The sequence below is a fragment of the Candidatus Acidulodesulfobacterium ferriphilum genome, from assembly GCA_004195035.1.
GTDB lineage: Bacteria > SZUA-79 > SZUA-79 > Acidulodesulfobacterales > Acidulodesulfobacteraceae > Acidulodesulfobacterium > Acidulodesulfobacterium ferriphilum.
Map to the genome: position 1 here is coordinate 57,672 of SGBD01000002.1, position 57,671 is coordinate 115,342.

The 57,671-nt window shown below is 36.5% G+C and carries 55 protein-coding genes (2 of these 55 cut by a window edge); 42 read left to right on the forward strand and 13 right to left on the reverse strand.

Annotation, left to right across the window (positions count from 1 at the left end):
• The 3 genes from gatB to EVJ47_04690 form a co-directional block, all read left to right on the forward strand.
• On the forward strand, positions 1–1,521 hold the 3' portion of the coding sequence (gene gatB, locus EVJ47_04680) for an Asp-tRNA(Asn)/Glu-tRNA(Gln) amidotransferase subunit GatB (GenBank protein RZD14467.1). It extends 6 nt beyond the left edge of the window; the window shows 1,521 of its 1,527 coding nt (coding positions 7–1,527); its start codon lies beyond the left edge, outside the window; it ends in the stop codon at positions 1,519–1,521.
• A 35-nt stretch (positions 1,522–1,556) separates the two neighbouring features.
• Positions 1,557–2,606 (forward strand): S-methyl-5-thioribose-1-phosphate isomerase, encoded by a 1,050-nt coding sequence (mtnA, locus tag EVJ47_04685; protein ID RZD14468.1) that lies wholly within the window; start codon positions 1,557–1,559, stop codon positions 2,604–2,606.
• A gap of 93 nt (positions 2,607–2,699) precedes the next feature.
• On the forward strand, positions 2,700–3,647 hold the full coding sequence (locus EVJ47_04690) for a branched-chain amino acid transaminase (protein RZD14469.1): 948 nt from the start codon (positions 2,700–2,702) through the stop codon (positions 3,645–3,647).
• Between the two features lie 62 nt (positions 3,648–3,709).
• Here EVJ47_04690 and EVJ47_04695 read toward each other — a convergent pair whose 3' ends face one another.
• Positions 3,710–4,462 carry a glycosyltransferase family 2 protein gene (locus EVJ47_04695; protein RZD14470.1) on the reverse strand — a complete coding sequence of 251 codons (753 nt, stop codon included), beginning with the start codon at positions 4,460–4,462 and terminating at the stop codon, positions 3,710–3,712.
• A 149-nt stretch (positions 4,463–4,611) separates the two neighbouring features.
• Here EVJ47_04695 and EVJ47_04700 point away from each other — a divergent pair, with 149 nt between their 5' ends.
• The 11 genes from EVJ47_04700 to EVJ47_04750 all read left to right on the forward strand — a co-directional run bounded on the left by EVJ47_04700 (position 4,612) and on the right by EVJ47_04750 (position 15,525).
• Positions 4,612–5,397 carry a polysaccharide deacetylase family protein gene (locus EVJ47_04700; protein ID RZD14471.1) on the forward strand — a complete coding sequence of 262 codons (786 nt, stop codon included), beginning with the start codon at positions 4,612–4,614 and terminating at the stop codon, positions 5,395–5,397.
• 20 nt (positions 5,398–5,417) lie between these two features.
• Positions 5,418–6,497, forward strand: a complete 1,080-nt coding sequence (locus EVJ47_04705) for a glycosyltransferase family 9 protein (protein RZD14472.1) — start codon at positions 5,418–5,420, stop codon at positions 6,495–6,497.
• 36 nt (positions 6,498–6,533) lie between these two features.
• Positions 6,534–7,691 carry a GNAT family N-acetyltransferase gene (locus tag EVJ47_04710; protein RZD14473.1) on the forward strand — a complete coding sequence of 386 codons (1,158 nt, stop codon included), beginning with the start codon at positions 6,534–6,536 and terminating at the stop codon, positions 7,689–7,691.
• Positions 7,684–8,769 (forward strand): glycosyltransferase family 9 protein, encoded by a 1,086-nt coding sequence (locus EVJ47_04715; GenBank protein ID RZD14474.1) that lies wholly within the window; start codon positions 7,684–7,686, stop codon positions 8,767–8,769. The genes EVJ47_04710 and EVJ47_04715 overlap by 8 nt, the downstream gene beginning before the upstream one ends.
• Entirely contained in the window at positions 8,766–9,731 is a 966-nt protein-coding gene (locus EVJ47_04720; GenBank protein ID RZD14475.1) for a glycosyltransferase, read from the forward strand. Before EVJ47_04715 ends, EVJ47_04720 begins: the two co-directional genes overlap by 4 nt.
• Positions 9,732–9,765: 34 nt before the next feature.
• Positions 9,766–10,869, forward strand: coding sequence for a glycosyltransferase family 1 protein (locus EVJ47_04725; GenBank protein ID RZD14476.1), 1,104 nt, complete (start codon positions 9,766–9,768; stop codon positions 10,867–10,869).
• An 8-nt stretch (positions 10,870–10,877) separates the two neighbouring features.
• Positions 10,878–11,864, forward strand: a complete 987-nt coding sequence (gene rfaE1, locus EVJ47_04730) for a D-glycero-beta-D-manno-heptose-7-phosphate kinase (GenBank protein RZD14477.1) — start codon at positions 10,878–10,880, stop codon at positions 11,862–11,864.
• 163 nt (positions 11,865–12,027) lie between these two features.
• The gene (locus EVJ47_04735) at positions 12,028–12,273 is read left to right on the forward strand and encodes a DUF370 domain-containing protein (protein ID RZD14478.1); all 246 of its coding nucleotides are present in this window, start codon (positions 12,028–12,030) and stop codon (positions 12,271–12,273) included.
• Between the two features lie 46 nt (positions 12,274–12,319).
• Complete coding sequence (locus EVJ47_04740) at positions 12,320–12,979, forward strand: guanylate kinase (protein ID RZD14479.1); 660 nt, start codon at positions 12,320–12,322, stop codon at positions 12,977–12,979.
• Positions 12,980–13,029: 50 nt separating this feature from the next.
• Complete coding sequence (locus EVJ47_04745; GenBank protein RZD14480.1) at positions 13,030–13,221, forward strand: DNA-directed RNA polymerase subunit omega; 192 nt, start codon at positions 13,030–13,032, stop codon at positions 13,219–13,221.
• Positions 13,222–13,257: 36 nt separating this feature from the next.
• Positions 13,258–15,525, forward strand: a complete 2,268-nt coding sequence (locus tag EVJ47_04750; GenBank protein RZD14481.1) for a bifunctional (p)ppGpp synthetase/guanosine-3',5'-bis(diphosphate) 3'-pyrophosphohydrolase — start codon at positions 13,258–13,260, stop codon at positions 15,523–15,525.
• A gap of 141 nt (positions 15,526–15,666) precedes the next feature.
• Here the strand turns inward: EVJ47_04750 and EVJ47_04755 are convergent, their stop codons facing one another.
• Positions 15,667–16,200: a rhodanese-like domain-containing protein gene (locus EVJ47_04755; protein ID RZD14482.1), complete on the reverse strand. Its 534-nt coding sequence runs from the start codon at positions 16,198–16,200 to the stop codon at positions 15,667–15,669.
• A 389-nt stretch (positions 16,201–16,589) separates the two neighbouring features.
• On the opposite strand from EVJ47_04755, the gene hemB reads away from it, so the two are divergent.
• The 3 genes from hemB (at position 16,590) to EVJ47_04770 (ending at position 19,712) form a co-directional block, all read left to right on the forward strand.
• Complete coding sequence (gene hemB, locus EVJ47_04760; GenBank protein RZD14483.1) at positions 16,590–17,582, forward strand: porphobilinogen synthase; 993 nt, start codon at positions 16,590–16,592, stop codon at positions 17,580–17,582.
• A gap of 255 nt (positions 17,583–17,837) precedes the next feature.
• The gene (locus EVJ47_04765) at positions 17,838–18,098 is read left to right on the forward strand and encodes a hypothetical protein (protein RZD14484.1); all 261 of its coding nucleotides are present in this window, start codon (positions 17,838–17,840) and stop codon (positions 18,096–18,098) included.
• Between the two features lie 189 nt (positions 18,099–18,287).
• Positions 18,288–19,712 carry an aldehyde dehydrogenase family protein gene (locus EVJ47_04770; protein ID RZD14485.1) on the forward strand — a complete coding sequence of 475 codons (1,425 nt, stop codon included), beginning with the start codon at positions 18,288–18,290 and terminating at the stop codon, positions 19,710–19,712.
• A 14-nt stretch (positions 19,713–19,726) separates the two neighbouring features.
• Here the strand turns inward: EVJ47_04770 and EVJ47_04775 are convergent, their stop codons facing one another.
• Both EVJ47_04775 and EVJ47_04780 read right to left on the reverse strand, forming a co-directional pair.
• Positions 19,727–20,728 (reverse strand): tetratricopeptide repeat protein, encoded by a 1,002-nt coding sequence (locus EVJ47_04775; GenBank protein RZD14486.1) that lies wholly within the window; start codon positions 20,726–20,728, stop codon positions 19,727–19,729.
• A gap of 36 nt (positions 20,729–20,764) precedes the next feature.
• A complete protein-coding gene (locus EVJ47_04780; GenBank protein RZD14487.1) occupies positions 20,765–22,039 on the reverse strand; it encodes a hypothetical protein in 1,275 nt (424 codons plus the stop codon).
• Positions 22,040–22,286: 247 nt separating this feature from the next.
• On the opposite strand from EVJ47_04780, the gene EVJ47_04785 reads away from it, so the two are divergent.
• From EVJ47_04785 to EVJ47_04815, 7 genes are all read left to right on the forward strand, one after another.
• The gene (locus EVJ47_04785; GenBank protein RZD14488.1) at positions 22,287–23,786 is read left to right on the forward strand and encodes a cysteine--tRNA ligase; all 1,500 of its coding nucleotides are present in this window, start codon (positions 22,287–22,289) and stop codon (positions 23,784–23,786) included.
• 60 nt (positions 23,787–23,846) lie between these two features.
• Positions 23,847–24,041 carry a Trm112 family protein gene (locus EVJ47_04790; GenBank protein RZD14489.1) on the forward strand — a complete coding sequence of 65 codons (195 nt, stop codon included), beginning with the start codon at positions 23,847–23,849 and terminating at the stop codon, positions 24,039–24,041.
• An 18-nt stretch (positions 24,042–24,059) separates the two neighbouring features.
• Complete coding sequence (locus EVJ47_04795) at positions 24,060–25,373, forward strand: hypothetical protein (GenBank protein ID RZD14490.1); 1,314 nt, start codon at positions 24,060–24,062, stop codon at positions 25,371–25,373.
• Between the two features lie 85 nt (positions 25,374–25,458).
• Positions 25,459–26,652, forward strand: coding sequence for a hypothetical protein (locus EVJ47_04800; GenBank protein ID RZD14491.1), 1,194 nt, complete (start codon positions 25,459–25,461; stop codon positions 26,650–26,652).
• Between the two features lie 38 nt (positions 26,653–26,690).
• Positions 26,691–28,040: an adenosylmethionine--8-amino-7-oxononanoate transaminase gene (gene bioA / locus EVJ47_04805; protein ID RZD14492.1), complete on the forward strand. Its 1,350-nt coding sequence runs from the start codon at positions 26,691–26,693 to the stop codon at positions 28,038–28,040.
• A 9-nt stretch (positions 28,041–28,049) separates the two neighbouring features.
• Positions 28,050–28,679 (forward strand): DedA family protein, encoded by a 630-nt coding sequence (locus EVJ47_04810; GenBank protein ID RZD14493.1) that lies wholly within the window; start codon positions 28,050–28,052, stop codon positions 28,677–28,679.
• A 21-nt stretch (positions 28,680–28,700) separates the two neighbouring features.
• Positions 28,701–30,518, forward strand: a complete 1,818-nt coding sequence (locus EVJ47_04815) for a hypothetical protein (protein RZD14494.1) — start codon at positions 28,701–28,703, stop codon at positions 30,516–30,518.
• A 77-nt stretch (positions 30,519–30,595) separates the two neighbouring features.
• Here EVJ47_04815 and EVJ47_04820 read toward each other — a convergent pair whose 3' ends face one another.
• Positions 30,596–32,482: a hypothetical protein gene (locus tag EVJ47_04820; GenBank protein RZD14495.1), complete on the reverse strand. Its 1,887-nt coding sequence runs from the start codon at positions 32,480–32,482 to the stop codon at positions 30,596–30,598.
• Entirely contained in the window at positions 32,460–33,968 is a 1,509-nt protein-coding gene (locus EVJ47_04825; protein RZD14496.1) for an AAA family ATPase, read from the reverse strand. The genes EVJ47_04820 and EVJ47_04825 overlap by 23 nt, the downstream gene beginning before the upstream one ends.
• Before the next feature lie 21 nt (positions 33,969–33,989).
• Between EVJ47_04825 and EVJ47_04830 the strand changes: the two genes are divergently transcribed.
• Positions 33,990–34,523 (forward strand): hypothetical protein, encoded by a 534-nt coding sequence (locus EVJ47_04830; GenBank protein ID RZD14497.1) that lies wholly within the window; start codon positions 33,990–33,992, stop codon positions 34,521–34,523.
• Between the two features lie 9 nt (positions 34,524–34,532).
• Here the strand turns inward: EVJ47_04830 and EVJ47_04835 are convergent, their stop codons facing one another.
• The 7 genes from EVJ47_04835 to EVJ47_04865 all read right to left on the reverse strand — a co-directional run bounded on the left by EVJ47_04835 (position 34,533) and on the right by EVJ47_04865 (position 40,564).
• Positions 34,533–35,261 (reverse strand): hypothetical protein, encoded by a 729-nt coding sequence (locus EVJ47_04835; GenBank protein RZD14498.1) that lies wholly within the window; start codon positions 35,259–35,261, stop codon positions 34,533–34,535.
• A 13-nt stretch (positions 35,262–35,274) separates the two neighbouring features.
• Entirely contained in the window at positions 35,275–36,276 is a 1,002-nt protein-coding gene (gene fliG / locus EVJ47_04840; GenBank protein RZD14499.1) for a flagellar motor switch protein FliG, read from the reverse strand.
• A 2-nt stretch (positions 36,277–36,278) separates the two neighbouring features.
• A complete protein-coding gene (fliF, locus tag EVJ47_04845) occupies positions 36,279–37,880 on the reverse strand; it encodes a flagellar M-ring protein FliF (GenBank protein RZD14500.1) in 1,602 nt (533 codons plus the stop codon).
• 69 nt (positions 37,881–37,949) lie between these two features.
• Positions 37,950–38,282, reverse strand: a complete 333-nt coding sequence (gene fliE, locus EVJ47_04850; GenBank protein ID RZD14501.1) for a flagellar hook-basal body complex protein FliE — start codon at positions 38,280–38,282, stop codon at positions 37,950–37,952.
• Between the two features lie 77 nt (positions 38,283–38,359).
• Positions 38,360–38,752: a flagellar basal body rod protein FlgC gene (gene flgC / locus EVJ47_04855; protein RZD14502.1), complete on the reverse strand. Its 393-nt coding sequence runs from the start codon at positions 38,750–38,752 to the stop codon at positions 38,360–38,362.
• 89 nt (positions 38,753–38,841) lie between these two features.
• The gene (flgB, locus tag EVJ47_04860; protein ID RZD14503.1) at positions 38,842–39,267 is read right to left on the reverse strand and encodes a flagellar basal body rod protein FlgB; all 426 of its coding nucleotides are present in this window, start codon (positions 39,265–39,267) and stop codon (positions 38,842–38,844) included.
• A 100-nt stretch (positions 39,268–39,367) separates the two neighbouring features.
• On the reverse strand, positions 39,368–40,564 hold the full coding sequence (locus tag EVJ47_04865) for a hypothetical protein (protein RZD14504.1): 1,197 nt from the start codon (positions 40,562–40,564) through the stop codon (positions 39,368–39,370).
• A gap of 91 nt (positions 40,565–40,655) precedes the next feature.
• Here EVJ47_04865 and EVJ47_04870 point away from each other — a divergent pair, with 91 nt between their 5' ends.
• The 17 genes from EVJ47_04870 to EVJ47_04950 form a co-directional block, all read left to right on the forward strand.
• Complete coding sequence (locus tag EVJ47_04870) at positions 40,656–42,080, forward strand: sigma-54-dependent Fis family transcriptional regulator (protein ID RZD14505.1); 1,425 nt, start codon at positions 40,656–40,658, stop codon at positions 42,078–42,080.
• A gap of 130 nt (positions 42,081–42,210) precedes the next feature.
• On the forward strand, positions 42,211–42,894 hold the full coding sequence (locus tag EVJ47_04875; protein ID RZD14506.1) for a flagellar biosynthesis protein FlgD: 684 nt from the start codon (positions 42,211–42,213) through the stop codon (positions 42,892–42,894).
• Positions 42,895–43,192: 298 nt separating this feature from the next.
• Positions 43,193–44,968 (forward strand): flagellar hook-basal body complex protein, encoded by a 1,776-nt coding sequence (locus EVJ47_04880; protein RZD14507.1) that lies wholly within the window; start codon positions 43,193–43,195, stop codon positions 44,966–44,968.
• Between the two features lie 56 nt (positions 44,969–45,024).
• Positions 45,025–46,659 (forward strand): flagellar hook-length control protein FliK, encoded by a 1,635-nt coding sequence (locus tag EVJ47_04885; protein ID RZD14508.1) that lies wholly within the window; start codon positions 45,025–45,027, stop codon positions 46,657–46,659.
• A gap of 11 nt (positions 46,660–46,670) precedes the next feature.
• Positions 46,671–47,105 (forward strand): hypothetical protein, encoded by a 435-nt coding sequence (locus EVJ47_04890; protein RZD14509.1) that lies wholly within the window; start codon positions 46,671–46,673, stop codon positions 47,103–47,105.
• A 40-nt stretch (positions 47,106–47,145) separates the two neighbouring features.
• The gene (locus EVJ47_04895) at positions 47,146–47,526 is read left to right on the forward strand and encodes a hypothetical protein (GenBank protein RZD14510.1); all 381 of its coding nucleotides are present in this window, start codon (positions 47,146–47,148) and stop codon (positions 47,524–47,526) included.
• 212 nt (positions 47,527–47,738) lie between these two features.
• Positions 47,739–48,302: a flagellar basal body protein FliL gene (locus EVJ47_04900; GenBank protein ID RZD14511.1), complete on the forward strand. Its 564-nt coding sequence runs from the start codon at positions 47,739–47,741 to the stop codon at positions 48,300–48,302.
• A gap of 33 nt (positions 48,303–48,335) precedes the next feature.
• Positions 48,336–49,331, forward strand: a complete 996-nt coding sequence (gene fliM / locus EVJ47_04905; protein ID RZD14512.1) for a flagellar motor switch protein FliM — start codon at positions 48,336–48,338, stop codon at positions 49,329–49,331.
• A gap of 169 nt (positions 49,332–49,500) precedes the next feature.
• Positions 49,501–49,938, forward strand: coding sequence for a flagellar motor switch protein FliN (gene fliN, locus EVJ47_04910; protein RZD14699.1), 438 nt, complete (start codon positions 49,501–49,503; stop codon positions 49,936–49,938).
• A complete protein-coding gene (gene fliO / locus EVJ47_04915) occupies positions 49,935–51,140 on the forward strand; it encodes a flagellar biosynthetic protein FliO (GenBank protein ID RZD14513.1) in 1,206 nt (401 codons plus the stop codon). Before fliN ends, fliO begins: the two co-directional genes overlap by 4 nt.
• Positions 51,141–51,174: 34 nt before the next feature.
• Positions 51,175–51,825: a flagellar biosynthesis protein FliP gene (gene fliP / locus EVJ47_04920; GenBank protein RZD14700.1), complete on the forward strand. Its 651-nt coding sequence runs from the start codon at positions 51,175–51,177 to the stop codon at positions 51,823–51,825.
• A 26-nt stretch (positions 51,826–51,851) separates the two neighbouring features.
• Positions 51,852–52,130, forward strand: coding sequence for a flagellar biosynthesis protein FliQ (fliQ, locus tag EVJ47_04925; protein ID RZD14514.1), 279 nt, complete (start codon positions 51,852–51,854; stop codon positions 52,128–52,130).
• A gap of 6 nt (positions 52,131–52,136) precedes the next feature.
• Positions 52,137–52,922 carry a flagellar biosynthetic protein FliR gene (fliR, locus tag EVJ47_04930; GenBank protein RZD14515.1) on the forward strand — a complete coding sequence of 262 codons (786 nt, stop codon included), beginning with the start codon at positions 52,137–52,139 and terminating at the stop codon, positions 52,920–52,922.
• Positions 52,923–52,957: 35 nt separating this feature from the next.
• Positions 52,958–54,043, forward strand: coding sequence for a flagellar biosynthesis protein FlhB (gene flhB / locus EVJ47_04935; GenBank protein ID RZD14516.1), 1,086 nt, complete (start codon positions 52,958–52,960; stop codon positions 54,041–54,043).
• A complete protein-coding gene (gene flhA / locus EVJ47_04940; protein ID RZD14517.1) occupies positions 54,043–56,145 on the forward strand; it encodes a flagellar biosynthesis protein FlhA in 2,103 nt (700 codons plus the stop codon). The genes flhB and flhA overlap by 1 nt, the downstream gene beginning before the upstream one ends.
• Complete coding sequence (locus tag EVJ47_04945; protein ID RZD14518.1) at positions 56,135–57,322, forward strand: hypothetical protein; 1,188 nt, start codon at positions 56,135–56,137, stop codon at positions 57,320–57,322. The genes flhA and EVJ47_04945 overlap by 11 nt, the downstream gene beginning before the upstream one ends.
• A 29-nt stretch (positions 57,323–57,351) precedes the next feature.
• Positions 57,352–57,671, forward strand: partial view of a MinD/ParA family protein gene (locus EVJ47_04950; protein RZD14519.1) — the start only. Its footprint extends 529 nt past the window's final position; 320 of the gene's 849 nt are visible here — the first part of the coding sequence; it begins with the start codon at positions 57,352–57,354; the stop codon falls past the right edge of the window.

The following is a 57,671-nucleotide window of genomic DNA, read 5'->3' on the forward strand; positions in this document are numbered from 1 at the left end:
AACAATAATTACAATGATTTGCAGGATGCCCTGCATTCTTTTGAAGCGGTAATCGGGCTTGAGGTTCATTCCCAGCTTCTTACGAAAACCAAGATGTTTTGCTCCTGCCAGAATATTTTTGGAAAAGAACCTAATTCTATGGTATGTCCTGTTTGCCTCGGGCTTCCGGGCGCCCTTCCGGTAATCAACCTTGAGAGTGTCAGGCTTGCCGTAAAGGCGGCTCTGGCTTTAAATATCGGCATAAATAAAAAAAGCCTTTTTGCAAGAAAGAACTATTTTTATCCCGATTTACCAAAGGGGTATCAAATATCCCAGTATTTAGACCCCGTATCGTCAAACGGCTATTTAACCATCAAAACGGACGGGACGGTGGAAAAAAGAATCAGGATAAACAGGCTGCATATCGAAGAGGATGCAGGAAAGCTGATTCATATCGGGAATGAATCTTATGTCGATTTAAACAGGGCAGGAACGCCGCTTGTAGAAATAGTCTCGGAACCAGATATAAGTTCGGCTAAGGAGGCCGTTAGTTACTTAAAGGAGTTAAGGGATATACTTGTTTACCTCGGTGTTTCCGACGGCAATATGGAGGAAGGCAGTTTTAGATGCGACGCGAATGTTTCGGTCAGAAAAAAAGGCGACGCTAAACTGGGAACCAGAGCCGAAGTTAAAAACGTCAATTCGTTTAAGTTTGTGGAAAAGGCGATAGATTATGAAATAGGCAGGCAGATCGATGTTATTTTAAGCGGAGGAAATGTAATTCAAGAAACAAGGCTTTATGACTCGAAGGAAAATGTTACAAGGTCTATGCGCGGCAAAGAAGAAGCACACGATTACAGGTATTTCGAAGAGCCTGATTTACCGCCGTTAATTTTAGACGAAGAATTTATAGCGGAGATTAAAAATTCGATTACGGAACTGCCGCGGGCAAAAAGAGACCGATATATCAAAGAATATAATTTAACCGAATACGATGCCGAAGTATTAACTCAGGACAGGGAAATCGCATATTATTTTGAAGACTTAATAAAGGCGAGCAAAGGCAGGGTGGAGATTAAAAAAATCGCCAACTGGGTTATAAACGACCTGCTGTTCGAATTAAAAACGGTGAGGTTAGACCTCTCTGCAGATAATTTAGCATTTAAGTTAAATTCGCGGGGGGGCATGATTCCGGTTAAAAGCGAAGATTTTCTTGAGCTTATACTCGAAGTTGAATCTGGAAATATAAATAAAAATACAGGAAAGATGGTATTGGACGAGATGCTCTTGACGGGTAAAAAAGCGGCCGATATTATAAAAGAAAAAAATTTAGTTCAGGTTTCGGACGAAAAGGGCATAGAGGATATAATAAAACAGGTATTCGAAGAAAATCAAAAAGAATTGGAAGATTTAATCGGCGGGAAAGACAAGCTATTTGGTTTTTTTGTCGGAGAAGCGATGAAAAAAACAAAAGGCAAGGCTAATCCGAAGAAAGTGAACGAAATATTGAAGAAGCGGATAGAAGAGAAAAAGAACGGTTAAAAAAAGTATTAATAATAAAAAGGGGGACGGATTAGATGGCTTTTTATACTTTAAGGCTTAGAAACGACGATGTCGTAGAGATGATTGACCAGAGAAAACTTCCTTTGGAGATTTCCTATGTCGAGTTGAAAAACTACGGAGATGTGTATGATGCCATAAAAGGTATGATTGTCAGGGGGGCGCCGGCTATCGGTGTGGCAGCAGCTTTTGGCTTATACTTGGCGGCCAAATCTTTATCGGAATCCGCAACCCGATATGAAGCATTTAAAGACAAGTTCTTTAAGATTTGCGATTTTATGTTTTCGGCAAGGCCTACGGCGGTTAATTTAGGATGGGCGATAGAAAGGATAAAATCGCTCGTTATAAAAGACAAAGGCAAAACCGTAACCTCCATAGTACAAGACATAAAAGCAGAGTCATTAAAGATATACGATGAGGATATAGAAATAAACAAAAATATGGGACATTACGGAGCGGAGCTTTTAAAAGACGGCTATACGGTGCTGACCCACTGCAATGCCGGCGCATTGGCAACCGCAGGTTACGGGACGGCGCTGGGAGTTATAAGGGCAGCCGTTGAAAACAATAAAAAAATATCGGTAATTTCCGACGAAACAAGGCCGTTTCTTCAGGGCGCAAGGCTTACGGCCTGGGAGCTTATGGAGGATAATATTCCCGTAACATTGATTGCGGATAATTCCGCAGGATTATTAATGAGAAAAGGAAAGATAAATGCCGTCATAGTCGGCGCGGATAGAATTGCCTCGAACGGCGATGTTGCCAATAAAATCGGGACATATCAGGTTGCGGTTCTGGCGCATGAAAATAATATTCCGTTCTATGTCGCCGCCCCTCTTTCTACTATAGATTTAACGCTAGAATCCGGCGATGAAATTCCCATAGAAGAAAGGGGCATAGATGAAGTTGTTAATGTGTTCGGGACAAGAATTGCCCCAAACGGCGTTAAGGCTTTGAATTACGCATTCGATATAACGCCGAATAAATATGTTAAAGCAATAATAACTGAAAAGGGAGTTTTATATCCCCCGTATAAAAAATCTATTGCGGAAGCCTTCGGTAAATGATATTATCGTATAACTTATATAAAGTAAAACACTTTTTTATTTTGATTTAGTTAATCATTAAAATTTGAAAATTTTAAAAAAGAGAGAAAAAAAATGAGTAAAGGTAAAGAAAAAATCAGCCCTTTTGCAGGGTCTAAATTTTGGATGGATGGAGAGTTTGTAGGTTATGAAGACGCAAAAGTTTCGGTGAACAGCCACTCTTTACATTACGGCTTGGGGGCTTTCGAGGGCATCAGGTGTTATGAAACAAAATCAGGCAAGCCGGCGATTTTCAGGCTCGATGAACATATCGACAGAATTTATAATTCCTGCCATATACTTCAAATACCTATTCCATACGAAAAAAAAGAGATTAAAAGCGCAATAATGAAAGTAGTCAAATTAAATAAATTCAAAGAATGTTATATAAGGCCTATCGTTTTTATCGGCGATAGGGACGGATTAGGAATTTTTATAAAGAATTACGATACAAGGGTGGCGATATCCGCATGGTACTGGGGGGCGTATCTGGGGGAGGAAGCCCTTAAAACCGGAATTAGAGCAAAGGTATCGTCTTACGCAAGGTTCCATGTCAACACATTTATGGGAATGTCAAAATCGACGGGGCAGTACATTAATTCTATACTTGCAAAAAAAGAGGTTGTGAGCGCCGGTTACGATGAGGCAATTATGCTCGATACCTCCGGCTTTGTTTGCGAGGCAAGCGGCGAAAATATCTTTGTTTATTCGGGCGGTTATATAAAAACTCCGCCGTTATCATCCGTTCTTCCAGGTATCACAAGAAGCAGCGTTATAGAGGTTATGGAAAACGAAATGGGTTTAAAGGTTAAAGAAGAAAGGGTTACGAGAGACGAGCTTTATATTGCGGACGAGGTTTTTTTAACCGGTACCGCAGCCGAAGTTACCCCCGTTAGGGAAATAGATGATCGAAAGATAGGTATAGGAAAGGCGGGCAGAATTGCTCTCGGACTTCAGGGAAAGTTTTTTAACATAGTCAAAGGCGGAGACAAGAAGTATGAAAAGTGGCTGACATATCTATAATAGATAGGATAGCCGTTTCATTTTTCATCATTTTAAGAAAACCTGCGGGAGCCAAATTCGGTTTAAAAATAGTAATTATTTTTGTTAAGAAAAATTTGAAACAGTTCTATAAGCATCGGTACGGAATCAGCGATTATATTGACATGCCCCCCAGGCTTATGTTTCCATTCGACGCTCACCTCTTTTACTTTAATATTATTCAGCAAAGCGATATAAAGTATTTCTACATCGAACGAAAACCCCTTTATCGCCGATTTTGAAAATATCTTTTTAGCCGTCTCCAATCTAAAAGCTTTAAATCCGCATTGCGAATCGTAAAAATTAATACCTAAGAGTTTTGACTTTACAAAACTAAATGTTTTTCCGACAAAATTCCTGAAGGGCGGCTGGATTATGACCGAACCGTCAGGTAAATAACGGGAACCTATTATAACATCCAGATCCTTCTCTTTTTTAAAAATATTAATAAATTTGGTAATTTCACTCACATCTGTCGATAAATCCGCATCCATAAAAAATACATATTCATAATTGGCAGACAGGATGCCTTCTTTGACAGCCGTCCCTTTTCCCGACTTCGTAATGGTGATAATCCGTAAATCGGATGCGAGCATATCTTTTAATACATTGACGGTTCTATCCGTGCTTCCGTCATCAACCGCTATTATCTCGTATATGTATTTTTTTGATTTTAAATATGACCTGAGCCCGGAAATCGTTTGTTTAATTCTTCTTTCCTCGTTGTAAGCGGGAAGAATGACGGAGACGGAGGTTTTGGCAGTTTTATAATCGGTATCTGGGGTATTTTCGGACATTTAGATTTAAGTAAACTCCTTGCTTAATTAATCCGCATTTGTTAAATTTATTATTTTTTATACATGATAAATATATTATAATGTTTTAGCCGAATATACAATTCATTTGTTTAAAAATTTTAAAGAATAATATAAAATAATAATAATACATGATACAAAATCCAAAATTTATAATCCTTTTATACCATAAAATAGGGAAATATCCGCAAAATGCAAAATTCCCAGGTCTTTATGTTGCCGAAGAGGATTTTGACAGGCAGATAAAATATTTAAAAAATTCCGGCTATACCTTTTTAACTCTGTCGGAATTAAAAGCCGTATATGATTATTATTTTGGCAATACAGATTTACTTAATAAGCCAAGTTCAACCAAGGGTTTGCAGAATTTAATAAACGGAAAGGGTAAATATGCGGCTATAACCTTCGACGACGGTTCTAAATCGGTTTATTCGAACGGTCTTAAAGTGATGGCCGCGAACGGCGTAAAGGGTGTGGTTTTTATGGTTTCAGGGCTTATAGGCGGGCTTAACGATTGGGACATAAAAAACGGCGAAAACAGAGATGAAATGCTGGCTGCAGATGAACTTAAAGAGATGATAAATTACGGCATCGAGATAGGCGCCCATACTAAAACACACCCGCACCTTACCAAAATTTCGCCGGATAAAGCTTTTAATGAAATTGCCGCGTCCAAAAAAGACCTTGAGAATTTATTGGATATTGATATAAATTTTTTTGCTTATCCGTACGGAGATTTTAACGAAGAAGTTGCGGCGCTTGTTAAAAAGGCGGGTTTTTTCGGCGCTTGTATAACAAAAACAGGCATCGTAAAAAAAAGGGCGGATTTTTTTGCATTAAAAAGAATTGCAATAAGACATAATACCGATTTTTTTAAATTTAAAAGAAAGATATTTAAAGTGAAGCTGCTTTATTAACGGGACAGGTGTGCCGGCAAATGACAGATAATAAAAAAGTAGAGAATATTTTAATTATAAAATTAAGTTCCATAGGTGACTGCCTTCTTGCGACTCCCGCAATAGAATCGATAAGGAAGGGTTATCAGGACAGCTTTATTACCTGGCTTATAGAGGACAAATCTAAGGACATCGCTTTGCTAAATCCTAATGTGGACGAAGTTATCGTTATAGATAAAAAAAATTTCAAAATCCCGGACTATTTATCTTTAATTAAAAGATTGAGAAGCCGCCGTTATGATTTGTCCATCGATTTGCAGGGAGTGGACAGAACATCCGTTTTTGCCTTTTTAAGCGGGGCTAAAATAAGATATGTGGAAGAATATGCCAATTTAGGTTTTTTGAACAATAAAAAGATAATTAGAAAAGGGAGGCCGCTTGAGCATGCCGTCAATTTTTATCAGTTTCTGGCCGAAAACTGTGGCGGAAAAAAAATACAGGATGTAAGCCTTACGCTTATCACGAGCGATGAGGATAAAAAGTTTGCCGATGATTTTTTAAAAAAGAATTTTGGAAACTCTGATAATATATTCGTGGGAATAAATCCGACAGGGGCATGGAAAACGAAAAGGTGGCCGATTAAATACTTTATAGAACTCTCTAAAAGGCTTATCTTTTCCCTTAATGCAAACATCGTGATTTTCGGCGGAAAAGGCGATGAATATTTTGCGCAGGAGATTCTAAAAGAGGTTGACAGCGATAAAATCAAAAGTGCTATTTCTAAAACCTCGCTAAAACAGGCAAAGGAGCTTCTTGGGAAAATGGATTATTTTATAACCCCCGATAGCGGTTTAATGCATATAGCCTCAAGTACCCCCGGCCCCAAAACAATTGCGCTGTTTGGTTCAACCGATCCAAATCTTACAGGTCCAGTTGGAAAGAATAATGTAATTTTAAGGGATAACCTTTACTGTATCCCTTGTTTTAAAAAGGAGTGCCCCCTTAATAAGATTGAAAACAAAAATTTGCAGGGATGCGTTTTATGCATGAAAAGAATTACTCCCGATAAGGTTTTTAATGAAATAAGCAAAGATATAAAAGCGCAAAAGCAATACACTTAATTATTAACCCAGGCGTAGATAAATTTATTATAATTAATGTTTAAAATTATAAGGACGGAAGAAGAATTTAATGCAATCAAAGCCGATTGGGATAGGTTTACCGACAACAATTCGGGCTCCAATGTGTTTTTATCCCATGATTGGATAGCTTCGTGGATTAAATATTTTTTAAAGGGGAAAAAGGGCAGGGAGCTTTTCATTATAGCGGAGTATGATGATAACGAAGGTACGATAAAATCTATTGCGCCGTTTTATATCGATGTTTTTTTCCTTGTTTTTAAATGTTTAAGGTTTATAAGCGATGACTATTCCGATTATCTGGAAATAGCGGCCGATAATACAGGTACTATCTTCAATATGCTGGATGAAATTAATTCTTATTTAAATCTGAAGCGCAGGGGATATAAAGAAATAAATAAAAAAGAAAAAAATGGGTTTAGAGCAGATATAATATATTTAAAACAGGTTTCCGAGGAACAAAGCGGTAAAATATTAAAATATGGAAAAGATAAACTTCATTTAACGAGTAAGTCCAGCGGGGATTGCTATTATGCCCTTCTGCCTCATACCGTAGAAAAATATCTTGAGGGGTTTAATTCAAAGCAAAGGTATAATATACTAAAAAGGGTTAAGACGGCAGAAAAAAAAGGCGTTCAATATATTTCCATAAGTATTAAAAATAGCGATGGCAATAATATTGATTATTATCTTGAGGAATTTTTTAAATTACACCAAAAAAGATGGAATAAGAAGGGTAAACGGGGGGTTTTTCATAATAATAAAATAAACACATTTTTTAAGAGCCTCTTTACCGCTTTATACAATAGTGGAATTCTTAACCTGTCTTTTTTAAAGTATAATGACAGATTAATAGCCGCTTCCGCCTGTTTCGACATTAAAGATAAAAGGCAGGTTTATTTACCTGGCTTCGATCCTGAATATTCTTTTTTACAGCCAGGGATAGTGCTCACATATTATAATATAAGAGAGGCTGTTTCATTAAACTGCAAAGAGTTCGATTTTTTAAAAGGGTCTGAAGATTATAAAAGGCGCTTTCTTGCGGTAAAAAGGGCAAACTATAAGATTTATATTTATAAAACTAAGATTATTTATCCGATATTTAAATTAAATTTATTCTTAAAAAACGAGTTTTTTCCAAAAATAAAAAATATTTTTATTTATAAATATGAATAATAAAAAATACAATAATAATAGAAATTTTTTGATATTCGGTCATAATTACATCGGCGATACATTAATGTTGACCCCGGCTATCAGAGCCTTGAAGTCTAAATTTCCGGAGAGCAAAATTATTGTCGTAGTGTCCAAGAGCGCGTCCCCTGTTCTAAAAAGAAATCCCGATGTATGGAAAGTGGTCGAGATGGAAAAAGTAAAGGGGATGCGGGGCATATTCGGCGTGTCAAATTTATTTCTAAAATTAAGAAATATAGAATTAGAAGAATTAGGCAAAGAAAAATTTTATGCCTGCATTAATTTTTTAACATCCTTTAAGTTTGCCGTTATTGGATTTTTACTTTCAAAAAAACAAATCGGTCAAAATAAAGCATTAAATAATTTTTTTTTTCATGATAAAATTGAATTCGGCGAAAGTTTACATAACATAGATAAGTCGCTTAAATTTATCGAACCGTTTTATATAAAACAAAAATATCAGGATAGAAATTGTGCTTACGAGGTTTATGAAGAAGATATCAAAAATGCAAGAAATATTTTAAAAAATTCATTTACGGGTTATGATGAAAATGATAAAGTAGTTTTGTTTTCCCCTGGTTCTACAAGGAAGTCGAAAGAGGCAAACCCTGAAACTTTATCTCTTTTTGCGGATTATTTAAATGGAAAAGGGTACCGTATAATTATAACAGGCTCTCAAAGAGATAGGGAACTGTCCCAAAAAATACTAAATAAAATCGCCAATAAGCATCTTAGCGCCGACATAACAGGTTTAACCGATATTTACATGCTTGGCGGATTAATCAAGCTTTCTTGCCTTGTCGTAAGCGTTGACAACGGGACTATGCACTTAGCCTCAGCCATAAAAACCAATCTTATAGCCCTTTTCGGCTCTACCGACCCTGCCGTCTGCGGTCCTGTTTCGGGGAACAGCTATATAATAGACAAAAAAGCGGAATGTTATCACTGCTTTTACAAGGATTGTCCAAAGAAAAGTTTTAATAAAAACTATTTTCCGGATTGCATGGGGTTTATAGTATTAGACGATTTAATAGAAGGGGCAAAAAGGCTGTTAAAATGAAAATTTCGGGATTTACTTTTATCAGAAACGGGGTTTTAATGGAATATCCGTTTATAGAGTCTATTAAATCGGCTCTTCCATTGTGCGACGAATTTGTGGTTGTCGTCTGCGAAGGTTCGGATAGCACAAAGGATGAGCTGGAAAAGTTAAGAAGTAAAAATCCGAAAATCAGGCTTATAGACGAGGGTTGGAATGTTGCAAAAAAAAGCGGGTCTATTTTATCGGAAAAGACCAATATAGCGATAAAAAATATCACGGGAGATTACGGTTTATATGTCCAGTGCGACGAAGGCTTACACGAAAAGGATTATGAAAAAATAATCGGAGTACTGGAAGACAATTTAAATAATAAGGAGATAAAGGGGTTTGTATTTGATTATATACATTTCTTCGGCGGTTATTTTTCATATGCAAAGAAGACCGAAAAAAGGTTTTTTTATGATAAAGAGGTCCGCATTATAAGAAACGACGGTACGGTATTTTCTTGGGGCGACGCAATGGGGTTTAAAGATATCAACGGTTTAAAAATCAATTTGGAAAATAAAAACGCCGCACCGCTTAATGCAACGATGTATCATTACGGCAGGGCAAAAAATCCAGTCGGCATGTATAAAAAGGATAAAGAAATGGAAAGGCTTTATAACCATAAAATAATAAATATTTTAAAACACTGGGTTTCCAATTATGACCCGCGCGTCGATAAGTATATTTATTCCGATTTTAGCTGGCTTGAAAGAGTTGACAGGAATAATTTGGAATTTCATCCCGCCCCTTTCAGAGAACTGGCCTTCCTGCAGGACTGGGATGTTGACGATTTTAAAGTATTTATGAAAGAAAAAAAGGGTGTAAAGCAGTTTTTTCGCATGATAATATATAGAATCGTTAAAGATACGATAAATGAAACTTCTAACGCAATTAAAAAGGTAAAGGCTTTTTTAGGAATAAATAATAAAATAAAGTAAAGCAGGGAAAATTAGAATAAAAATAAAATAAAAAATGAGAATTCTGGAATTTATAACTCCTTCAAATATAGGAGGCGCGGAAAATTATTTAGTGAACCTTTCCAAAAAACTTAAAGAAAAAGGGCATGAGGTATATATTTTATCTTCTAATCCTCAAAACAGGAAAAATCCCGATTTATCCGTTGCGGAATTTTTAAGCAAAAGCGGGTTGCCGTTTAAGCTGATGAACATCAGTTTTAAGTACAGCCCTCTTGCAATTCTTAAGGTTTTATATTTTTCAAAAAAAAATAATATCGAGATAATTCATACCCATCTTTCTAAGGCAAATGTGATTGGCGCCGCTGTCTCGAAGATTTTGGGAATCAGGTCCGTGGCAACGGCTCACGGGCTTAATAAAAAATCTCAGTATAAATATACAGGCAGTATAATATGCGTATCAAACGCCGTTAAAGAAAACCTCTTATCGCAGGGCGTAAACGAAAAAATACTTCATGTGATATATAACGGTATAGACACGGGTAGATTTAATCCAAATGCGGAAGGACTGCATAAAAGAGGATTAGATATAGCCTTTAAAGATAAGGCAGGATTTAATGCAGGCATTATTGCCAGGTTGTCCTATGAAAAAGGGGTGGATTTATTTTTAGAAGCGGCGCGCCTTACATTAAATAAAATTCCGGATTCAAAATTTTTTATTGCAGGAAATGGATTTTTAAAAGACGAATTAATAAAAAAAGCTGATAATTTAGGAATCGGTAATTCGGTTTATTTTTTAGGATTTGTGGGGGATAATTTAATTTCTTTTATAAATGAACTGGATGTCGTCGTGTTTCCTTCATTAAAAGAAGGGCTGCCGCTTTCTCTTATCGAGTCGATGTCGATGGAAAAGGTCGTAATAGTTTCGGATGCAGGCGGAATGCCGGAGGTTGTGGAAGACGGGAAAAACGGGTTTATAGTAAAAAAGGGGGATACAGAAGGTATTTATCAAAAATTGGTTTTTGTGTATAATAACAAAACCATTATGGAAAAAATGGGCAAAGAAGCCAGAAAAACCGTAGAGGAAAAGTTTAATACGGATATTATGGCGGACAAAACCGAAGATTTATTTAAAACTATTTTACTTGACAAGCTGTCTTAATTTGGGTTATGAACGAAAATTTGTTAAACATTGTTAAAAGATTCCATAAAGCAAGGATACTTGTTATAGGGGATATTATGGTTGACCATTTTGTTTACGGTACGGTTGACAGAATATCTCCCGAAGCCCCTGTTCCTGTGGTGCAGGTCAAATCCGAAAAATTGATGCCCGGGGGAGCCGCCAATGTCGTAAACAATGTGTCCAAATTAGGAGCTAAGGTTTATGTGGCGGGAGTTGTCGGAAATGATTATAACGGCAATATTTTAAAACGGATGGTTGACAAAGAGACGGTAAATTCGGAAGGCATATTGACGCTCGATAATTTTCAAACAATCATAAAGACAAGGGTGATTGCGCACAATCAACAAGTGGTCAGATTCGATAAGGAAAATAACGGAAAATTTAGCGATGGCGTTTATAAAACGCTTATTTCCAATATTAAAAAAATAGCGGACGATATTGATGCCGTTATAATCTCCGATTACGGCAAGGGATTAATAGAAAAAAAGTTTTTTTCGACGGTTGTGAATTTTTTGAGGGAAAAAGGTAAATTTATATCCCTTGATCCAAAGGTCGAAAATTTTAAATTTTATAAGAATATCTCGATTTTAACGCCTAATATTAACGAAGCTTTCGGCGGGTCTGGAATTAAAATAAAAGATGAAAAAACTCTTATCAAAGCAAGCAAAATGATATTTAAGAAGGTAAAGTCCGATTATTTGCTCATTACAAGGGGGGAATCAGGTATGTCGCTTTTTTATCAGGATAATAAATCCGAGCATTTAAAAGCCCGTGCAAAAGATGTCTATGATGTAACCGGCGCCGGAGATACCGTTATTTCTACTCTTACCGTTGCCAAAAGCGTCGGTGCCGGCATTTTTGAAGCTTGCTACATTGCGAATGCCGCCGCGAGTATTGCCGTTTCGCAGTTGGGGACTTATGCGGTCGGCGTGGAAGAATTGATGAAGGTTTTGTCGGAAGTGCCGGGGCGGTAAAGGCGGGGTATGAGCATCCGTGTATTTCTAAACCTTACCAAATCCCGTTCCGGACCTTATATTTCGGTTGAACTATATGCCGGATAATTGTATAATATAATAATAAATCTACATTTGCCATTATAATTTAGGGAAAAACCGCTTTAATACTAATTAAATACGGATGCAAAAATTAATCAACATAGGTTTTGGAAATATCGTGATACAAAGCAGGGTTATTGCGGTTGTTTCTCCAAGCTCGTCTCCAATGAAAAGGCTCAGGGAAACCGCAAAGGACGGAAATCATTTAATAGATGCGACAGAAGGCAGGAAGACACGATCGGTTATAGTTATGGATTCGGGCCATATTATTCTTTCCGCTTTAAATACGGCAACTATTACTTCAAGATTGGAAACAAAGGATAGCTAATTTATAAATTATATAAAAATTAACGATAAACTTGTCGAAAGTTTTGATGATAAATAATAAGGGCAATAATTTATCAGATATCGATGTATCATTAGACGGCTATCCAAAGGGGTTGATTATTGCCGTTTCGGCGCCGTCAGGCACAGGAAAAACTACCCTTTGCAATATGCTCACAAAGGAATTTGCAGATATAAAGCCGAGCATTTCCTTTACTACAAGGCAGAAGAGAACCGGTGAAATAGACGATGTGAGTTATCATTTTATTAACGATGAAGAATTCGATAAAATGGTAGCAAATGGCGAATTTATAGAGTGGGCGAATGTCTTCGGTAAAAGGTATGGAACGGCATATAAATCCATTTCCTGCAATAATGGCGGTCATTTAAACGATATTCTTTTAGAAATAGACGTTCAAGGTGTTGAGAAACTTATAAAATATTTTAAGGATAGGGAAGATTCCGGCAGGCTGGTTACAATATTTATAACGCCGCCCACGCATAATGATTTAATAGATAGATTAAAAAAAAGGGGTGGAATGAGCGGCGAAGAGTTAAAAAAACGGTATGAGGTCTCTTATATCGAACTTAAAAAAAGCAATATTTACGATTATATAATAACAAATGATGTTTTAGATAAAGCATATTTGAAATTAAAATCCATTATAATTGCCGCGAGATGCAGGAATATAAAAAAATATAAAATATAAAAAATTGATTTTACTAATTTTAAAATAAATAATTTAAGGAGATAAATTAAATGGCAAGAGTTACGATTGAAGATTGTTTAGTAAATGTCGAAAATAGGTTTGCGCTTGTTGTAATAGCCGCTAAAAGGGCAAGACAGCTTCTTGAAGGCGCGCCGCCGAAAGTAGTGAGTAAAAATAAACCTATAGTCGTGGCTTTGCGAGAAATTGCCAATGGCCATGTCAAAGTTAAATCGGCCGATTAATTTACTTTCGCTTATAGCGCCAAATTATATAATACTATGAATTCATATGACCAACTTGTTATCGTTAATCCCTCCAGCGATTTTAGCTCGCTAAACCTCGTAATAGAAGCATTTAGAAATAATATCAATAACATTTCGGATGTCAATATAGATGATATACATGATGAAAAGTTTAAGCTTTTTAAAAAGGCTTATAATTTTTCAAAACTGGTTCATCAGGGGCAAAAAAGGGAATCTGGAGAACCTTATCTGACGCATCCTATCGAGGTAGCAGCCATTGTGGCAGGCTTAAGGATGGATTGCGCCTCTATTGTCGCCGCCTTGCTTCACGATACGGTTGAAGATACCCTTGCAACCTTAGACGATATAAAAAATGAATTTGGGGAAGAGGTTGCTTTTATAGTCGATGGACTGACAAAGTTAGGAAAGCTATCTTTTCAAAGTTCGGAAGAGCTTGAAGCGGAAAATATCAGAAAAATGATTGTGTCTATGGCCAAAGATATCAGAGTTATAATAATAAAATTGGCCGACAGGCTGCACAATTTAAGAACCCTTGATTTTTTGACAAAAGAAAAACAGATAAAGATAGCGCAAGAAACCCTCGATATTTATGCCCCCCTTGCCAATAGATTAGGTATATTTTTTATAAAAAGCGAGCTTGAGGATTTATCGTTTAAATATTTAAACCCTGAAGCTTATAAGGATTTATCCTTTAAAATAAATAAAAAGAAGGCGGAGAGAGAAAACTATATCGAAAGGGTTATCGGCATATTAAAAGAAAACTTAGAAAAACATAACCTAAAGGCTGAAATTTATGGAAGACCGAAGCATTTTTACAGTATTTATAGAAAGATGATAGAACAGCATGTCAGCTTCGAGGATATATACGATTTATTGGCTTTAAGAATCATAGTGAATACCGAAACGGAATGTTATGAAACTCTGGGTTTAGTCCATTCTATCTGGAAACCTGTATCGGGCAGAATTAAAGATTATATTGCAATGCCGAAAGCAAATTTGTACCGTTCGCTTCACTCAACGGTAATCGGTCCCGAAGGAATGAGGGTCGAGATTCAAATAAGAACGAAACAGATGCATTTTATCGATGAATTTGGTATTGCGGCGCACTGGAAATATAAAGAGAATATGTCGTTTGAAAAGAGCGATTTAAATCAGTTCAACTGGCTAAGGCAGCTTGTCGAATATCAGAAAGAGCTCAAAGATCCCCGCGAATTTTTAGACAGCGTAAGGATAGACCTTTTTCAGGAAGAGGTTTATGTTTTTACCCCTAAAGGCAAAGTTATCGCTTTGCCAAAGGATTCTACCCCGATAGATTTTGCATATTACATTCACACCGAGATTGGCGATAAAGCAATGGGAGCCATAGTTAACGGCGTAATAGTTCCGTTAAGGCATAAATTATCTAATGGCGACATAGTGGAAATAATCACAAAAGAAGACCACCATCCTTCAAAGGATTGGCTGAAATATGCCAAATCTTCCAAGGCATTGTCAAAAATAAGGAGCTATATAAGGCAGACCGAAAGGGATGAAAGCATTATAGCGGGGAAAGAAATTTTAGAAAGGGAATTTAAAAAGATTGGCGATAGAAAGATAGATTTTAAAGAAATGGTAAATCTCGCTCTTCAAAAGCTGTCTATTAAGGATGAGGAAGACCTTTATGCAGGCGTAGGCTACGGCAAATATTTGCCCTCTTATATCTTTTTAACCGCGATACCAGATTTTAAAAAAACAGGCAGCCTGTCTTTAATAACCAAAACAACAGAAAATGTAATAAACAGGATCCTAAAAAAGATAAAACCGGGGGCAAGGAGCCACATTAGATCAAGAGGCGAGGCGGTTATTTCACCGTTTGGCGGCGATTTGCTATACAAGCTTGCAGGCTGCTGCCGTCCTATACCTGGAGACGATATTATCGGGTTTATTTCACGAGGAAGAGGCGTTATAGTCCACAAATCCGATTGCAAAAACATTATAGGCGTTGATGAAAACAGGCTTATTAAGGTCGGCTGGAAAGCCGCTTTAGAATCTTCCGCATCTGGTTTAGGTTTTTTCGAGACTAAAATAAAGATTATTACGGAAGACAAAAAAGGTATTTTAGCCAATATCGCCACATTAATATCCGAAAAGGGAGCAAATATTTCAAAAGCCCAGGTAAGAACCCTTAAAGACGGAAGGGCGGTTCACTTATTCGACATCGAGGTAAAAGACAACGCGCAGGTAGATTTAATTATCAGCGGTATAAAAGGCGTTAAGGGCGTGATAAAAGTCAGCAGGGGGTAATACTCTAAAGCTGCCGTAATCCAGTCCTTCGTTATTACAGATTTATAAGCGCGTAGATGCCCTATTCCCCTTATCCGTACAAAAAGAAGAATAGGGCATTACCAGCGGGCGTTCCGTGTTTATTTAACTATGTTGACTATATTAATGGACGAGCGGATAATTTTTGACATCTTTCTGATGAACAAGCGTATAGGTGTGTTTATTCCACGAAGACATGCCGAATCTTAGTATTTTAACATGATAGCCCATTGATAATAATATAGACGCCGCCATAGATTCCCACTGCCCGACATAGCAAATAGATATTATAGTATGATGTTTTGGAAGCATTTTTAAATATCTGGGAGTAAAAACCACCTGCAGGGGAATATTGTGCGCGCCGGGTATATGTCCCATTTTTATAAACGCGACGGGTTCCCTGACATCCATAAGAAAATAATGTTTCGGGTTATGCTCGACTATATATTCTCTGTAAAGGGCTGCGGCAAGTATCTGCGGTACCCCGACCTTGCCCATGGCAGGGTTCATACCTTTTCCCGCAATGTTGATGCCAAGATGGTGCGGATTTAACGCATTATAAGCTTTTTTCGCCATTGCCCGATTAATACTTCCTGCATAAGAAACACCCGCGGAAGACAGGATAAAAATAAGACATAAAAAAATAATTTTTCTCATAAATACCTCCTACGAATTTAATTGTTATAATCAGCTTTTAACAGCCGAAACGCACCCAAATACAAATTATGTTAATATATAAATATATATGTATATAAATATATATTTATGTTAATAACAAATACTATTATATAGTATAATAATAGTATAACGGATATCAAAAGTCAAATCCTATTAAGGCCAGTTTAGAAACTATTTTCGATATTCCAATATTAATTGTGTATTTTAAATCGGGATTATGGTGTTTCATGATTTAATCTGCATGTTTAATATATCTCTTTTTCATAAGCGTTATGATATAATAAAAAAGCGCCGGAAAAATATATTATTGGTTTGAATGTTTATTGCTTATTTTTATTTATACAAAATAATGCGGAGGATTATTAAAAATGATTTCAGGTTATCCATTGATAAGACCTCGGAGACTAAGAACTTCTCCTAATTTATCAAGGTTGGCAAGAGAAGTGTCCCTTGAGCCGTCAAAATTTATTATGCCTTACTTTGTAACCCATGGAAAATCCATAAAAGAACCGATAGGGACAATGCCCGACCAGTTTCGTTATTCGGTAGACGAACTTTTAAAAGAACTTAAAAATGTAATCAGTCTTAATATCGGCGGTATCCTTATTTTCGGTGTTCCTGAACGCAAAGATGAATTCGGCTCTGAAAGCTATTCGGACGACGGCATAGTTCAACAGGCATTAAAGAGCATAAAGGATATTTATCCCGGTCTAATTGTTATCACGGATGTTTGTTTATGCGACTATACCTCCCATGGGCATTGCGGAATCGTTGATGAAAACGGTTATGTAAAAAACGACGAAACCCTCGAATATTTGGCAAAGATTAGTGTTTCTTATGCAAAAGCAGGTTCAGATATAATAGCTCCGTCGGATATGATGGACGGAAGGGTAAAAAAGATACGGGAGGCTTTAGACGACGAAGGGCTTATAAATATCCCTATAATGTCTTATTCTTCAAAATATGCCTCATCCTTTTATGAACCCTTCAGGGATGCGGCAGACTGCTCTCCAAAATTCGGCAACAGAAAATCTTATCAGATGGATCCTTCTAATGCCGCGGAGGCTATTCTCGAGACGCGGCTAGATTTAGACGAGGGTGCGGATATTATTATGGTTAAACCCGCTTTAAGCTATCTCGATGTTATATACAGGATAAAACAGGCATTCCAGAGACCCCTTGCCGCATATAATGTATCGGGCGAATACTCCATGATAAAAGCGGCATCCAAACTCGGTTATTTAAAAGAAGACGACGCCGCTCTTGAAATGCTTACTTCTATTAAAAGAGCAGGGGCAGACATTATAATAAGTTACTACTCTCTTTATATCGCAAAATTATTAAACGGTCATACCAGATAAAATTTGGCATCCGTACATTATTATAGCAGATCTATTTTTTTTACCTTTTATCTTTACCCCCCAAAAAATATTATTATTTTATAAACGCTGTTTGATTTTTTTAATTTTATGGTATATAATTTTATTAAATAGCGTATCTATAAACTATAATCTTACATGGTTGATAATTTATTTATCTATATAGAGTTATATTTGCATATATAAATATAACATCGTTATAAAATTTATAAAACTAAAATAAAGGGGGGATTGACAATGGAAGGAAGTTTCGAAAGAGCAGGCAGGGATGAATTCGTAAGCCGTCTTATTCATGACAACGCCTATAGGGATTTAAAGCATGAGCTTATTTTGGATTTGTTGAACGATAAGGTTTTGCGTGAAAAGTTGGTAAAAACGCTTATAAATTATCTTGTTATATGCAACAAATGCGGCGAAATCCAGCTAAAAGAAAAAACAAAGGTGGCCGAACACGACAATAAGCATTATTGTTTTTCATGCTATTACGGAAAGTCTTAATACATCGGCCATCCAGCTTTTAATTTTAAAATTACGGGAATATGCGGAAGTTCTGCGTTTTTAACCAAATTTAAACCAAATTCGGCCAATTGACAAAAGGCATCCTATTAGCTATAATAATACCGACACATTGACGGATTGTTTTAGATTTTTAAATAAATAAATCCAATAATTAATTATATATTACATATGGGCCGCGCCAAAAATTACCCCTTATTTATAAATGGAGAGTGGATAGGAAAACAAGAGACCTACGAAGTGAGAAATCCCTTTAACAATGACATCGTGGGCTTATTAAGCAAGCCGGATAAAACCGATATTGAATCCGCCGTTTCTTCTGCCGAAAAGGGTTTTTTAAAAATGAAAAATCTTCATGCCTATGAAAGGTATGAAATTTTAGAAAAGACCGGAAAAATTTTAGAAAGAGAATCAAAAGAAATAGCCCGTTTTATCTCTCTTGAAGTCGGCAAGGCCTTGAAATATTCTTTAATCGAAACGCAAAGGGTGGTTAATTTATTTAAATTTGCCGCCGAGGAAGCAAAAAGGATACACGGCGAAACCGTTCCGATGGACATTGTTAAGGGGTTTGAGAATAAAATCGCTTTTTATGTGAGAATTCCGATAGGTATTATTGCCGCCATCACCCCTTTTAATTTTCCCGTAAACCTTCCCGCGCACAAGATTGCTCCGGCAATAGCCGCGGGCAATAGCATAATTTTTAAACCATCCATAAACGGTTCTATCGCCGCTCATTATCTTGTCAGCGCTTTAATCGAAGCAGGTTTGCCAAAAGAGGCCGTAAACCTTTTATATGGCGATAAGGATACGGGGGAAGCAGTTGTCTCAAATGAAAAGATACGAATGATCAGTTTTACCGGAAGTCCCAAAGCGGCGAAAGAGATAATGTCAAAGGGCGGGCTTAAAAAATATACTATGGAACTTGGCAGTAATTCCGCGCTCATTATCGATAAATCGGCAAATATTATTGAAGCGGCAAGAAAGGCAGTAATAGGGTCGTTTTATAATTCCGGGCAGGTCTGTATTTCACTTCAAAGAATATATGTTCATAAAAATATCGAAAAAGAGTTTATAGAGCATTTTATTAAGGAAACTAAAAAATTAAAAATAGGCGATCCTGCAGATGAAAATACCGATATAGGCCCGATTATTAATTCCGAGGCAAAACAGAGAATAGTTCAATGGGTTGACGAGGCGGTTAAAGAAGGGGCGAGGGTTGAACTTGGGGGCGATTTTAACGGAAACATTATGAATCCAACCATATTTTCTAATGTTAACCCTAAAATGAAAATATCCTGCCTCGAAGTATTTGCTCCAATCGTTTCGGTCGTCAGCTTTAACGAAATTACCGAGGCGGTTCATTTTGTAAATGATTCCATATATGGTCTTCAGGCAGGCGTCTATACAAATGACATTAAAAACGCCCTGTATTGCATTAAACACATAGATGTAGGCGGAATTTTGATAAACGACATTCCGACAACAAGGGCAGATCATCAGCCCTATGGCGGAGTTAAAGAATCCGGACTCGGCAGGGAAGGCATAAAATATGCACTGGAAGAAATGACAGACCTTAAATTTATCAGCTTTAGTTGATTTTAATTTTATTATTACGGTGCGTCTTTATTTTCATTTGTATTTAAATCAAAAGCTTTTTTAAAAAATATTTCCGCTTCGTTTGATTTCCCCGAATTTTTTAAGCATCTTGCGTATTCGTAAAAATACCTCGGGTTATTCGGATTGTATGCCGTTGCTTTCTTTAAATATTTCAAGGCGCTGTTATAGTAAAGCATTAATTCGTTATAAATTTTTTCGTTATAAATGGAATTATATATGCTCCTATCCCCGTCAATACTTTCAAAACCCTTTACTTCCGAGAGCTTTTCCTCATTGTTAATATAAAATAAATCTATTAATTCATCTAAAATAAACAGTCCTGTCATAAAAAATATTTCATCCTTCGAATAGTATCCTTCGGTTCTTTCTTTCCATAATTTAAGTATTTGAAAGAATCTTTCATATAATTCGTTGAACGAATTAATATCAAATCCGCCTGATACATTTTCCTTTTTCTTTCTCCTGAATTCTTCGAAAGGGTCTTCCTCCCCCATTTGCAAATGTGCATCCCTTAAATAGCTTTCCATTTCCTCGTTATATGCCAAAAACGGAATCTCCCTGCTAAAAATCATTAAGTTATAGAAAAATGTTAATTTGCCGAATTCTTTATTTTCAAATAAAAATTTACATAAATCATAAAGATATGGGGTAAAATAATCTCTGTCCTTCACTCTGGGAGACATTTTCCACATTTCCGCATATACGGCTATAAGCTCATCAGTGTATTTTTTGTTATATTTTGCGAGATTTTTAAAAGCCCCGATAAGTATTTCATAATAATTGCATATTATTTTATCGAACAATATCCTTTTTCCGTTTTCATCCAATTCCTTATCGTTTTTATTATATTCGCTGTCTATGTCGTACGATTGCCTGAATGCATCGATATACTCTTTTAATAAATCATATTTTTTTGCTTCATTTGAGGCGGTTTCTATTTCCGCCGGACTTGCGTCTTGCCGGACTTGCGTTTCGTTTTCGTTAGTATTTTTCATATTTTCATATCTTCCATATAAATTAAATTTTGAATTTTATAGGCTTGTTGCCAATTCTTGAATAAAGTTATTTAATGCCGCTTTAACGATATTTTTGTCCTCCTCGTTATCTATTGCCGCCTTTGCCGAAATTAATCGGAACTCTTCGCCGGTTTTTTGATCCATAAACAGCATCTTAATCTTGTCGGGTTTGTCTATTAACATATTAAGCCTTAAAGCGGAGTTAGATTCCACCTCTAACTTTAAACTGTTTAAAAATATTTTATCGCTCAAATTTAATCCTCCTGTCTCGCTTACAATATTTTTGGCGTTTTTTTCTTCCATATTTACGGTATTATCTTTTGCGTTTGTGATTTTTGAATTATATAATTCCCTGTACACGGAACTATTTTTATCTAAAAGAAGTTTATAAGAATCGACAAGTTTATGGGTGCCTTCGCTTAACGCGATGTAATTTTTTACATTCTCTTTTCCCCCGTCCTGAAGTTGTGTAATATGATGCACTTGAATTTTATCTAAGTTTTTACCTTCTATATTCATATGCAATATATCCCTTGTTTTTACATAATCCTTAATTTTTTGCCAGTTATGAATAGATTCCATTTCAATGGCATTTTTCCCGTCGATATCAACCCTGACATTTTTAAACCCGTCGGTTGTCTTTTTGTAATCACGCAATATTCCAAGGGACGGTTTTTGATTATCGGGGTTGCCCTTACCTGTTTGCAACCCATTATTAAAATTATATACGGAAGGCATTTCAGTGATAGAGTATTCCACTTTTTTATAATTATCCGGATGTTTAATTATAATAATTCCGGGAGAAATATTATCAGGATCGATATTTATATTATTTTGTTTTAATGAAAAATAATTTTTTAAAGTTAAATCGGATAATTTAAATTCATTATTAAAATTATTATCCGCCCCAAAATTGTTTGCCTTTCTCGCAAGATTAATTTCCATAAATTTATCTTTAGACATTATCATGTTTTTAATTGTGGTATTTCTTCCATATACCGTCATCGATTGGAACGACGCCCCTTGAACTTCTACGAAATTATTTCTAAGAAATATATTGTTATAATTATTTCTGACATTTTTATCGATAAAGCCATAAGTATTGCACAAAAAATCCTCGTCGTTTTTAATTATAAAACCGGAATTTAAAAGCGATTTGACCTCCCGTCCGCCGTTCTCGATATCCTTAAATTTGTTCTTGTTTTCTAAAGAATGGGATAAACCGTCTTTACTTTCGTTTTTGATTTTACCGCCCAGAAATTTATTGTCTTCCCCGATATTAAGTTCCATTACGACATTGCTCCTTATCATTTTTCGAACAATATTACGATAAATATTTACGATAAAATTAATATATCATTATAATGTTTCAATATTATGACAGTTTTGTTAAATTTGCGTTAAATTTTTGTTAAATTTATGTGTAAAAACGATTAAAAAAAATAGGGAAATATGTTAATATATAACATTGCCGTTATCCTTTAAGGCATAACCGGATTAAGATGAAAATAAATTTAAAGGATAATTTATAAAAAATATGAATAAAAATAATAAGTTATATATTTACAACACCGCCTCCTCATCAAAGGAGCTTTTTAAACCTATCGAGGGGAACAGGGTCTTAATGTATGTTTGCGGAATTACCGCTTACGACCTGTCCCATATCGGGCATGCGCGCGCATACATTACCTTTGATATAATATACAGATATTTAAAACGGCTTGGTTATGATGTTGTATATGTGAGGAATTTTACCGATATAGACGACAAGATAATCAAAAGGGCGAATGAAGAGAACGCCACCGTAAGTTCGATTTCCGAAAAATATATAGGTGAATATCATAAAGATATGAATGCGCTTTCCGTTTTGCCGCCCGCATATGAACCAAGGGCTACCGAAACCATTAAAGAAATGATTGATTTAACAAGAGGTCTTATAGATAAAGGTCATGCATACGAGAAAAATGGGGATGTTTTTTTTAGGGTGAACTCTTACAAAGGATACGGAAAACTTTCGCACAAAAACTTGGGCGAACTTTTGGCCGGCGCAAGAATCCCGTTAAACGAAGAAAAGGAAAACCTTCTGGATTTCGCTCTCTGGAAGAGGTCGAAACCGGGCGAGCCGTCCTGGGACAGCCCCTGGGGAAAAGGGAGGCCGGGCTGGCATATAGAATGTTCCGCTATGAGCATGAAGTTTCTGGGAGAAAGTATAGATATTCACGGGGGAGGGTCAGATTTGATATTTCCGCATCATGAAAACGAGATAGCCCAATCCGAAAGCTATACGGGAAAGAAGTTTGTGAATTACTGGATTCATAATGGATTTGTTAATATAAATAACGAAAAGATGTCTAAATCGCTTAAAAATTTTATTACGGTCAGGGATTTGCTTGAAAAATACAATCCCGAGGTTATAAGGCTTTTTTTTATGTTTACCCATTACAGGTCGTTTATAGATTTTTCGTTTGAGGGGCTTGAAAGCGCAAAACATAGCCTTGCAAGACTTTATCAGGCTATAAATTTATATAAAGGTTTTAAAGATAAGATAGGCAAGGGCGATATTAAAATTAATTATTTAAATGAGGAACGAGAAGAGGGTGTGGAAGAGATTAAAGATTTTAGCGGCGATTTTTATGACGCGATGAACGACGATTTCAATACGCCTTCGGCTTTATCGGTGATATTTAACCTTGTAAGAAAAATTAATAAAATTATTAACGATTCTTTATCGAACGGCTCTATAAACCATAATGACTTAAACTTTTTAGATAAAGCGCTATTATTCATACCCTTGGTTTCGGATATATTTGGAATTTTAAAAGAAAATCCTGAACTTTTCATTGAAACGAACCTTAAAGATACATCAAAAATATCTTTGACGGAGGAAGAAATACAGGCTTTTATTGAAAAACGCAATATGCTCAGGAAGAAAAGGGAGTATAAAATGGCGGACGAAATTCGAAATATGCTGCTGAAAAAAGGGGTATTACTGGAAGATTCCAATTACGGAACCACTTTTAAAATAATAAACGGATAAAAAGAAAATCACTCCCCATTTACTATATAATGTCGGGGGAGTGATGGGGGCGGGGTATATATGAATATTAAAGAAATGGCGGATGAATTTCTTGTTTGCCCAAAATGCCATGGACATCTTGAGTTCATGTCGGTACGGGAGGATGACAAGAATGAAAAAAAGATATTGGCTTGCAATGCCTGCGGCGTATATTATCCAATCGAGGATGACATCCCGATACTTCTCATAGAAGAAGCCAAAAAAATCAATAAATAACCGCTGATTAATTCATAAATGGATAATTTTGCAAAAATCAAACAAACTCTGGCGCTTGACGAAGCCCTTTTTTTAAAAATAAAAGAAAATATTTTTAGCGGCGGCAATGCAAACGGCGATAATTTTAGGCCTAAAAAGTTCTGGCTTTTTGCCGAATCGCTTGGCGAATTCAGACTGGCTTTATACATTATAAGCATTATTAATAATATATTAGAAAAAAATAACGATAAAAATAAACCGCTATTTTTTATTAGTTTTAAGACAAATTCCACTTATGCCCTTGCTAAAAAAATATTAAATCCGCCCGCGGATTTTAACAATATAATATATTTTTTTCATCCGGCCGGTATTTTTAAAAAATTGCCGAACCTTTATGTATCGGCAATTAAGCCGGATTATTTTATATCTATCGAACACCCCGTATCTAATAAGTTAATCAGGGAACTTTTAAATGTTAACGCTAAGATATGTTTCCTCGATATAAATCCGCTCTTTTTTAAAAAAATCGGGACCCTGTCCGTAAAACATCCGCAAACTATTTTCATAACGGTATCCGGCGAGGATAATAAAATTTTTTTAGAAAAAATTTTATCTCCGGATTCTTTAAATAACCAATTTCTAATAACCGTTTTACCTGATTCTTTAAAATTTAATTTAGATTTGGATAATAACGGAAATAATACGGAAGTTAGGCGCGATAACAATAAAGACTTAGTCGTATCTTTCGTATCCATTCATAAAAATGAATCAAAGTTTATCCTTGAAATGGTTAAAGATATCACGCTTGACAAGGACTTAAATCAAAACCGTAATTTAAAATTTATCTTTGCTCCAAGAAATATAAAAATATCATCGAAATTATTTAAAATTGCTTCAAATTTAAATCTTAGACCTGCATACCTTAAAAATATTAACGATAAAGACATACGGGCGGGATTTCTGAAAAATAATAGTTTTCAATCGCTTATCGTTAACGATTACGGCAGCCTTGACGGCATATATCCGTTATCGGATATCGTCTATGTCGGGAAAAGCCTGTACGAAAGCGAAAGAGGGGGGCATAATATATTAGAGCCGGCTTCATTCGGAAAGGCTGTAATAACGGGCAGTTATGCGTATAATTTTCGTGATATTATTGCCTGCATGCTAAAAAATAACGCTATATCGGTTATCACGGAGCGGGATTTTAAAAATACTTTATATAAACTTATAAATGATGATATATACAGGCGGAATACCGGTTTAAACGCTTTAAACTATTATCTCGAAAAAAGGGATAAATCAAAAGAAGCTTTAATTAACTATTTATCCACTAATTTTATAAAACCTTAAATCCCTGTAAAAATAAAAAACTTTTACTTATAACAATAATATCTATAACAATAATATGAACCTGCCTATACCTATATTAGTTTTAATGTCTAAATCGGCTTTGCTCTTCTTAATATTTTTCTTTTTATTTTTGTACATAAGGGTAAAACTTTTTAAATTAAAAATTAATTTTTTAAATTTTGAACCGTCTAAAAGACACAAAAACCTTGTTGAATTAAACGGAATAATACATTTTCATACGGTTTATTCGGACGGCTCGGGAAAAATCGAGTATATCATTAAAATTGCAAAAAGGCTTAAAGCCGATTTTTTAATTTCATCCGACCATAATACCTTAAAGCCAAAATATGACGGCTTAGAAGGTTATTACGGCAGACTTCTTTATTTTGCCGCCGAAGAAATAAATACCGGGTTCGGACATCTTTTGGCGATCGGCATAAATAATGAGATTAAAAGGGGCGATTACTTCGATGTGCTGTCCAATATTAAAAAACAAAACGGCGTCTCTATAATTTGCCACCCGCACAACTGGTGGACTCCATGGAAAAATTTTAAAGTGAAAGGTTATGACGGGATTGAAATCATAAACCTTGATTCACAGTGGAGAGGGATGAACCCTTTGTACATATTTCTTGTTTTTTTAACATACAGGATAAATCCGTTTTATGCCATGCATTTTTTATCGCATAAACCGAAAAAAACCATAAAATTTTGGGATAGCGTTCAAAAACATAAGGATTTAAAAACAGGCATAGCCTCGACGGATGCGCATTCCAATGTTAAAATAACAAAGAATTTTAAGATTAAAATGCCTAAATACGAGGAGTTGTTCACCGTTGCAAGGACTCACATTTTGCTTGATAAAAGGCCATCGGGAAATCAAGATAACGATAAAAAACTTATAGCAGGGGCAATAAAAAACGGAAAATGTTATTTTTCATACGATATGTTTGGGCACCCGCAAGGTTTTTATTTCGAGATATTTTACGATGATAAGTTTTATGTTAGCGGCGATACATTAAATATGGACAAAAAAGATAAAAATGCTATAATATATTCCGGTATTAAGATTAATCCTAAAAAAAATAGATTTGCAATAAACCTGTTTCATAACGGTGCGAGGATATTTTCTTCCAAAAATAAAGATTTGGCGTACAAAATAGAACCGGTTTCGCGTTCATCGTTTTTTAGGGTTGAGATAGATGTATATTTCGGATGGAAGAAAATAACATATCTTTATTCCAATAATATCGAAGTTTATCGGACTATTCCAAATTAAATTTACCGGGTAAATATAACAAATTAAATATAATAAAAATGATTGACATAGAGAAATTAGACAAAGAATTTGTCTGGCATCCCTTTACTCAGATGCTAAACTGGGAAAATGAGCAAAACATTGTTATAGAAAGAGGTGAAGGGGTTTATCTTTACGATATTCGCGGCAACAGGTACATAGACGGCGTATCGTCTCTCTGGGTAAATATCTTTGGACACAATAACAGGGAATTAAACGAAGCTATCAAGGAACAGGTTGACAAAATATCCCACAGCACGCTTTTGGGGCTTGCAAATGTTCCATCCGCTATCCTTGCTCAAAAACTTATAGAAATTTCCCCAAAAAATCTCAAAAAGGTTTTCTATTCCGATTCCGGTTCAACATCCGTTGAAATAGCCTTAAAGGTTGCCTTTCAATATTTCAAGCAAAAGGGCGCAAAGTTCAAAAATAAGAAAAAAATAATAGCGGCAACCTCTGCTTATCACGGAGATACTCTTGGGAGCGTTTCCGTCGGGGGGATAGAACTGTTTCATTCTATTTATAAGCCGCTCCTTTTTGACACTATAAGAATTACATATCCTTATTGCTACAGGTGTCCGTTTAATCTTAAATATCCTGACTGCGAACTTCACTGCGCTAAGGAAGCCGAAAAGGTTATCGGCTTTCATGCGGACGAGGCATGCGCGCTAATTATCGAACCTATGATACAGGGAGCTTCGGGTATGATAACTATGCCGGTCGGATATATGAAAAAAATAGAAAAGGCATGCAAGGATAATGATGTTCTTTTAATATTGGACGAGGTCGCAACGGGGTTTGGCAGGACCGGCAAAATGTTTGCCGCCTTTCATGAGGATATTCATCCAGATATAATGTGTATTGCCAAAGGAATTACAGGGGGGTATCTCCCGATGGCGGCAACGCTTTTTACCAAGGAAATTTATGAAGGATTTCTGGGGAATTATGAAGACAATAAGACTTTTTTCCATGGACATACTTATACGGGGAACCAGCTTGCCGCAAGCGCAGCCGTCAAATCCGCCGAGCTTTTTGAAAAATATGACCTGCTCAATAAAATTAAGCCGTTAATATCGCATTTTAACGAAACCCTTAAGGACTTTAAGCTGCTTAACATCGTGGGGGATATAAGAAACATAGGTCTTATGGCGGGCATAGAATTGGTCAAAGACGGAAACACAAAGGAAACTTTCGCACAAAAAGAAAGAATAGGGCATAAAGTTGTTCTTAAGGCGAGGGACATGGGTGTTATCATAAGGCCGCTCGGCGATGTTATCGTCATAATGCCGCCCCTTATCATTGACAGGCAAACCCTTGACACGCTCTTATCGGTAGTTTACGATTCTATCAAGTCCGTAAACATAAATTAGCGGGGAAGCATGACTTTGAATCTTAAAGACTTAAATAAAAGCTATATTGGAATTTTTATACATTGGGCGCTTTCTTTAGGGTATCCGGGCATTATTTTTTTAATGATTCTGGAGTCTTGCGCCCTTCCCGTTTCATCCGAGGTTGTTTTAGGGTTTTCCGGTTTTTTATCGGGAGAGGGTAAGATGAACTTTTATCTTGTGGTTTTGAGCGCAACCGTTGGAACATTTATCGGCTCATCCCTGCTCTATTATATCGGAAAAAAGGGTGGAAGACCGTTAATCGAAAAATACGGGCGGTATTTCCTTATTAATAAAAATGATATGGATAAGGCAACCGCATGGTTTAAAAAATATGGAGGTTTTGCAGTATTTGTAGGCGTTTGCCTGCCTGTCATAAAAACCTATATAGGTTTCCCGCCGGGCGCTTCCCTTATGAATTATAAAAAATTTAGCCTTTACATCGTATCAGGTTCCCTTGTTTATAATACGGGTATAACATATTTAGGTTTGATAGTGGGAGAAAATATAAATGTTATACTTCCATATTTTAGCCGGTTTAGTATCTTCATAATATTGATTGTTGCAATATTTATAACAATATACCTTTACAGGCATATCAAATCGGCGCTCAAAAATTAACCGTTACGGGACACTGCGGGTATGGATATGTTTTTCAATAAGAATAAAAACCCTCATCCTGCCGCAACCGCCCGCTTTGCCGCTTACGGAGAAATCGTTTCCAATTTTGCCTATATGCCTTTTAGTTTTAAAAAACGAAAGGGAATGCTAAACAGTGAAGCCTCTAATAATGCAAATCTTGTAAATTCAAATATCTTATTGCAGGCGGTATCCTTAATTTTATCCATAATTCTTACTATCTTATTGAATAAAAATACAATTATTAACCCTGTCCTTATTTTTACGGAATATATTTGTATATGGATAATATTATCCCTATTTTTAATTATTTCTAAAAATAAAATTAATAAGATAAATATAAGTCAAAAAATTGACGCAAAAAATTTACCCAATAATTTTAAAAATAGCTTATGCAATATATCTTGCCAAACTGAGATTTATAAAAAAAATAAGCCATTTGACCTGGGTATTTTAAGCGGAAATAAAAAATTTCCGAATCTGCTGATCGGGCTTGATAGGAAAAAAAGGTTTGAACATACGCTCATTGTTTCTCCCACCGGCGGCGGAAAGACATCCCGCTATATAATTCCTAATATTATAAATGACGCAAAATATGCCAATTTAAGCATATTTACGATAGACATCGACAGCCCTTACCTTTATGAATCCGTTAAAAAAGAATGGACGGAATCGGGGAAAAAGATTATACATTTTGACCCTTACTTTCCCGGAAGACAGAGCGGCGCCCTTCCAAAAATCCATTTTAATCCCTTAATAGACAAGCAAAAAAAACATCTTTCAAACGATAAATTATATAATTTGTCTTCCTTGCTTTTTTATCCCGACAGAGCGGAACTAAACGGCGGTGATGTTCACGCCCACAGGTATTATTCGAAAAGGTCGTCTGATATATTTTACGGATGTCTTTTATACCTTAAATACAAATATGAGGTTAAATATTTTAATCTTATCACCGCTAAGAGTTTCTTTGAAAAGGGCATTAAGTTCGTCGAAGGAGAAATAATAAAATTTAATGGGGAAAATAATAAAAAGGTAAAAGAGTTATTCAATAACTTCTTGGAACTTCCGCCTTTCGAAAGAGCAAAAATTATCACGGATATACTAAACACCCTTGACTTTTTGAATGACGAAAATGTTACGGCTTATTTTAAAAGTAATGCCGGTATTGATAAGGATAAAACAGGAAGCGAGGATTTTTTTATAGATGATTTTTTCGAAAATGATACTCTCTTTATAACCTCCGTACCGAAGGAAAGGATAAATTCTGGGGGAGCAAAGCTTATGTCGTTTATAACCAATATTTTTATAAACGGGGTATATGAGGATAGAAGAAAAAGATTGAGAGCGGATATTAACGAAATTAGCGGCAGCGAAAACAAGGGTGAATTCCGCGACATATTTATGTATTTAGATGAGTTTCCTGCATTATCTTTAAATAACTTCGATGTCGAACTTGCAAACTTAAGAAAAACAAACACAGGCGTATGTTTAACCGCACAGGATATCGCCTTTATAAAAAGCAAGTACAGGGATACTTCTTTAATTACGGCGAATATAGGAACCCATATCATAATGGGTCATGCAAGCCATGAAACTTGCGAATATTATTCGGGCATGTCGGGGGAAAAATATGTATTTCACAAAGAATTAATAAAAAGGGATATTAAATCTTTATGGTATGACGCCCTTCACGAAACACCTGTTGCATCGGGTTTGTATCCGCTAATATCGGCGGACGAAATAAAAAATATGGACGGGGATAGCGTTTTAATCTATACAAAATACCTTAATCCTTTCATATTAAATTCCCCTCCTTAAAAAGGAGGGGAGCCCGTATATTTTTCTGTGCTTTTAAAAGCGGCGCTTTTTGCAGGAAAATATGGGCGGGGCGGTTTTTATTTTTGCAGGTTGATAGCGCTAATCATTGAAGCGGCAAGATTTTTATAGATTCCGGAGACTGCATTACGGTTAAGTTTTTCATAATATTTTAACGCCTGCGTCCTGTTGTTTAAATATTTAAGGTAGATAAAGGCTATTTGAGACAGCTCGTATTGGAAGTGCCTTCCGGATTTGTCAAGGGCGTATCCCTTTTTAAAATCTAAAAGCGATGCCGCATAGTTATGAAATTTATAATTTATAAGACCAAGATAATAGTATGTGCCGTATAAAATATTTTCATAGCTCCTTTTTTTCGTGTATCCATTCTTGACAGCATCGTTAAAATATATCGATGCATTTTTCATATTGTTTTGATTATATTCATAGACGGCCAAAAGATAAAGATTTTTTATTTTTTCTAATCCATAGAATATGTCTATGTTTTCTTTTAAAAGATTTATAAGCCTGCTTTTATAATTTAGTTTTTTATACAATTCTATTTTTAAGTTAATTATGCCTGTTTTCGTGGCATTTTCTTTGACGCTTTTAAAAGGAATGCCGTTTAAAAGGAGCAGCGATTCTTTGTATTTTCCGGCTTCGTAATAAACGAAAGCCAAAAATAATTTCGAATTTATATTTTTACTCAAATCGTAATATTTTTTTGCATAAACCGCGGCGTCCTTTTTGTTGTTTTCTTTAAGTTTAATTTTGGCAAGATATAAATAAATTTTGGGATTTATAAATTTATTTGGAATTAAAAATTCCATTTTTTCCATTATTTTAAATGAATTTTTAAAATCATTATGTTTATACATATTTTTTATGATTTTAAATAATAAATCCGATGCCGATTTTTCATATATAGCCATATCTTTTTCGGGCAGCAGGTAGCTAAACAATATTCTTTTTAAGTATTCAAGACTTGTTTCGTATTTTTTATTTTTTTTATAAAATTCTGCTAAAAATTTCAAAGCGGATAATTTAATTTCGGGATAATCCGTTTCCAGCGACTCATTTTTTATGTATTTAAGTCCCGCCGGATTATTTTGCTTTATTAAAGATATTCCGTAATATAGCGCCGAAGCGTGATAATAGTAATCCGAACAATATTTAGAGGAATTTGCGAAAAGATTTTGCGCAGCCATGTATTTTTTTTCTTTTAAAAAGATAAGCCCTTCAAAATAATATTTATAACACAAATCCTTTTCTTTCGGATAAAATAAATTTTTATTATTTAAAATTATTAATGCATCGGATAAATTATTTCTATATTTTATAAGATAATTCAAATAGACCGACTTGAAATAATTTCCGCGTTTCTTTAAATATTCTATTTTTTTTAAAATAGTCTTGACATCGTCTTCGTTGAATAATTTATTTGCTTCTTTTACTTTTCGATAAGCCGCATAAGAAAGGGTTAAATAAATAAGAGACCTGTCATTTAACCCCGCTCCCTTTTCCGTTTTTTTTAGTAAAAAATCGAAATCTCTTATAGAGCGCCTGTAATTTTTAAGATTAAAATCGCATCTTGCCATATAAAATATGACATCATAAATTTTTTTATAATCCGGGTTTTTATATATAATTCTTTGAAAATAGGGCTTTGCCATAAAGAAGTCCCTGTATTTATAAAGTATTTTGCCGTATAAGTAATATACATCGGATGAAAATGTTTTTCGGAGCGGTTCGTTGTCCAATATAAATTTAACCCCGTTCAATGCGCTTCCTAAGTCGCCCACGTTATAATATTCCACGGCTTTACGATACAACATAAGGGCTTTTTTATTTTCGACCGGCGCCGTTTTTCCATAAGCTTTATTTAGAAAAAAAGAGTGCGTTGCCAATAAAACTATTAAAGCGATAAAAATAGGCCGATTTTTTTTATTTCTTTCTATTTTTTTCATATCTTTTTAATTTTTCTATAAGGGTGGTCCTGTTTAAGCCAAGCATTCTTGCGGCTTTTTCTTTTACCCCTCCGGATGTTTCCATAGCCTTTCGTATAATCTCGAACTCGATTTCTTCGATTTTATCCTTAAGATTGAACTTACAATCTTCGGAGCTCATTTGCATGTCTTTGATATTCGGCACAGTTAAATTGTTAATCGCATCTTTTTTTTCTATTTTATTATTTTCCGTATTTGCGCCGCTTTTAAAATATTTTTCGGGTATATCTTTGTTCGTGATTAAACCGCTTTCGTTTAATACTACAAGCATCTCGATAAGATTTTCTATTTCCCTGATATTTCCGTACCAGTCGTAATTCAGAAGGGTTGCAAGCGCATCTTCCGACATACCGTAAATCTGATTATTTTGATATGCGCTGAATTTTTTTAAAAAATAATAGATTAATATAATAATGTCCGTTTTTCTCTCTCTTAAGGGAGCTAAATGAATCGGGATAACATTAATTCTGTAATAAAAATCCTCCCTGAACAGATTTTTTACAATCAAATCCTCAAGATTTTTATTTGTCGCAGAGATAATTCTTGCATCTATTTTTTTTGCCTTTATAGCGCCGATAGGTTCTATTTCGCGTTCCTGGATTACCCTTAAAAGCTTTACCTGGAGCGAAAGACTCATATCGCCGATTTCGTCTAAAAATATGGTAGATTTATCGGCAAGCTCGAATCTTCCGGGTTTATCGTTAAAAGCCCCCGTAAAAGCCCCCTTTTTATATCCGAAAAGTTCGCTTTCGAGAAGCCCTTCGGGGAAAGCTCCGCAATTTATGGAAACCATCGGCTTTTGATTTCTGTTAGATTTGCCGTGTATTAACCTTGCTATAAGCTCCTTTCCCGTTCCTGATTCCCCCGTTATTAACACATTGCTGTCGGATTGCGATATTTTATAGGCTTTTTCAACGGTTGTCCTGATATGATTTGAAATCCCGTATATATTAATCCCGCGAGAGCCCCCGGTATCAATATCCGTGTCGTCAAATCTTTGACATAAATCTGCCAAAAGGGAGGATTCTTTATCGATAAAAGCGTTATAATGTTTTTTCTTAAAAATTTTTGAATCTATAAATTTTTCATAATTAAGATATTTAATATTTTCAGGGTGAATTATATGGTCGATGTCATGTTTTATAAAAAAGATTAAATCATCCGTATTTAAATTGTAAATGCTCTCGATATATACAAAAAGCTTTACATTTCTTTTGGGGGATATTTTTGATATTTTAGATATAAAAGTTTTATTATTTTCTATAATAATGTAAGTATTATTGCCTACATTGGCGGGAAGTTCTTCGATGTTTTTCAGTACGCTTATCTTGTCTTCGCCTATAGTTTTTTTTAGTCCATTCTTCAAGAGGCTAATCGTCGCCTTTGATTTGATTATGATATAAACTAATGATTTAAAGTTTTTTTCGGTTTGACTAAAGTTACTCATATTATTTATAATCTATATATTATGATAACAATTATAATAGACGGATATAACTTCATTTTCAACTCATATTTTAAAATCAATGTTAAATCCGAGAAACTCCAAAAACTTAGAGATGATACCGTCAATTTTTTATCAAAATATTATAATGTAAAAAGAAATAAAGTGATAGTGGTTTTTGACGGGTACAATACGCTTGAATTGTCGGAATCGAGGTATATTCTTCAAAATATCGAAATAATATATTCCAAAAAGGACGAAAAGGCGGACGATGTTATTGTAAGACTTGCAAAAGGGTGTGAAAATTCTATTGTCGTCACGAATGACAATGAAATCAGAAGGAGCGTCGAGGGCGTGAACTGTTCATGTATGAGCCCTGAAGAATTTAAAATGCTTGCAGGGAATATTATTAACGGCGGTTATAGCGATATTGCACCGCACCGTGCAGGGGAAGAAGGGGACGGGGACGGGGATGCATCAAACCGTAAGAAAAAGGGGAATCCGCACAGGCTTTCAAAGAAGGAAAGGCTTAAGATTAAAAAAATTAAGAAAATTTGAATATTTTCCTTAGTTGGGCGTTATTTTCGTAAAGGCTTTTTTTATTTGTGCTATCTGCGAAGCCAATCTTGCGTCTATTTCACCAAAATCGGTTTTTATTATAACATCCCCAGGCAGGATGTTTGGGTCGGGCAAAAATTCGATATTAGTTTCTTTTGTTATAGAATCTTTTATTAAGTCAGGGTTTTTATTTATTGTATTATAATCGGCGGCGTTTAAATAAATCTTAAAATTTACCGTTGCCGATGTGTTATTTATTGCATCGGCAATTATACTCCTCAACGCATCATAATTTGTAGAAACAATTTGTTTTGTAATGATTTGAGCAATATCGAAGGTTAATTCTATTACATCTGCTTTTACATCCTCGTACAGTACATTTTTAAACTGTTCGATGGAATTTGCAGCTTTCCGAATGTTTTTGATGCTATCTTCCAACAATCTTAACGCCTCGTTCCTGCCCTCGTTAAAACCCCCTTCGTAGCCGCTTTTTCTGGCGCTGTCGAAGACGGCTTTCTCCCTGCCCTGATACTCTTTCCCCAATTTCTTTTTATAATTTTCTATATAGCTTAATATATATTTTTGAAGTGAAACAGGGACAGGTTCCAAAGCCGCCATTAATTCATTATTATCGTCTTTAACTTCGTTTTGCAGGACATTGACTAATAGTGTTTTATTCCCGTCATATACGGTCTTGCCCTCTATGTTAACACCGTCGCCTTTTAGAATTTCAGCCATTATTTTAATTGCTTTAAACAAGTTTTTCGCTTTCGCTTTTTACGGCTAAGCTGATTTTGCCTTCATCCTCAAGCCTTCTTGCAATCTTTAAAATTTCGTGCTGCACCTTTTCTACCTCGGAAAGTTTTTTGGGTCCCAATGCCTCTAAATCATCCGCTATCATTTCCTGCGCTCTTTTTGATACATTGGCAAGAATCTTATTTTTGAGCTCGTCGGAAGCTGTTTTCAATGCCATAACAATCTGGTCGTGTGATATCTCTCTAAGCATTAACTGCATAGATTTATCGTCAACCATTGCAAGATCGTCAAATGTAAACATAAGCTCCCTTATCTTTTCCGCCTCTTCTTTATCCATCGTTTCGATATCGTTTAGTATAGGTTCTTCGATGGATTTGTCCATATTGTTTAAAATATCGGCCACTATTCTCACTCCGCCCACTAACCTGCTCTGGGTTTGCCCTGTCGATTTTAACTGTTCCTGAAGAACCTCGTCGAGGTCTTTGATTATACCCGGCGGAACTCTTTCTAATTTGGACAGCCTGAAGACTACCTGCGACCTTATCGACGACGGCAGGAGACCTATTACCGTCGCCGCCTGTATAGGTTCTAAATGCCCCAGTATTAAGGCAATAGTTTGGGGATGTTCATTTTTTACGAAATCTGCGATAACATGAGGATCAAGCCATTTTAATGTTTGAAGCCCTTCTTCCTCTATAGGGCCGTGCAGATTATCTAATATTTTTTTTGCTTTATCGGGATCAAGAGATTTGGCTATAAGGTTTTTAACAAAATCATCCCCTTTAACGACTATGCCGACTTTTGAAAAATTGGAATTAAAATCTTTCAGCACCGATTCGGAGTCGTCTTTTTCGATTATCGGAAGCTGGTCCATATATTTCGTAATTTTCTGTATTTCCATTAATTCAAGCCTTTTTATAATTTCGGAAGCCGCATCTTCGCCCACCGAAACTAGAAATATCGCCGCCTTTTCCGGACCTGAAAATTTTCTCGCCATTTTTATACTTCTCTACCCGTTTCTTTTAATAAATTTTTTACATAATTTGTTGCGGCATCGGGGTCGGTTCTAACGATGTTTGTTGCGACATCCTTTATATTATGCTCTGGTTTCGGAACAGACTCCTGTTTTATCTGCGTTAAGGCTTCAAGCCTTTCTTCCTCCGCGGTTTTCCCCCTCTGTTTTGATTCATAAGCGGTAATATATTTTATTATCGGTCTTAAAACAAAAAATATTAAAAGGGCAATGCCCAGCAAAATAGCGGCGTATTTTAGTATTTCCCCCAAATTGGATTTGATAATAGCCGTAAGTGTTTTTTTAGGCGGCGGAGTTATGGCATAGTGAATTTTTTTGAAAGGAATATTCGCCACCACAACCTTGTCGTTGGAGGCTTTTGAGTATCCGACCGCTGTTTCTACGATGCTTTTAAATAAACTCATTTCGGCGGACGATCTGGGTATATATTGTAGAGATATTTTGCCCTGCGGCGATTTTATTTCCTTATATGTTCCGTTTATGAGAACGGAAGCGTAAATTCTTTTTATTGTTCCTGCCGGATACGAAATTTTTTCGATTTTTTTAGAAACATCATAGTTGGTAGTATCTTTTCTTACAGTATGAACACTTGGTTTGGCAAGAGGAATTGGGGTTTTGCCGGGCGGAAGATTAGACTTTGCTCCCGGAATGCCGTATGGTCTTACGGCGCCCGTAGAAGAAGATCTATAAGTCTGCTGTGAAACAATCGCCGTAGTATTAGGGTCGTAAGTTAATTTTGATTCCGTTTTTTTCGAAAAATCAGCTTTTACATAGACTTTAGAGTTGACATTACCCTCCCCGACCACGGGTATCAGCATCGAATTTATCTTATGTTCGAGGTTTTTTTCGATTTTATGAACATAGGTTAATTGATTGACGGTGTATTCAAATGTTTCTTTTGTCGGGACGGATAAAACCTGCCCGTCCGTATCAACTATCGTTACATTTTTAGGCTTTAGCCCCTCGACGGCGCTTGCTACCAAGTGTATAATGCCGTTTACCTGCATTTTGTTTAAATGCATTCCCGGTCTTAATTTTACGATGACCGATGCTTTTGCGGGAACCCTTCTGCTTACGAATATAGACTGCCGCGGCAAGACAATCAGGACTCTGGAATATTTAACCTGACTGAGTTCATTTATCGTTCTTTCAAGCTCGCCCTGAAGCGCTCTTTGATAATCTACATGCTGGATAAAGTCCGTCATTCCTATTTGAACCTTATCGAATATGGAAAATCCGACCCCTTCCTGATGGGGGAGGCCTATAGATGCCAGCTTTAAACGGGTTTCGTAAACCTTATTTTCGGGAATTAATATTGTTTTTCCCTGATTCGAAAGCTTATACGGAATAGAGTAAGAATGCAGCTTGTCAATTATTGCAGAGGCGCTTGACGAATTTAAATTAGAATAAAGAACGCTGTATTTAGGGGTTGCGGCATAGATAGCCGTAAAATAAACGGCTCCTGCGACGGCTAAAATCAAAAGAGAGAACACAATCTTTCTTTCTATTGACAGTTCCGTGTAAAACTTTGCTAATTGGGAACCGAAATCTTTAAAAGATGTCGCCATAGTTTATAAAATTTTTAATTGGAATCGAAAGAGTTCAGCCTGCTATTCTTTGACGAATGCAGAATCCTGTTAAACTTGCATATTTATAATTTGATTATATGCCGTTATAATTTTATTTCTGACCTGCATCATTAACTCGAAAGAATTATTAGCTTTTTCCATATCTATCATTGCCTGATGAATATTCGAGGATTGCCCCGTTGCAATAGCCGATGCTTGATTATTGGCGCCCTCCTGAAGATTATTTACTTTATCGATGTAATTTAAAAGAGTATTTGCAAAAGAACCGCCGCCACTTGAGCCTGCGGCCTGGTTTGCGCCGCCGGCAATATTATTTGGGTTAAGTTCTTTAATAGAGCCTGGATTTAAATTATTTGCATTATTTATTATAATCGCTGACATAAAATCACTCCTTAAATTTTAAAAATAACTATTTTATTATTACTTAGTAGTATATCACAAATTTTTCCGATATAGCGTCAAATTTTTAACGATGCCTGGGACATGGCTTTTGACTCGGCTATAACCTGCGCATCAGCTTGATACGCCTTCGTCGCCGATATCATATCCACAAGCTCCCTTATAGATGAAATATTCGGGATTTTTACATATCCAGCCTTGTTTGCCAGCGGACTGCCCGGGTCATATTTTTCCGAAAACGGATTTTTTGCATTTTCAATCCTTTCAACCTCGACGCCAAAGTAGTTTTTAAATTTAACTGTTTTAAACAGCGGTTCTTTTTTGACATAAGGCAGACCGTTTCCCGCGTTATCCGTATTGATGTTTGCAAGGTTGGAAGCAATAACATTCATTCTAATTCTTTCGGCGTTAAGCCCCTGGGCGGCGATACTTAAAGAATCGTTAAAACTCATAATCACACCTGATTTATTTTATATTGTTAATTTTGTTAACGGGGTCAGGGGATAGGTTTCAAATCTGTCCCCTATTCCGATTCTGTCCCCTATGGATTAGCCTGCGTTATAGCATAATTTAACATGGTGAATTTTTTTGTCAGGAGACCTGCCACCGCTTCAAATCTGATAGCATTGGATGCCATATCCGTCATTTCTTTGCTTAAATCGACGGTATTGCCGTCCAACGGGGGAATGGATTCATCCGTTTGATTATGAACAAAAGACTTTATAAATCCGGAACCGTTAGGCGCGGCATCATATATGTCTCCGTTTGATAAATCTTTTACGGAATTTGTTTTCATGGGCAAAAGCGACTCTGACGGCACCAAGCTCCTCATAACATCTTCAAAATTTAAGGTTTTAGCCCTGTATCCCGGCGTATTGGCATTAGCGATATTGGAAGCTATTATGTTTTGCCTCCCGTCAAGCACATTTAAACTTTCACCAAGTATATCGTAAATTTTACTAAACATAATTTATTATTTCCTCATAAAAATATAATTTTGGTAAACGCAGGCGAAGACATGGTACGAATCTATTAATTAAATCTATTAATTAGATTTTATGCAATATTTATGCCAAAGCCGGCAAAAAAACGCTAATTTTGGCTCCGTCCATTTCAGGGGAATTTTCCGCGTTTATATAGCCTCCGTGAATTATGACATTGTTTAAAGCGATTGGTAATCCCAGTCCTGTTCCTCCGCTTTTTTTAGTCGAAAAAAATGGGTTAAAAATGTTTTGGATTATATCTTTTGAAAATCCAGTCCCGTTGTCTTCAAAGTCGATACAAACATAATTGCCTTCCCCGTCTTTGGCATTTTCTTCGACAAAACGCGATATTATTCTTATTAGCCCGCCATTTTCCGGAACTGCATGGGCGGCGTTTATTAAGATATTCAAAAACGCCTGACCTAATAAATTTTCGTCAGCCTCAACGATTAAATCATCGTCTATCCCGTTAATTATTTTAATATTTTTTTGTTTTATCAGATATGAAGCGAAGATAAGGGATTTATTAATAATTTCCCGCAAGTTATATCTTGAAATGGATGGGTTTAATGCTTTAGAAAATTCCAGTATATTTGTTATCGTAGCGTTCATATTTTTGACGGCGGATACGATATTAGAAACAATCTCTTTGTGTCCTTCATCATTAAGCTCTTTTTGCAAAATGGAAGCGAACAAGTCGATAGAACCAAGCGGGTTCCGTATTTCATGAGCAATTTTTGCGGACATTTCGCCTAATTCCGCCAATCTTTTAAATTTCTTTATCTCCTCTATATTTTGGAATATAAAAATTCTTCCTGAGTATTTTTTATTATTCCCGTGGACGGCCTTTGTGTATAAAAATATATGGATATATTTGCCTTCGCCTGTTTTCATTATTTTTTCTATCGGATTATACAGGGGCTTTATAAAATCAACGGTTTTGGAATTGCTAAAAAACATTTTTATAAAATCTTCTATATCTTTATTTAAATAACTTACTAAATTGTATTCTGGCATAAGTTCGGTTAAAAATTTGTTAATAAATTTAATTCCGTTTTTTTCATCCGTAATAATTATTCCAAGCGGCAGACTTTCAAGGACGGTATTAAGGTTTTCTTTCAAATCCTTAATTTCTTCTTCCAGATTTTTATAATTTTCCGAAAGTTTTTGCGAGGCTATCTCGAAGGATTTAAATGCTTCCTTTAACTCATCTTTATCAAGAAATGACCTTGCGTTATCATTAATATCGATATTTTCTTCCATAACATAAAATTTTATCACAAAAATAAAAAATGCTATAATGAAATTTATTTCATTAATCCGGCATTAGAAATTTATTTACTGCCGGAATAATATATAAGGATATAAAGGTATGGCGCAGGATAAAATATTAATAGTGGATGACGACCGACATATGCGCTCGGCGCTAAACTTAAGCTTAAAAAAGATAGGCAAAGACGGTGAAATATTTTCATCCGCCGAAGATGCTTTAAAATTCATTGACATGACAGGCAAGGATAACCTTGAAAACCCGTTTTTTCTTATAGTAAGCGATTTAAATCTCCCAAATATGGACGGTGTGGCTTTTTTGGAGGAAATAAAAAAAAGAGAAAATTACAAAAATATCCCGTTCGTTATTATTACGGCATACGGGACAATAGAGAGCGCGGTTCTGGCCATGAAGCTGGGCGCAACTGATTATCTTTTAAAGCCCTTTAATATAACGGATTTTGAAAGGGTAATAAAAAATGCGGAAAAAATTTCCCATATTTTAACTAAAGAAATTAAAAATATAGAAACATTATCTTATAACGGGGACAAACACGCTTTTATTTATAAAACAGGCAAAATGAAGCAAATAAACTCCTTTATAGATATAATCGCTCCCTCGGATGCGACGGTTTTAATAACAGGGGAATCCGGAACCGGCAAGGAGGTTGTCGCAAGACGCGTGCACGAACTCAGTAAAAGGAAGGGTAAGTTTATCGGGGTTAATTGTTCCGCTATAGTGCCGACCCTTTTGGAGAGCGAACTTTTTGGCCATGAAAAAGGCGCTTTTACGGGGGCCGCGGCAAGAAAGCCCGGAAAATTAGAGCTTGCAAATAATGGAACTATACTGCTTGACGAGATAGCCGATATGGATAAAAATCTTCAATCAAAAATTTTGCGAACCCTTCAGGAAAAGACTGTCGATAGGGTAGGGGGAGACGAGCCTGTCAAAGTGGATGTCAGGGTTATAGCCGCTACAAACAGGGATATAGAAAAAATGGTTTTGGAAGGCGCTTTTAGGGAAGACCTTTTTTATAGGATTAATGTTATCCCCATACACCTGCCGCCTTTAAGGGAAAGAAAAGAGGACATTCCGCCGCTTGCAAAATATTTTATGGAAAAATATTCCAAAAAATACTATCGAAACTGCATTAAAATATCGGAGGATGCTTTAAATTATTTAGTGTCCTTAAACTATCAGGGAAACATCAGGGAACTTGAAAACATGATAGAAAGGGCGGTAATTCTTGCCCAGAAAGACGAAATCATAGATATTGCCCATTTCGGAAGTTTCGGTTCATCCGGTTATAACGGCCCGGCCGCCATTCCGAAGGCCTGGAGCAAAGCGGTAATCAGGGAAAACGAATCCGGCATTACAAGTTTAAGTATTAAAGAAATGGAAGAGAAACTCATTATTGCCGCTATTAAAGAAACAAACGGGAACAGGACAAAAGCTGCCGAAAAGCTGGGAATAACCGCAAGAACCTTAAGAAACAAACTCAAAGAACTCAACCTAAGCGATGTTTAATGGTTTGGCATAATATTTGCTTTTACATAAAGTAATATTAAATTAATTTTATTTTATGGGAAAAATTTTCCCTTTTTGAAAATATTTTAATTTAAATGAATAAATATTAATAAATTATAGGAGAGAAAAAATGTCGGTAAATTCACTTTTTCCTGCAACGACATCTACTGCTGCTGCCAATACTGCTGCTGCGGCTAATTCTGCAAACTCAAATAGCCTCATAAGCGAAAATACCTTTATGAAATTAATGGTTCAGGAACTCCAAAACCAAAATCCGTTAGACCCGATGTCCAATACCAATTTTATTTCCGAGCTTGCCCAGTTTAACTCCATGAACCAGCTTACCTCTATGAATTCTACTCTTCAAAGCCTTGTATCCTCGCAAAATCAAGCAGTGCTTAGCAATGCCGCAAACTTGATAGGACGAACGGTTCAGGCAAACGGCAACTCATTTGGATTCACGAGCGGCAGCAGCGCATCCTTAAAATATTCCTTGCCGCAAAATGCTAATTCCACGTCGATAGATGTTTATGACAGCTCTGGAAATCTTGTTTATAACACAAATTTGGGTCCGCAAAATTCAGGCTCTCAGTCGTTTAACTGGGACGGGCTTGAAAACGGCGGTTCCGCGGCTCCTACGGGGAACTATTCATTTTCGGTTAACGCAACGGACGCATCGGGTAATCCGATAACCGCAACCACTTATTCGAACGCCGCGGTTATGGGACTAACCACATCTAGTAGCGGCGCTGTAGAGCTTGAACTGAGCAACGGTTCGACCGTTCCGCTTTCGAGCGTTACGAATGTTAGCTAATATATGTCATTTCCGCGCAAGCGGTTGGCTGTCATTCCTGCGTAGGCAGGTCGGCTGTCCCAACCCGCTTCAGCGGGAAAGTTCCAAAGGAACTTCACGAGTGCCGTAAGGCATGAGAGCGAAGCGGTAATCCAGACTTAATAAAACAACTAATTATGCCGATTTATATAAAAGTATTTAAGTATTAACAAATAAACTGAAAAACTGGATTCCCGCTTTCGCGGGAATGACGGTTAAAATCGAAAGCGGGGCAGATTTTAATCTGTCCCCTGAAAGAGACAATACGGAGGAGTGAAAAATGGGAGCAAATGCGCTTTTTACCGCAGTATCAGGCTTAAACGCCAATCAAACGTACCTTGGGGTCATAGGAAACAATATTGCAAATTCTAACACAATCGGTTTTAAAAGCTCCGATCCGATTTTTCAAAATCTTGTGAGCCAGACATTAAGCGGCGTCTCAAGCTCTCAGGAAGGCCTTGGAACCTCGGTTTATTCTATTCAACAGCAGTTTGGGCAGGGAGCATTGGAGACTACTTCGAATCCTTTGAATATGGCGGTTGACGGAAGCGGCTTTTTTATAGTGCAGTCGCCTAACGGCTCGACCTATTATACGAGAAACGGGCAATTCAGCGAAAATGCGCAGGGGCAGATAGTAGATTCGACCGGTCAAAATATCGTTCAGGGATATCCTTTAAATGCCCAGGGGATTTCTACATCCGGCACCCCCCAGCCTATAAGCCTTACAACATCGGCAATTCCGCCGCTTGCCACGACAACGGCAACGCTGACTGCAAACCTTGATTCTAATATATCGCCGCAGACTACTCCTACGACAACGACTGGAACATTTATGGGCGGGTATCTTACATCGAGCGCTTCCGCCGGTTCATCAACCGTTAATGTCGATATGACTTATAAAGGCGCCACGGGAAGTGCACCGACCTCTTTGCTTATTGGTAACGGCGACGGAACCACTAATCTATACACGGTTACTTCTTATGTCAGCGGAGGCGTAACATATACCCCTGCGACTTTACCGTCGGGTTCGGCCGTTACATCCGTAACTTTATCTTCTCCGCTGACCTCTTCCGTTCTTCAAAATACCGCGATTTCGCAAAATACTTTAGGATTAACCAGCACAAGCGGCGTTTTGCAGGGTTCTGATATGCAGATAAATACAAACGGTAACAGTACTTCAAGCGACCCCTATCAATTTCTTAATACTGTTGCAAGCGTTAATTCTAACAGTACGGTAAATTTATCGAACGCAATGCCGGTTCCGTCCGGCGGCTCATTTACGGCAGGCGGAGGCGTTATAGCCGGTCCTGCATCGGACTATTATTCTACGACGATTAATGTTTACGATTCTCTTGGAAATTCACTGCCGATGACCGTTACCTTTGCTCCGACTTCTTCATCTGCAGGCAATTGGAATGTTTATTACACAATTAACGGAACCGCCGCTCAAAGATCATCTTTTTCCACTATAACTCCTACTTCAGCTCCAAACTATGATGTGCAATTTAATTCAAACGGACAGATTGTTTCAGGGACAACACAAACGCTAACCGATGTCCCCGCTTATGTAAATCCGGCTCCGGCGACGCTTCAGGACGGCGCCTCCGAACCGTTAAATGTCGCTTTAAACTTAAATAATCTGACCCAGTATGCCGCAACTTCTGCTACGACGGCATTCACCCAGAACGGCTATTCTACGGGAACCCTTACCAGTTTTACCGTTGACCAGAACGGAAGGATTTCGGGGCTTTTTTCGAACGGACAGACAAAATACTTATATCAGGTTGCCTTAGCAAACTTTATTGCGCCTACAGGACTTGTTTCGGAAGGAAACAGCCTTTACGCGCAGAGCTTTCAGTCTGGACAGCCTGCCGTGGGCGTGGCAAACTCCGGAAATTTCGGCTACATTACGGATTCGGCACTGGAACAGTCCAATGTCAATATTTCATCCGAATTTACCAATATGATAATTGCTCAGAACGCTTATGTCGCCAATTCAAAGGTTTTGACGACCGAAAATGCGGTATTGACGGCTCTTGAAACGGCTATTCCATAATTTATTTACTTAAGTTAAGTTAAATATCCGGAAATATCAGGGTTCATACAAACATTATGATGATGTCAAATAATTTTTCGCCGGAGTTTTCCGGCGAAAAAATCAATATGAGTAATAATTTTGCGCCGGCGAAACAGGGGGCTAAACCTGCCGCTCCGGATAATACTTTTTCCGTGAACGGGAATGCCATGCCTGAATCTTTGCGGCAAAATTCCCGCCACGTCCATACTGCCGCCGGAAACTTTAAAAATATATTGAACAGGGCATCGGATAAAGGATATTTATCGGGGGAGGGCGAGCCGGTTAAAAATAAACACGGCGATAAAAATAATAAACATCATAATTTTGGCTTTGCTTTATATGCAGAGCCGCCTTTAAATACGGATAAAAAACAAAACCCGGTTATTTTATCGTCTGACGGCAACGGTAAAGATTCAGGCGGGGGTATTAAAGGCAATGAAGCCTCTAACGGGAATGGGAGTATAAATATTTTATCCGGCAATAAAAAATCGGCTCAAAATCCCGGTAGTAAGGATAATTTTTCCGGCGGAAATAATACCTTAAGCGAAAGCGGGACTGCGGGCGCTAATAAAAATGATATTAATCCTGCTATTATTACCGATTCCGCAGATTCCAAAATTTCTCCAAATTCAGCCGAAGATAAAAATGGGAATAAAAATGATAATAAAAAAATTGACGGTAACGCTGATACTGCCAATATTGCAGGTACGCAAACAAACCTGAACCGGAAATCAAATTTATCTTTATCAAAACAGGCTTCGGACAATTCAATCAATCCTGATGTAAATATAACCGATAACACGGATAACATACCTGGTAAAAGGGCGGCCAATAGTCTTCGGAATAATAAAGAGTTAAATAACTCAAATAGAATAGTAGAGGACAAAAAAAATATAAATTCCGAAGCGGCGGCGGGAAACGGGGACATTAAAAACAGGCTTAATACAGGTTTAATGTCGAATATAAAACACGGACTCACAAATATAACTAATTTTACCGTTCAAAATTATGAAGCAAAATTGGATTTAGCCCGTTCAAATCTTAAAAACGATAATAACTTGACTATAAATAAAAGCATTGATTTTTTGAATAATGCCGGTCTATCAAATTCAAATTCAGGAAATTTGAACGGAAACAATGCGGGGACTACTAATTCCGGCAGCGGACAGATAAATGTAAACGGTCTTAATAATATAGAAAGCAGTGAATCGTCAGGTAAAATTGCCATAAACTCCGTTATGTTTATGGTTAAAAGAAATATTCAATCGGCTACGATAACGCTAAAACCGCCTTCGCTGGGAAATGTCAGGATTGACATCGTGTTGAAAAATCTTCAGTCTAATCTTATAGACGCCGGCGGCGGCAAGGCTATTACGATTAATATGCTTGCCCAAAATGATGCCGCAAAGAATATGCTCCAATCATCGTCGTCAAATCTTCAAAATGCGCTAAAAGGGCAGGGTTTTTCTTCGATTAATTTAAATATTAATCTGGATTCCGGCAAGAATAATCAAAACGGCGGGAATAATGAGGAAATCAATAAAAATCAGCTTTCCAAAAATTATTCTAGCGGTTCCGTTAACGGCGGTAAAGCCGTCTCCGGCGGTTCCTTTTCAGGTTTTAATATGACGCGTTATAATCCTGACGCGATAATAGACTATTTTATTTAGGTATTTTATATATGACGGCGTTCAAATTTCAAAATATATTGAATCACAGAAAGTTAATACTCGATGGGTATTATATCGAATTATCGAAGGTTCAGGATGAATTGGTTAAGATAAATTTAAGAATAAACAGCGTCCAAAATTCTATTAATTCATTCAAGGAAACCTTTCAGGATAAGGCATTAAATATTTCGAACATTAATGATTATAACTTATTGGATACCCAATACAGGACTCTTTTGGCAAAATTAGACGACTTATTAAAAATAAAAGATTCCATACTGGTGGATTTAGAGAATAAAAAGGCCCAAACAATAAGCGCCAGAGTGGAGTGTGAAAAAATAGATAAACTCAGGGAAAAATATCTTGCGATAGGTAAAATAGAGGAATTAAAACATGATGAAGCTATTGCAAACGATTTTGCTTCAAATCGTTACAATCAAAGGTAAACCTTGAAACCTTGAAAATAATATTATAAATTTTGTTATTATGATGAAAATTTTACCCTCCCTGATAATCTTTATCACATTATCCATATTGCCTGTTAATGTTTTTGCTTCAGGGGTAAACGCTAAAAAAGATGAAATTAAAACTCTTGAAAAACAGATAAAATTGGAACTGAAAGAGTTAAAAAATATAGAATCCAAAATCCATCGCATCAAAGCCGGACAAAAGGCAAAAATCAAAAATCTCGTAACTTTGTATTCCTCTATGAGTCCGAAAAGCGCCGCAAGTATTATTCCGCACATCGATAAGAATGTTGCCGTGTATATTCTTTCCAATATGGCCCCCAGAACCGCCTCCGCGATTATTTCGAGGATGCCTACCGCAGATGCGGTATTTTTTACAAATAGCATAGCGGGAAAATAAAAATAAATTTTCGCTGTCAAATTAATGACAATGTAAAAGACCTTCCATATTTATATATCTTACCGATATTATTATAAAATTATCATAAAGTAATAGATGGCATAGACATTGCATTATTACGGATAAAATTGTACTATTGAATTTATATCACGGTTCATGAATATAAAATTTATAAATTTCATTAAATAAAATTTATAAGGCAGGGCGTAAAAATGGCGGAAAAATCAAACAAAGTACAACCAAATAACAATAACGGCAATAAAGAAGTCGGAGATGTAAACGAGGATGACATTTCGGCGGTTTCGCAGATCGAATCCGCTAAGAAAAAGGTCGGAATAAAAAAACTTCTTTTTATCTTAATACCTGCGATACTCGTTCTTGGGGGCGGGGGGTTCGCGGCTTATCATTTTTTATTTGCCAAAAACAATAGCAATAAAAATGCGGCACAGCTGACCGCCCAGTCTTCAACCGCCCCAGGACCGATGATTGAACTTAAGCCGTTTTTAACCAATCTTGCCGATAAGAATCGAACCTCTTATATCAAGGTTTCTATGTCGATAGAACTGAAGCAGGGTGGAAACGCAGGTCTTTTTAAGCAGCTTACCCCAAAAATTAGAAACAGCATAATTATGATTTTAAGCTCCAAAACAACAGCGGAAATTAACACGCCTGAAGGTATAGTTTCCTTAAGGCACCAAATAGCGAGAAGCCTTAACAGGATTCTTGGAGACGGAACGGTTACCGGCGTTTATTTTAATAACTATTTGGTTCAATAAAATTATTAACTTTATTAACCCGGCGGATAAAAAATGCCCGAAATTTTATCTCAAGAAGAAGTAAACGCCCTGCTGAGAGGAATATCTTCCGGTTCCATAGAAACCGAAAAACTGGAAGAGACCTCCGGCGTAAGGGCGTATGATTTGACATCTCAGGACAGGATTGTCAGGGGCAGAATGCCCACCCTCGAGATAATAAACGAAAGATTTGCGCGGCTATTAAGAAACGATTTAACTTCTGCATTGCGAAAGGTTGCGGAAGTAACCGCCACATCGGTCGATATGCAGAAGTTCGGCGAATTTTTAAAGAATATTCCTCTTCCCACAAGTTTGACAATATTTAAGATGCCGCCGCTTCGCGGCTACGGAATTTTTGTTCTGGATGCAAGATTGGTTTATAACCTTATAGATATATTCTTTGGGGGAACCACCGATTTACATGTTAAAATAGAGGGAAGGGATTTTTCCCCGATCGAATCCAAAATAATTAAAAAAATTATCGATATGGCTTTTAGCGCTATGAAACAGGCGTGGTCGCCCGTTTATGCCGTTGATATCGAGTTTCAAAGAAGCGAAATAAATCCTCAATTTGCTACTATAGTAACGCCTACGGAAGTCGTTATAATCAGCAGATTTGAGGTTGACATAGAAGGAGCAATATCAAAATTTATGATATGTATCCCTTATTCTATGGTAGAGCCTATTAAAGAAAAGTTGTACAGCGGCTTTCAAAGCGAACAGCTGGAAGTTGATATGAGATGGATTGAGAGGTTTAAAGAAAGGCTTAGGGAATCGGAGCTGGATATAAAAGTCGATTTAGGAAAAGCAGAAATAATGGCAAGGGATTTTTTAAAGGTGAAACAGGGGGATGTAATAGTGCTCGATAAAGAAATAGATGAGCCGTTAGTCGTCAAATTTGAAAATGTTCCAAAATTTATAGCCTATCCAGGGAAGGTTAACAATCAAATTGCCGTAAAATTAATATCCGATATACCGATTGGAAAAGAGGGTTATTATGAACGAAATTGAAAATCAGCGCAGCTCAATTGAAAATCAGCAGGACCCGGCCGAAAAAGACGAAAAAATTGCTAAGCCAGATGTACGGGAAGAACCGCCGAAAGATATTCAGCCAGGACAAGAACAAACCGCTCAAGAGGATGATAATGTCAGCTGGGAAGATGCGTTTAAGGAAGAGGCCATGACTAATCAAAAATCGGGCGAAAATTCTCCAGCCGTAAATACGGCGGAGGCAGGCAGGGAAAATTTAAATTCAGATGTTAAGGATGTCCATGAAGCCACTAAAAATGTGAATATCAGAAAGCCCGTCAAAAAAGTAGAGTTTTCCTCATTCGATGAAACCGATAAGACCGCAGAGTCGCCCAAAAATTTGGATTTTATTCTCGATATTCCGCTTACCATATCGGTTGAGCTCGGCAGAACAAAAATGGTTATAAACGATATGCTTCAATTGGGGCAGGGTTCCGTAATAGAGCTTGCCAAATTGGCGGGGGAGCCGCTCGATGTTTATGTCAACGGCAAATTAATGGCGCGCGGAGAAGTTGTTCTGGTAAACGATAAATTCGGCGTCAGACTTACGGATATTATCAGCCCAGCGGAGAGAATTAAAACATTATGAGTAAAACATTATTTATTGCGATAATCGTTTTTGCCGCTCTTGCAGGGGTTTCTTATGCCGCGAATAATAATAGCAATAAGAATCTATATTTAAAAAATATTTCGGTTTCGAAGAGTGCGGGCAGCTATTTCATCTGGTTTAAATTTAACGGCAAATCAGGTAATTTTATTCCAAAATATGTATTAAATAATTATAGCCTTGAACTAACATTTCAAAATACATATCCTGCCATTGGTTCAAAATTCATTAAATTTAAAAATAGGTTATTCAGGGGAATAGAGCTTATACCTTTAAAAAATTTAAGTTTAAATGCGATAATCTACTTTAATAAAGGTATCCCGATAGACAAAAAAGATATTAAAGGGTCTTCTTATGAAGACTATTTTGTGATTAAAATTTCCCATAAATTTGCAAGCAGTTTGTTTAAAAATATCGGAAAAAAACCTGTTTCACCGGCTTCGCTTATAAAGCCTCCCGCCGTTAATATAAATAATATAAATAATGCCCCAAAGAATATGCCTTTTTCTTTAAATGCGGGTTCCAAAAATAGCGGCAATTTAAATGTGGGTTTCGAGGTAATAAAAACGGTCGTATATTTGGCATTAGTCCTCGGGTTAATTTATGCCATATACTTCTTGTTGCTTAAATTTAAAGGACGTGTAGCGATAAAGAAAAATGTAAATAATTTAAAAATAGTATCTTCTTTAAATTTGGGAAACAAAAAATCTGTTTTTCTTATAGAGGTCGGCAGCGAGCTTTTCTTAGTCGGTGTATCCCCGTCTAATATTCAGGTTATAGGACACATTAAAGATTTAAATTCGGATTCTATTTCTAATGAGATTATCCAAACGGATATTAAAGACAATAAAACAGGGGCGCCTTTTATGGATTCCCGCCTTCGCGGGAATGACGGGGGCAATATAGATGATAATATTAAAACCTCATTCCGTACAGATGGATTCTCAAATAAATCTTCCGACAACTTTGCGAAGGTTTTAAAAAATCAGGTTGATTCTAAAGAGAGTTTAAATTTAAATCCGAATATCAAATTCGATGCCGATAAATTAGACGGGCAGGGTAATTATAAAATTAAAAATATATCGGAAGCCAGATTTAAAAATAAAGCCGACAATGTATTTTTCGATATAGAGGAAAAATTAAAAGGGTTGATAGAAAACAATGGCAATATTAAAAAATTTTAAAAATACGAGTCTGCTTGCCCTTCCCGCGATAACTATGACGGGACATCCGCATCATTCGGAAGTTTCGATGCTTATCCAGATACTGCTCATTTTTACCGTTATATCCATCGCGCCGTCTATTTTAATAATGATGACATCTTTTATCAGGATAGTCGTGGTTTTGTCTTTTCTAAGAACATCGCTGGGACTTACGACTGAGCCGCCCAATCAAGTAATTATAGGCTTAAGCCTTTTTCTTACATTTTTCATAATGGCGCCCGTGATCAATAAGATATATAAGAATGCTTATATTCCATATACAAAAAAGGCGATAGGGATTAACAGGGCGTACAAAACGGGATTAAAACCGCTTCGAGGTTTTATGTTAAAACAGACTCGGATGAAAGATCTGGAACTTTTTGTCAAAATGGCTAAAATAAAACATATAAGCTCCCCGAAGGATGTCCCGACCTATGTTCTTATTCCCGCATTCATCACCAGCGAGCTGACGACGGCATTCGAGATAAGTTTTCTTATCTATTTGCCCTTTTTAATAATAGATTTGGTGGTTTCAAGCCTTTTAATGTCCATGGGAATGCTCATGCTGCCGCCTACTATGATTTCGCTGCCGTTTAAACTTATGCTTTTTGTGCTGGTTAACGGCTGGTATTTAGTTATCGGTTCATTGGTTCAAAGTTTCAGGTGAACGGGATTATCTTATGAGAGATAAAAATGTCCGTAGCATTTGTTAATTTTATAATACAAAAGGTAATAATAACCGTTCTTTACTTAAGCGCGCCTCCGCTTATCGCCAGCCTTGCGATCGGCATTACGATAAGCGTTTTTCAGGCAGTAACGCAGCTTCAGGACCAGACGCTTACCTTTGTTCCTAAAATTATTGTCGTTATAATAGTTTTATTGATTTTTGGTCCATGGATGCTCAGCATATTAGTTGATTTTACCAGGGTGATTTTTATACATTTTCCTCAATATATCCGCGGAGGCAGTTAATTTAAAATGATAATTATCCATACGCACCTTCTCATAGAATTTATATTGATTTTTTTTAGGGTCATTGCAATGATCGTTATTATGCCGTTTGTGGGCAGTTCAGCCGTTCCCAACTGGGCAAAGATCGGAATGGCGTTTTTTATTTCCTTAATTATTTATCCTTTGATTGTTAAAACCCAGATAATCCCCAGCATATCTTTTCCGGCGCTGGTTTTATTTATTCTTTCCCAGACATTGATAGGGCTTATTTTTGGATTTTTAGTCCTTATAATCTTTACAGGGGTTGAGTTAGCGGGTCAGTTTATGGGTCTTCAGATAGGTTTTGGCATGATAAGCCTTTTAAACCCGTTAATTTCAAATCAACAGGTTTCTCTTATCGCAAATATGCAAAATTTTATTGCGCTGATGATTTTCATAGAAACATCGGCTTTTTTCTTTGTTATTGAAGGGTTGTATAAAAGTTTCGAAACTATACCTTTAACCTTTATACAATTTTCCCCATCTATTTTCAAATACTTAGTTTTAAAAGGGGGCGATATTTTTACAATCGGTCTTGATTTAAGTATCCCTATCGTAATAGTGGCTATTTTATTAAATATAATTATTGCCTTAATGGGAAGATTAGCCCCGCAATTTAATATTTTTGCGGTAGGTTTTCCTCTGCTGATATTTGTCGGACTTTATATTTTATACATCGCCGAGCCTTATTTTACGGATTACATAATTAAATCTTTCATACACCTCAGATTTGAATATTATCGTTTAATAAATTCTTTGGCTTTATTAAGCTGATTAAAAATTAATTTAGAAACGGATTAAATTAAATTATGGCAGAAGACCAGTTCGACAAAACAGAACCCGCGACCCCCAAGCGAATACAGGATGCCAGAAGCAAAGGGCAGGTGATGAAATCGAGGGAGGTAAATACCGCCTTTGTGCTTATAACTATTTTAATCTATTTATACTTTAACATTTCGTCAATCGGCAATATTATAACTTCCGAGATAGTTTATTTTTTATCCAACTCCTTTTATATAAATTTGAATTATGCGGGGATGCTAAAAATTTTATACCAACTCATTTATATCGTAATATTTGCCATCCTTCCGTTTATTTTAATCGTCTTTTTTGCATCTATCGTTTCCAATCTGTCCCAGGTCGGGCTGCTATTCACCTTAGAGCCGTTAATTCCGGATTTTGCAAGAATAGACCCTATATCCGGATTCAAGAGATTTTTCTCATATCAATCCGTCAACGAATTGTTTAAATCTGTTTTCAAATTTTTTGTTTTAGCCGTAGTAGCCTATTTTACATGTATTCCTTACATCAAAAAAATTTTTATTTTGCAATACACCGCGCCGTCTTACGACCTGCTTTTTACGGTTAAGCTTTTATATAAACTCTTTTTTAATATTATATTCGTAATGATTATATTAAGCATTATAGATTTTTTCATACAGAGGCATCAATACAACAAAGGTTTAATGATGTCCAAGCAGGAGGTTAAGGATGAGGCAAAACAATATGAGGGGAATCAACAGATAAAGGGAAAAATTAGAAAAATGCAAAGAGAGATAGCGAGGAGGAAGATATTAAAGGAGGTTAAAAAAGCCCATGTCGTTATTACTAATCCGACGCACTTTGCGGTGGCCATTAAATATGACAACAAAAAATATAACGCCCCCATCGTTGTTGCAAAAGGGGCGGATAACTTAGCTTTTCTGATAAAAAAGATCGCGTCGGAAAACGATGTGCCTTTAGTCGAGAATAAATTTATAGCAAGAATGCTCTACGATATGTGCGAACCGGGGCAATTAATCCCCGAAAGTTTATATAAGGCCGTGGCAGAAATACTTGCGCATTTATATCTTACAAATAAAAAATTTAAAGAGATATGGGGTTTGATTAAATAATGGCTGAACGGTCGGAAACAGGGACTTTTTCGAATAATTTTATTTTAAAAAACTCGGATATACTACTCGCCTTGCTTTTTGTGATGGTTATCGTTCTTATGGTTATTCCGATAACCACATGGATGCTCGATATATTTTTAACTTTTTCCATATCCTTTTCTATAATAATTTTATTAACTTCTATTTATGTCTTAAGGCCGCTCGAGTTTTCGGTATTCCCCACAATCCTTTTGGTTGCGACTTTATTCAGGCTGTCGCTCGAAATAGCCGCCACCAGATTGATACTTTTGTATGGATATAAAGGCGCCGATGCCGCCGGAATAGTTATAGAATCTTTTGGAAAATTTGTCGTGGGCGGAAATTATGCAGTGGGAATAGTGATATTTATTATCTTTATCGTAATCAATTTTATTGTTGTAACCAAAGGCGCAACCAGAGTAGCGGAGGTTTCGGCCAGATTTACATTAGATGCCTTGCCCGGCAAGCAGATGTCCATCGATGCCGAACTTAATTCGGGTTTTATAACCGAGGAAGAGGCAAGAAAAAAACGAACGGATTTGACGAAAGAGGTAGATTTTTACGGGTCTATGGACGGCGCAAGCAAGTTCGTCAGGGGAGATGTTATCGCCGCCATAATCATTATCGTCATAAACATCATAGGGGGTCTTTTAATCGGCATCTTCCAGCATCATCTATCCCTTTTTAAAGCCGCCTCTTATTATACTCTTCTTACCGTCGGCGAAGGGCTTGTTGTCCAAATTCCCGCTTTAATAGTTTCGACATCGAGCGGTATTATAATTACCAGAGCTACGAGGGAAAGCAATCTTTCGAAAGACTTTTCGTATCAATTTTTGTCTAATCCGAGGGCTTTATATACCGCAAGCGGCGTTCTTTTCTTTTTCGGCGTTATTCCGGGGCTTCCGCACTGGCCTTTTATTCTTTTTGCTGCCCTTGCCGCTTTAATAGCATATTTAATATCTAAAGAAATGGGGAAAAAGAAGACCGAGTTAAGCAAAAAGGAGTTAGAAGATAGAAAGAGCATTCCCGAATCGCAAATTATAGAGAGCGTTCTGCAAGTCGATATTCTCGAACTCGAGGTCGGTTACGGCCTCATATCTTATGTCGATGCTTCAAGAAACGGAGAACTTTTGGAAAGAATTAAAGGCATTAGAAAACAGTTGGCGGGGGATTTAGGAATTATAGTTCCACCTATTCACATTAAAGACAATCTCAATTTAAAGCCGAACGAGTATCTGTTTCTGATTAAGGGCGCCCCCGTAGCAAAATACGAAGTAATGCCTAATAAACTTCTCGCTATGAATCCTGGGAATGTAACAGAGAATATTCAGGGTATTGTTACAAATGAACCGGCGTTCAACCTTCCAGCGCTGTGGATAGATGAAAGCCTTAAGCAAAAGGCGCAGATGGCGGGCTGGACGGTTGTCGAAATACCCGCGATTATAGCAACTCATATAGTAGAGATAATAAAGGCAAATGCGCCGGAACTTCTCACGAGGCAGGATGTTCAGAAACTTTTGGATATGCTTTCCTCTAAATATCCGAAGATAGTCGATGACCTTATCCCGAATACCCTTTCCTTAAGCACCGTTCAAACCGTTCTTGAAAATTTGCTTTCGGAGGGCGTCCCTATCAAAGATATGCTTACAATCGTGGAGACGCTTCATAATTACGGTCAAAATATCAAAGACCCTGCCGCATTAACCGAATATGCCAGAGCCGCATTAAAAAGAACCATAACCAAAATGGCTATGGGAGCAGATAATACTCTCAGGCCTTTAATACTGGGAAAGAATTTCGAATCGCTTATGATTAATGAATACAATAAAACAAAAGAGAAAGGAGGATACGCAGGGATCGACCAATCTTACTATAATAAAATAATTTCGGCCGTCAAAGAAGGGGTAAAAAAATCTGCCGAAACCGGCTTATCTCCCGTCGTATTAACCTCTCCCCAGATAAGATTATTTTTAAAAAATATTTTAAACGAAATAGTTCCGGGGATAACGGTTATTTCATCCAATGAACTGTCGCCGAATTCCAAAATTAAACCACTGGGAAGTATAGAAATTTATGCAGATTAAACGATATGAAGTTTTAGATATGCAGGACGCGATAGAACTTATAAAAAGAGACCTCGGGGAAGATGCCGTTATTATTTCCACAAGGCAGGTTAGCAGTTCAAACGACCTGGGTTTTTTCGGAAAACCGTTTTTGGAAGTCGTAGCTGCGGCAGATTATAAAGATGAAGATCTAATACCTTCGAGGCAGAATAATAATTTTAATCAAAACCTTCTGAGCCCGTTATACGACGATATAAAATTTTTAAAAGACAACTTCGAAAGCATCGTGGAGGATAAGGTTTTATACATTTTAAATACAAAGTTTGAAGAGATTAAACAAAATATGGATGAAATTAAATTTAATTTAAATTTATTAAAAGACGAAAAGACAAAAGTCAGGGAAAAAGAAAACGATTTACTTATGTACCTCGATAATCTTTCTTTCGATAGAAAAATATCAGCCAAATTAATAGAAATATTTTTTAAAGATATTAAATTGACAAACTTCAAGTCCGAAGAAAAAATTAACTATTTTAAAAAGTTTTTCAAAAAAATAATCGAGAAAAAGATAGAAAAGAAAAAGTTAACGCCTTTTATGGACAACAAAATAGTTATCGCCCTTGTCGGAAACAGCGGGGTGGGAAAAACCGCCACAGCCGCAAAGCTATGCGCTAAATTCCTGTTTGAAAAAAATATGCATTTATCCGTATGTTCGCTTGATTCATTAAAAATGGGCGGATATGAAACATTAAAAAATTATGCCAAAAAACTTAAAATAGATTTTGCGGCAATAAAAGATCCGGAAGACCTGAAAACATTTATTTCAGATTCTCCGTCCGATATTATAATAATCGATACATTTGCGGTTAACCACAACAGCGTTTTTCAGCTAAATAATCTGGTAAAATTTTTGGGTGCGTTCGATGGGAAAATTAAAGTGGAGCTTCTTTTGCCTGCTCAGCTTAAAAATGCGGACGCTATCAGGACTTACGAATCGTTCAGGAATAAAGCCGGAGCGAATGGGGTTATTATCACAAAGACGGATGAATCTCATTGTCTCGGCAACCTTGCGGAAATATTTTTACTTACCGATTCAACGGTTGATTTTATTACGAAGGGAGGGAATGTTCCCGAGGATATCGAAGAGGCAACCGTCCAAAATATTTATTCTTTATTTTTCCCTTTACCTCAATATTAAAATTAAAAAAATTAAATAAAAAAAATATTATGAAAAAGCAGGGGAATCAAAATAATTATACAAAAATTATTTCTATAACAAGCGGAAAGGGCGGGGTCGGTAAAACTAACATAGTTTGCAATCTTGCATACTGTTTTGCCTCTATGGGCAAAAAGGTAATGATAATGGATGCCGACCTGAGCCTCGGAAATGTTTCAGTAATTCTCGGTATTATTCCAAAATATAACATTTCTCAGGTAATTTACGGCGATAAACAGCTTAAGGATATCATAATCTCCGATTCTAACGGCGTTCTGGTTCTTCCTGCTTCATCGGGCATACCAGAGTTGTCCAATCTCTCAGAGCCGCA

Excerpts from the sequence above, each read along its gene's own strand:
- mtnA (RZD14468.1), top strand. The coding sequence starts at position 1,557 with ATGGCTTTTTATACTTTAAGGCTTAGAAACGACGATGTCGTAGAGATG.
- EVJ47_04690 (RZD14469.1), top strand. The coding sequence starts at position 2,700 with ATGAGTAAAGGTAAAGAAAAAATCAGCCCTTTTGCAGGGTCTAAATTT.
- EVJ47_04695 (RZD14470.1), bottom strand. The coding sequence starts at position 4,462 with ATGTCCGAAAATACCCCAGATACCGATTATAAAACTGCCAAAACCTCC.
- EVJ47_04700 (RZD14471.1), top strand. The coding sequence starts at position 4,612 with ATGATACAAAATCCAAAATTTATAATCCTTTTATACCATAAAATAGGG.
- EVJ47_04705 (RZD14472.1), top strand. The coding sequence starts at position 5,418 with ATGACAGATAATAAAAAAGTAGAGAATATTTTAATTATAAAATTAAGT.
- EVJ47_04710 (RZD14473.1), top strand. The coding sequence starts at position 6,534 with ATGTTTAAAATTATAAGGACGGAAGAAGAATTTAATGCAATCAAAGCC.
- EVJ47_04715 (RZD14474.1), top strand. The coding sequence starts at position 7,684 with ATGAATAATAAAAAATACAATAATAATAGAAATTTTTTGATATTCGGT.
- EVJ47_04720 (RZD14475.1), top strand. The coding sequence starts at position 8,766 with ATGAAAATTTCGGGATTTACTTTTATCAGAAACGGGGTTTTAATGGAA.
- EVJ47_04725 (RZD14476.1), top strand. The coding sequence starts at position 9,766 with ATGAGAATTCTGGAATTTATAACTCCTTCAAATATAGGAGGCGCGGAA.
- rfaE1 (RZD14477.1), top strand. The coding sequence starts at position 10,878 with ATGAACGAAAATTTGTTAAACATTGTTAAAAGATTCCATAAAGCAAGG.
- EVJ47_04735 (RZD14478.1), top strand. The coding sequence starts at position 12,028 with ATGCAAAAATTAATCAACATAGGTTTTGGAAATATCGTGATACAAAGC.
- EVJ47_04740 (RZD14479.1), top strand. The coding sequence starts at position 12,320 with ATGATAAATAATAAGGGCAATAATTTATCAGATATCGATGTATCATTA.
- EVJ47_04745 (RZD14480.1), top strand. The coding sequence starts at position 13,030 with ATGGCAAGAGTTACGATTGAAGATTGTTTAGTAAATGTCGAAAATAGG.
- EVJ47_04750 (RZD14481.1), top strand. The coding sequence starts at position 13,258 with ATGAATTCATATGACCAACTTGTTATCGTTAATCCCTCCAGCGATTTT.
- EVJ47_04755 (RZD14482.1), bottom strand. The coding sequence starts at position 16,200 with ATGAGAAAAATTATTTTTTTATGTCTTATTTTTATCCTGTCTTCCGCG.
- hemB (RZD14483.1), top strand. The coding sequence starts at position 16,590 with ATGATTTCAGGTTATCCATTGATAAGACCTCGGAGACTAAGAACTTCT.
- EVJ47_04765 (RZD14484.1), top strand. The coding sequence starts at position 17,838 with ATGGAAGGAAGTTTCGAAAGAGCAGGCAGGGATGAATTCGTAAGCCGT.
- EVJ47_04770 (RZD14485.1), top strand. The coding sequence starts at position 18,288 with ATGGGCCGCGCCAAAAATTACCCCTTATTTATAAATGGAGAGTGGATA.
- EVJ47_04775 (RZD14486.1), bottom strand. The coding sequence starts at position 20,728 with ATGAAAAATACTAACGAAAACGAAACGCAAGTCCGGCAAGACGCAAGT.
- EVJ47_04780 (RZD14487.1), bottom strand. The coding sequence starts at position 22,039 with ATGGAACTTAATATCGGGGAAGACAATAAATTTCTGGGCGGTAAAATC.
- EVJ47_04785 (RZD14488.1), top strand. The coding sequence starts at position 22,287 with ATGAATAAAAATAATAAGTTATATATTTACAACACCGCCTCCTCATCA.
- EVJ47_04790 (RZD14489.1), top strand. The coding sequence starts at position 23,847 with ATGAATATTAAAGAAATGGCGGATGAATTTCTTGTTTGCCCAAAATGC.
- EVJ47_04795 (RZD14490.1), top strand. The coding sequence starts at position 24,060 with ATGGATAATTTTGCAAAAATCAAACAAACTCTGGCGCTTGACGAAGCC.
- EVJ47_04800 (RZD14491.1), top strand. The coding sequence starts at position 25,459 with ATGTCTAAATCGGCTTTGCTCTTCTTAATATTTTTCTTTTTATTTTTG.
- bioA (RZD14492.1), top strand. The coding sequence starts at position 26,691 with ATGATTGACATAGAGAAATTAGACAAAGAATTTGTCTGGCATCCCTTT.
- EVJ47_04810 (RZD14493.1), top strand. The coding sequence starts at position 28,050 with ATGACTTTGAATCTTAAAGACTTAAATAAAAGCTATATTGGAATTTTT.
- EVJ47_04815 (RZD14494.1), top strand. The coding sequence starts at position 28,701 with ATGGATATGTTTTTCAATAAGAATAAAAACCCTCATCCTGCCGCAACC.
- EVJ47_04820 (RZD14495.1), bottom strand. The coding sequence starts at position 32,482 with ATGAAAAAAATAGAAAGAAATAAAAAAAATCGGCCTATTTTTATCGCT.
- EVJ47_04825 (RZD14496.1), bottom strand. The coding sequence starts at position 33,968 with ATGAGTAACTTTAGTCAAACCGAAAAAAACTTTAAATCATTAGTTTAT.
- EVJ47_04830 (RZD14497.1), top strand. The coding sequence starts at position 33,990 with ATGATAACAATTATAATAGACGGATATAACTTCATTTTCAACTCATAT.
- EVJ47_04835 (RZD14498.1), bottom strand. The coding sequence starts at position 35,261 with ATGGCTGAAATTCTAAAAGGCGACGGTGTTAACATAGAGGGCAAGACC.
- fliG (RZD14499.1), bottom strand. The coding sequence starts at position 36,276 with ATGGCGAGAAAATTTTCAGGTCCGGAAAAGGCGGCGATATTTCTAGTT.
- fliF (RZD14500.1), bottom strand. The coding sequence starts at position 37,880 with ATGGCGACATCTTTTAAAGATTTCGGTTCCCAATTAGCAAAGTTTTAC.
- fliE (RZD14501.1), bottom strand. The coding sequence starts at position 38,282 with ATGTCAGCGATTATAATAAATAATGCAAATAATTTAAATCCAGGCTCT.
- flgC (RZD14502.1), bottom strand. The coding sequence starts at position 38,752 with ATGAGTTTTAACGATTCTTTAAGTATCGCCGCCCAGGGGCTTAACGCC.
- flgB (RZD14503.1), bottom strand. The coding sequence starts at position 39,267 with ATGTTTAGTAAAATTTACGATATACTTGGTGAAAGTTTAAATGTGCTT.
- EVJ47_04870 (RZD14505.1), top strand. The coding sequence starts at position 40,656 with ATGGCGCAGGATAAAATATTAATAGTGGATGACGACCGACATATGCGC.
- EVJ47_04875 (RZD14506.1), top strand. The coding sequence starts at position 42,211 with ATGTCGGTAAATTCACTTTTTCCTGCAACGACATCTACTGCTGCTGCC.
- EVJ47_04880 (RZD14507.1), top strand. The coding sequence starts at position 43,193 with ATGGGAGCAAATGCGCTTTTTACCGCAGTATCAGGCTTAAACGCCAAT.
- EVJ47_04885 (RZD14508.1), top strand. The coding sequence starts at position 45,025 with ATGATGATGTCAAATAATTTTTCGCCGGAGTTTTCCGGCGAAAAAATC.
- EVJ47_04890 (RZD14509.1), top strand. The coding sequence starts at position 46,671 with ATGACGGCGTTCAAATTTCAAAATATATTGAATCACAGAAAGTTAATA.
- EVJ47_04895 (RZD14510.1), top strand. The coding sequence starts at position 47,146 with ATGATGAAAATTTTACCCTCCCTGATAATCTTTATCACATTATCCATA.
- EVJ47_04900 (RZD14511.1), top strand. The coding sequence starts at position 47,739 with ATGGCGGAAAAATCAAACAAAGTACAACCAAATAACAATAACGGCAAT.
- fliM (RZD14512.1), top strand. The coding sequence starts at position 48,336 with ATGCCCGAAATTTTATCTCAAGAAGAAGTAAACGCCCTGCTGAGAGGA.
- fliN (RZD14699.1), top strand. The coding sequence starts at position 49,501 with ATGACTAATCAAAAATCGGGCGAAAATTCTCCAGCCGTAAATACGGCG.
- fliO (RZD14513.1), top strand. The coding sequence starts at position 49,935 with ATGAGTAAAACATTATTTATTGCGATAATCGTTTTTGCCGCTCTTGCA.
- fliP (RZD14700.1), top strand. The coding sequence starts at position 51,175 with ATGACGGGACATCCGCATCATTCGGAAGTTTCGATGCTTATCCAGATA.
- fliQ (RZD14514.1), top strand. The coding sequence starts at position 51,852 with ATGTCCGTAGCATTTGTTAATTTTATAATACAAAAGGTAATAATAACC.
- fliR (RZD14515.1), top strand. The coding sequence starts at position 52,137 with ATGATAATTATCCATACGCACCTTCTCATAGAATTTATATTGATTTTT.
- flhB (RZD14516.1), top strand. The coding sequence starts at position 52,958 with ATGGCAGAAGACCAGTTCGACAAAACAGAACCCGCGACCCCCAAGCGA.
- flhA (RZD14517.1), top strand. The coding sequence starts at position 54,043 with ATGGCTGAACGGTCGGAAACAGGGACTTTTTCGAATAATTTTATTTTA.
- EVJ47_04945 (RZD14518.1), top strand. The coding sequence starts at position 56,135 with ATGCAGATTAAACGATATGAAGTTTTAGATATGCAGGACGCGATAGAA.